Source organism: Halomonas ramblicola (assembly GCF_030409215.1).
Taxonomy (GTDB): domain Bacteria; phylum Pseudomonadota; class Gammaproteobacteria; order Pseudomonadales; family Halomonadaceae; genus Halomonas; species Halomonas ramblicola.
Genome location: NZ_JAUFPL010000028.1, coordinates 57,672 through 114,900, shown reverse-complemented (window position 1 = coordinate 114,900; position 57,229 = coordinate 57,672). Strand labels below are relative to the sequence as shown.

The following is a 57,229-nucleotide window of genomic DNA, read 5'->3' as shown; positions in this document are numbered from 1 at the left end:
TCGGCGTGCCGTTGCGCCTGGGGCGCGGCGGCGAGGCGCTGGAGTGGCGCGCCCCGGGCCAGTCGCCCGAGCGCTGCTTCGCCTCGGCCCCCGGTCGGCTGATCGTCGACGGCATCGAGGCGTTGCGCTCGGCCACCTGGAGCTTTCCCTCCTTCGCCCTGGAGAGCGTGGCCCGGGCGCTGCTGGGCGAGGGCAAGGCCATCGACGACCCCGACCGGCGCCTGGACGACATCCTGCGCATGTTCGCCGAGGACAAGCCGGCCCTGGCCCGCTACAACCTCAAGGACTGCGAGCTGGTCACGCGCATCTTCGCGGCGACCGAGCTCACCGACTTCCTGCTCGAGCGGGCCACCGTCACCGGCCTGGCCGCCGACCGCAGCGGCGGCTCGGTGGCCGCCTTCACCCACCTCTACCTGCCGCGCCTGCATCGCCTTGGCCAGGTGGCGCCCAACCTGGGCGAGGGCGAGCCCGCCGAGAGCCCCGGCGGCTTCGTCATGGACTCCCGCCCCGGGCTCTACGACTCGGTGCTGGTGCTCGACTTCAAGAGCCTCTACCCCGCGATCATCCGCAGCTTCCTGATCGACCCCGCGGGGCTGGTGGAGGGCCTGGCCGATTCCTCGGACGCCGCCTCGGTGCCCGGCTTCCGCGGCGCGCGCTTCTCGCGCACCCGCCACGCCCTGCCGGCCATCGTCGAGCGCGTGTGGGCCGGGCGCGAGGCCGCCAAGCGGGCCGGCAACGCACCGCTCTCCCAGGCGCTGAAGATCATCATGAACAGCTTCTACGGGGTGCTGGGATCAAAGGGCTGCCGCTTCTTCGATGCGCGCCTGGCCTCGTCGATCACCATGCGCGGCCATGCCATCATGCGCCGCACCCGCGAGCTGATCGAGGCCGAGGGGTATACCGTTATCTACGGCGACACCGACTCTACCTTCGTGTGGCTCGGCCGCGTCCACGACGAGGCGGAGGCCGAGGCCATCGGGCGACACCTGGCGGCCCGGGTCAACGCCTGGTGGCGCGAGCACCTGGCGGCGGAATACGGCCTCACAAGCGCCCTGGAGCTGCAGTTCGAGACCCACTACCGGCGCTTCCTGATGCCCACCATCCGCGGCACCGAGGCGGGCAGCAAGAAGCGCTACGCCGGCCTGGTGCGCGATGCCTCGGGGGAGGAGCGGGTGGTGTTCAAGGGCATGGAGACGGTGCGCAGCGACTGGACGCCGCTGGCCCAGCAGTTCCAGCAGGAGCTCTACCGGCGGGTCTTCCGCGGCGAGCCCTATCGCGACTATGTCCGCGCCTATGTGCGTGACGGCCTGACCGGCGAGTTCGACGAGCGGTTGGTCTACCGCAAGCGGCTGCGCCGGCGCCTCGACGACTACCGGCACAACGTGCCGCCCCACGTGCGGGCGGCGCGCCTGGCCGACGAGGCCAACCAGCGGCTGGGGCGTCCGCGCCGCTACCGGAACGGCGGCTGGATCCGTTACGTGATCACCACCGCCGGCCCGGAGCCCCTGGAGGCGCTGCGCTCGCCCATCGACACCCACCACTACCTGACCCGTCAGCTGCAACCGGTGGCCGATGCCATCCTGCCCTTCATCGATGACGACTTCACCGCGATCATCGACCGCCAGCTGGGGCTGTTCTGATCCCGACCCAGGCTCAGGCGCTATCCTCGGGGACGGCACGCCGGCGTCCGAACTGCAGCTCCGCCAGGTGGCGGTAGAGCGGGCTATCGACCATCAGCTCGTCGTGGCGGCCGGCGGCCACCAGGCGGCCCTCGTCCAATACCAGCAGGCGGTCGGCGGCCACCACGGTGGCCAGCCGGTGGGCGATCACCAGGCTGGTGCGGCTCGCCATCAGGCGATCCAGGGCCTGCTGGACCAGGCGTTCGCTCTCGGCGTCCAGGGCGCTGGTGGCCTCGTCGAGCAGCAGGATCCGGGGATCCTTGAGCAGCGCCCGGGCGATGGCCAGGCGTTGGCGCTGGCCGCCGGAGAGCTGCACGCCGCCGGGGCCGAGCGGGGTGTCGAGGCCCTGGGGCAGGGCGTCGAGGAAGGCCAGGGCATTGGCGTCGCGGGCCGCGGCGCGCAGTTCCTCCGCGGTGGCATCGGGCCTGCCGTAGCGCAGGTTGTCGGCGGCGCTGCCGGTGAACAGCACCGGCTCCTGGGCGACCAGCCCCAGGGTGGCGCGCAGCTCGGTCGGATCCAGGTCGCGCAGGTCGATGCCGTCCAGGGTCAGGCGGCCTCGCTCGGGGTCATGGAAGCGCAGCAGCAGGGTGAACAGGGTGCTCTTGCCGGCCCCGGAGGGCCCGACGATGGCCACCCGCTCGCCGGGACGGATCCGCAGGTCCACCCCGGCGAGGGCGGGCGTCTCGCGGCCCGGATAGGTGAAGGTGACGTCCTCCAGGCGCAGCTCGCCGGCCACCGGCGTCGGCAGCGGCACGGGCGTGGCCGGGGCGCGGATGCGCGGGCGGGCGTCGAGCAGCTCCAGCAGGCGTTCGGCGGCCCCGGCGGCACGCTGCACGTCGCCGGCCACCTCGGCCAGGGTGCCCACGGCGCCGGCGGCGAGCACCGCATAGAAGACGAAGGCCGCCAGCTCGCCGGAGCTCATGGTGCCGGCCAGCACGGCGTGGCCACCCTGCCACAGCATCAGCCCCACGGCGGCGAAGACCAGCAGCATGGCGATGCCGGTCAGCCAGGCGCGCTGGCGGGTGCGGGCCACGGCACTGGCGAAGGCGTCCTCGACCCGGGCGCCGTAGTCGCGGCGGGCGGCGGGTTCGTGGTGGAAGGCCTGGACGGTGCGGATGCCGGTGAGCGCCTCGCCGGCGTAGCGCCCCAGTTCCGCCACCCGATCCTGGCTGGTGCGCGACAGGCGTCGGACCCGACGGCCGAACCAGCGGATCGGCAGCACGGTGGCGGGAATGCCCAGCAGGACGATGGCCGACAGCCAGGGCTGGGTCACCACCATCAGCATCACCGCTCCCACCAGCATCAGCAGGTTGCGCAGCGCCAGCGACACCGAGGAGCCGAACAGGCTCTGCAGCACGCTGGTGTCGGCGGTGAGACGCGAGGCGATCTCGCCGGCGCCGCCGCCGCCCTCGACGGGGCTGACCTCGAAGTAGGCGGGCTCCAGGGTCAGCAGGTGGTCGAAGACGCGCCGGCGCAGGTCCGCGGCCAGCCGTTCGCCGATCCAGGTCACCAGGTAGTAGCGCAGCGCCGAGGCCCCGGCCAGCACCGCCACCACCAGCAGCATCGCGAGCAGGCCACGGTGCAGGCCGCCGCGGTCGTCGGCGAGGAAGCCCTGGTCGATCACCAGGCGCAGCCCCTGGCCGAGCAGCAGCACGCTCGCGGCGGCGACCAGCAGGGCCATGCCGGCCAGCACCAGCCGGCCCCGATAGGGGCGCAACAGGGTGAGCAGGCGCAGCAGCACACGGGGGTGGGGTGAGGGGGTCATCGGGCTCTCGGGAAGCGGTTATCCCACCAGTGTGCGCGATGCGCCGGCCGGGCGTCGAGGGGGCCGTCAGGCTCCCAGAGGGGCGTGGGGCGGCGGTGGTTCGTGCACCCCCAGGGGCCCGTGGTTTGGCACCCGGGGGGTGATCCCGGTCGGGCGGGCCGCCACCACGACGCAGTTCCGGCCCCGCGCCTTGCCCGCGTAGAGGGCCTGGTCGGCACGCAGCAGGGCCGGCTCGAGCGTCGCTTCCCCCGCCTCGACCCGGCTGATCCCGATACTCACGGTGAGGGCTGGCCCCCCCTCGAGGATCGGCAGACACAGGTCACCGATCCGGCGTCGCAGTCGCTCGCCGATGGCCGCGGCGGTGTTCAGGTCGGCGAGTGGCAGGGCGATCACGAATTCCTCCCCGCCATAGCGGCCCAGGACGTCGGACTCCCTCAGCACGGCCTGGCAGCAGCCGGCGATCGTGCGCAGGACCATGTCGCCTGCCGCATGGCCATGGTGGTCGTTGAGTGACTTGAAGTGGTCGACGTCGACCATGCAGAGCGCCAGGGGAGTGCCGTCCCGGCGGGCGTGCCTGAGCTCATGTTCGGCCAGTTCGAAGAAATGACGACGGTTGGCGACACCGGTCAGCTCATCGGTGCAGGCGAGGTCGCGGAGCTGCGACTCGAGGGCGACTCTTTCCTCGATTTCCCGCTTGAGCCTGCGGTTGGTGGAGCGTTCCTCGAGGAGCAGGGCGAACTGCTCGCGCTTGAGTCGGTTCAGCCGGGTGTTGGTCAGCCAGCCCAGCAGGTTCACGAAGGCCAGCAGCGCCAGGCTGGAGGCCATGAGCACGCCCGAGATCGGTGCCCAGGCCAAGGTAATCACCAGAAACCCCAGCAGCAGGTAGGCGTTGGCGGCCAGCATCCAGACGGGGCGATTGGGGATGAACAGGTAGAGCGCCATGCTGGCCACGATCAGGGCGGCGATATGCATGCCCTCGGGCTCCGGGCGCAAGGGGATCGTCAGCAGCAGGCAGGTGATCCCGAGCAAGCAGACGGCGGTGATGGCCAGCGGACGCTGGGCCATGGCCGGGTTGCGCCACACGGCCGTCAACAGCACCAGGCAGGCGGTCACCACGGTCAGCCGCATCAGCAGCAAGGCCTGGAAGGCGGCGCCGTCGCCCAGCACGCCGTAGTCGGCGAGGATGAAGGCGAGGTACATGCCGGCGGCGATGTAGAGCGCGAAACGCAGCTGGCAGGCCTCGTAGGCGAGGCTGATGCGCCGGTAGAGCGACTCGCGCTCCGGATCCGCAAACTCGGCCTGCCAGTTCAGCCTTATGGAATTCCCTGCGCTGCTTTCCATACCGCTCGCCTCGGACCTGTGTCATCGGCTGGCTGCAGCCGACATGACGAATGTTTCTCGGGGGGCGTCGTGCAAGCTTGCCCTGCTGCACGTCAGGGCAAGCTTGGCCGGGAAAGCGGGTGCTGGCCAGTGGGTTTTCGCAAATGCACGGTATCGCCTACGTGGCGGGTAAGCTATTTCCTACGAAGAGCATTTTTAATATTAAAAACAAGAGCTTGTTGTATTAAACATGTCATCGGCGGAGCATGAAAACAGCCAGGTCCTCGCGATGGACGGGGGTGATCATTTTCAGCCTTGACGCCTGAGCTGTTCCTTCAGTTGCTTGGGCACCTGCTTGATGATCAAGCGGTCGGCGTCCTCGTCGTACTCCACGCTGGAGCCCAGCAGGTGGGAGTCGAAGCTGATCGACACCCCGCCGGCGCGACCGGTGAAGCGGCGGAACTGGTTCAGCGCCTTGCGGTCCGGCGGGATCTCCGGCGACAGGCCGTAGTCGGCGTTGCGGATATGATCAAAGAACGCCTTGGGCTCCTGCTCGTCGAGCAGCTCCGAGAGCTCCTCCAGGGTGATCGGCTCGCCGCGGCTGGCCTGGTCGCTGGCGTAGTCGATCAGCGTCTCGGTCTTCTCGCGGCTGGCCTCCTCCGGCAGGTCCTCGTGCTCCACGTAGTCGCTGAAGGCCTTGAGCAGGGTGCGGGTCTCGCCGCTGGCGTCGACCCCCTCCACCGCGCCCAGCAGGGCGGCGAAGCCCTCGGCGAGCGCCTTGCCGCCGCGGTCGCGGACCCAGGAGAGGTACTGCTTCGAGTCGCCCCCGGCCTGCCACTGAGCGAGGTCGATGCGCGCCGCCAGGCTCATCTGGGCCAGGTTGAGCTGGCGGGCCGGGACCACGGCGCGCGCGTCGTCCACCCCGAAGCCCTCGCGGTGGTGCAGCAGCGCCAGGGTCAGGAAGCGGGCGTCGCCGAAGCGGGTGTCGAGGAACAGCAGCTCGCCGGAGAGCGAGAGGTGGGCGTCCACCAGGGCGGTGACGCGCTCGGCCACGCCGCGGGTGAAGGCGACGAAGTCGCGCTCGCCCGCCAGGTGGTCGGCGAGCTCCGCGGCCAGCGGCGAGGCCGCCTCGCTGCCGGGTTCGGCGAAGTGTCCCCAGGCCTTGCCCTTGGCGTGGTAGGCGCGGGTCAGCCCCTCGAGCAGGGCGTCGAGGGTATCCGAGGCGGGCAGGGCGGCGTCGGCGGGCACCAGCCGGGCCGGCTGGTCGCTGGGCTTGTCGATGCGATGGACGATGGCATTGAGGATCGGCATGACGGCTCCGTCGTCGGGAACGGGGCGGGCATGATACCCGCCTAGGGCTTGAGCCGATAGCCGGTGCGGAAGATCCAGGCCACCACCGCCAGGGCCGCGGCCAGGAACAGCAGGATCATGCCCAGGCTCACCAGGGGGCTGACGTCGCTGATGCCGTAGAAGCTCCAGCGGAAGCCGCTGACCAGGTAGACCACCGGGTTGGCCAGGGTCACCACCTGCCAGAAGGGCGGCAGCATGTCGATGGAGTAGAAGGTGCCGCCGAGGAAGGTCAGCGGGGTGATCACCAGCAGCGGTACCAGCTGCAGCCGCTCGAAGCCGTCTGCCCAGATGCCGATGATGAACCCCAGCAGGCTGAAGGTCACCGCGGTGAGCACCAGGAAGAGCACCATCATCAGCGGGTGGTCGATGCCGTAGGGCACGAACAGGCGCGCGGTGACCAGCACGATGGTCCCCAGGATCAGCGACTTGCTGGCCGCCGCCCCCACGTAGCCGAGGACGATCTCCCAGTAGGACATGGGCGACGAGAGGATCTCGTAGATGGTGCCCGAGAAGCGCGGGAAGAAGATCCCGAAGGAGGCGTTGGAGACGCTCTGGGTCAGCAGCATCAGCATGATCAGGCCCGGCACGATGAAGGCGCCGTAGCTGACGCCCTCCACCTCGCTGATGCGGGTGCCGATGGCGGCGCCGAATACCACGAAGTAGAGCGAGGTGGAGATCACCGGCGAGACGATGCTCTGCAGCACGGTGCGCAGGCTGCGGGCCATCTCGGCGCGGTAGAGGGTCTTCACGGACTCCAGGCTCATCAAGCGGTCTCCTTGACCAGGCTGACGAAGATCTCCTCCAGGGAGCTCTGGCGGGTATGCAGGTCCTTGAAGCCGATGCCGGTCGCCTCCAGGTCGGCCAGCAACTCGGCGATGCCGGTCGGGTCGTCGTCGCGGGCCTCGGCATCGTAGCGGTAGACCAGCGCATGGCCCTCCTCGGCCAGGCTCAGGTCGTGATGGGCCAGGGCGGCGGGCACCGCCTCCAGGGGCTCGCGCAGGTGCAGGGTCAGCTCCTTGCGGCCCAGCTGGCGCATCAGGGCGTGTTTCTCCTCCACCAGCACCAGCTCGCCGCGGCGGATCACCCCGATGCGATCCGCCATCTCCTCGGCCTCCTCGATGTAGTGGGTGGTGAGGATGATGGTCACCCCGTTGTCGCGCAGCCCGCGCACCACCTCCCACATGTCGCGGCGAAGCTCCACGTCGACCCCGGCGGTAGGCTCGTCGAGGAACAGGATCTCCGGCTCATGGGCCAGGGCCTTGGCGATCAGCACCCGGCGCTTCATGCCGCCGGAGAGCGTCATCAGCCGGTTGTGGCGCTTGTCCCACAGCGACAGCGAACGCAGCACCCTCTCGATGTGGACCGGATCCCGGGGCTTGCCGAACAGGCCACGGCTGAAGCTCACCGTGTCCCATACCGTGACGAAGGCGTCGTTGGTCAGCTCCTGGGGCACCAGGCCGATGCGTGCCCGGGCCTCGCGGAACTCGCGGACGCTGTCGAAGCCGTCGACCAGCACCCGGCCCGCGGTGGGATTGACCAAGCCGCAGATCACGCTGATCAGGGTGGTCTTGCCGGCGCCGTTGGGGCCCAGCAGGGCGAAGATCTCGCCGCGCCGGATCGCCAGGTCGACGTCGTTCAGCGCCTGGAAGCCGCCGGCGTAGGTCTTGCCGAGCCCCTCGACGAGAATGACGTCACTCAAGCGTGATGTCCTCCTCGAAGGTGAGGTCCAGGTCGAGCCCGTTCACCTGCACGCGCACGCTGGCCGGAAGCGATTCGTCGCCCTGCAGGCGCCCCTCGTCGAGGGCCTCCTGGACGGCCTGCTCGATGCGCTGCTGGGTGGTGACCCCCACCGTCTTGAGCAGCTTGCGGATGCTGTGCTGGAAGGCGTCCTGGTTCATGGCGTGCTCCTTTGGCGCAGGGAATGGGCGTCTATCCTAACGCGACTCCCGTTGATGTAGGAGGGCAACTCGGTTGGTTGGGCGATGGGTGTAGGAGGGCCCAAAAAAAGGTTCATCGCACTTTGGCGTGAAACCTGTCGGTAGGAGGGCACGGTTCGACGCCTCGACTCCGCTGCGCGACTGGCGCCGTCAGGCGCCTAGCGGTGTTGCCAGGTGTCGGCTGCCCCCGCCGGAGGCCTGTGGCCTCCAATCGCCCAACAGAGTTGGCCTCCTACAATACGGTTGCACGCCGATCGGCGAAGAACCAAAAAAAGCGCCCCGGGGGGCGCTTCGGTCATCGGCTCCGGCCGCCGCGGACGGCGGCCTTCGATGTTGCGAGCATCGGAGTCGAACCTGATTCTATCAGAACCCGGGGTATCAGGCTTCCTGGGAGACGGGAATCACGTTGGAAGCGGCCTTCTGATACTCCTCGATCTCGTGGAAGTTCATGTAACGATAGATCTCGCCGGCCATGGCGTCGAACTCGCTCATGTAGCGACGATACTCGTCGACGCTGGGCAGGCGACCCTCCACGGCGGCCACGGCCGCCAGCTCCGCCGAGGCGAGGTAGACGTTGGCGCCGTCGCCCAGGCGGTTGGGGAAGTTGCGGGTGGAGGTGGAGACCACGGTGCTCTTGGCCGCCACGCGGGCCTGGTTGCCCATGCACAGCGAGCAGCCCGGCATCTCCATGCGCGCCCCGGCGCGGCCATAGATGCCGTAGTAGCCCTCCTCGGTGAGCTGGTGCTGGTCCATCTTGGTGGGCGGCGCCAGCCACAGCTTGGTCTTCAGGCTGCCGGCCGGCTGCTTCTCGAGCAGCTTGCCCGCGGCGCGGAAGTGGCCGATGTTGGTCATGCACGAGCCGATGAACACCTCGTCGATCTTCTCGCCGGCCACCTCGGAGAGCAGGCGGGCGTCGTCGGGGTCGTTGGGGGCGCACAGCACCGGCTGGTCGAGCTCGTCGAGGTCGATCTCGATCACCTCGGCGTACTCGGCGTCCTGGTCGGCGCGCATCAGGCTCGGGTCGGCCAGCCACTCCTCCATGCCCTGGATGCGGCGCTCGATGGTGCGCGCATCGCCATAGCCGTTGGCGATCATCCACTTGAGCAGGGTGATGTTGGACTTCAGGTACTCGCTCACGCTGTCTTCGGACAGGGTGATGGTGCAGCCCGCGGCACTGCGCTCGGCGGAGGCGTCGGAGAGCTCGAAGGCCTGCTCGACGGTGAGGTCCTCGAGGCCCTCGATCTCCAGCACGCGGCCGGAGAAGGCGTTCTTCTTGCCCGACTTCTCGACGGTCAGCAGCCCCTTCTGGATGGCGTAGTAGGGGATGGCGTGGACCAGGTCACGCAGGGTGACGCCCGGCTTGCGCTGGCCCTTGAAGCGCACCAGCACCGATTCCGGCATATCCAGCGGCATCACGCCGGTGGCCGCGGCGAAGGCCACCAGGCCGGAACCGGCCGGGAAGGAGATGCCCAGCGGGAAGCGGGTGTGGGAGTCGCCGCCGGTGCCCACGGTGTCGGGCAGCAGCATGCGGTTCAGCCAGCTGTGGATGATGCCGTCGCCGGGACGCAGCGAGACGCCGCCACGGTTCATGATGAAGTCGGGCAGGGTGTGGTGGGTGTCCACGTCCACCGGCTTCGGGTAGGCGGCGGTGTGACAGAAGGACTGCATCACCAGGTCGGCCTGGAAGCCCAGGCAGGCCAGGTCCTTGAGCTCGTCGCGGGTCATCGGGCCGGTGGTGTCCTGGGAGCCCACGGTGGTCATCTTGGGCTCGCAGTACATGCCCGGGCGCACGCCCTCCAGGCCGCAGGCCTTGCCGACCATCTTCTGGCCCAGGGTGTAGCCCTTGCCGGTATCGACCGGCTGCTCGGGCAGGCGGAAGACGTCGGAGGCGGGCAGGCCCAGGGACTCGCGCGCCTTGGTGGTCAGGCCGCGGCCGATGATCAGCGGGATGCGGCCGCCGGCGCGCACCTCGTCGAGGATCAACTGGGTCTTGAGCTCGAAGGTGGTCAGCACCTCGTCGGTGTCGTGCTTGCACACCTTGCCTGCGTAGGGGTAGACGTCGATGACGTCGCCCATCTCGAGCTTGGAGACGTCCATCTCCACGGGCAGCGCGCCGGAATCTTCCATGGTGTTGAAGAAGATCGGCGCGATCTTGCCGCCGAAGCAGAACCCCCCGGCGCGCTTGTTGGGCACGTTGGGGATGTCGTCGCCGAAGAACCACAGCACGGAGTTGGTGGCGGACTTGCGCGAGGAGCCGGTGCCGACCACGTCGCCCACGTAGGCGACCGGGAAGCCCTTGGCCTTCACCGCCTCGATCTGCTTGAGCGGGCCCTTGACGCCGGGCTCCTCGGGCTCGATGTCGTCACGCTCGTTCTTGAGCATGGCGTTGGCGTGCACCGGGATATCGGGGCGTGACCAGGCATCCGGGGCGGGGGAGAGGTCGTCGGTGTTGGTCTCGCCGGGTACCTTGAAGACGCTGAGGGTGATCTTCTCTTCCAGCGCCGGCTTGGCCAGGAACCACTCGGCGTCGGCCCAGGACTGGATGACGTCCTTGGCCACGGCGTTGCCCGCCTTGGCCCGCTCCTCCACGTCGTGGAAGGCGTCGAACATCAGCAGGGTGTGCTTGAGCTGCTCGCCCACTTCCTTGGCGAGCTCGGTGTCGTCGAGCAGCTCGACCAGGGAGACGATGTTGTAGCCGCCCTGCATGGTGCCCAGCAGCTTGACCGCGTGGATCTTGTCGATCAGCGGCGAGGCGGCCTCGCCCTTGGCGATGGCGGTGAGGAAACCGGCCTTCACGTAGGCGGCCTCGTCGACGCCGGGCGGAACGCGATTGGTGAGCAGGTCGAGGATGAACTCCTCCTCGCCGGCCGGCGGGTTCTTCAGCAGCTCGACCAGGGCGGCGACCTGCTCGGCATTCAACGGCTTCGGCGGCACGCCCTCGGCGGCACGCTCCTCGACATGTTGGCGGTAGGCTTCAAGCACGGTAGGGCCCTCATTGCTAGTGGGGCCAGAGTGTCGCGAACCGGCGAAAGCGCCGCCGGAACAAGCCTCTGGCGCGTGGAACAGGGGTGCGAAGCCCCCGTCTCGAGTGGTCGCGATTCTACGCGAGACTGTCGACAATGTTAAGCGAGCCCCGTCCCATGGGGCTTGCACTTTGGTCGGCGGGGTGTGCGTCGAACTACAAAGTGTAGGAAGGATCGGTCCGGCGTTCCGGCTCCGCTGCGCGATTGACCCCGTAAGCAGGAGGGCAGCTCCGCTGCGCGATTGGCGCCATAAGGCGCCCGGCGGTGTCATCGTCGCTCGGGAGATCCCCGCCGGGAGGCCTGCGGCCTCCAGTCGCGCAACAAGTTGCCCTCCTACAATAATGAGCCAGTGGTGCTGGTTAGAACGGCAGACTGAGCTGGCGACGCTCGTCGGCCGGGACCAGCCTGGCGCCGACCCCCAGCAGGCGCACCGGGCGTCGGCCACGTTGCCAGGCCTGCTCGAGCAGCCGGGCGAAGCTCTGCGGGTCGGGCGCCAGCCCCCGGCTCTCCAGGGTGGTGAGGCTGAAGTCGTCGAAGCGCACCTTCACGAGCAGGCCGGAGAGGGCGGGGTGTCCATGGCGGGCCAGGCGCTCCTCGAGCCGTTCGCAGAGCGGCGCCAGGGCCTCGCGGCAGCTCGCCAGGTCGGGCAGGTCGCGGGCGAAGGTAGTCTCCACGCTGATCGACTTGCGCTCCCGTTCCACCTTCACCGGGCGCTCGTCGATGCCCCGGGCAAGCTCGAAGAGCCGCCGGCCGAACTTGCCGAACTCCTCCACCAGCCGCTCCAGCGGCACCTGGCGCAACTGCTCGCAGGTGGCGATGCCCAGGGCGTCCAGGCAGGCGCCGGTGGCCGGCCCCACGCCATGGAGTTTCTTGACGGGCAGGTCCAGCAGGAAGTCGTCGACCCGCGCCGGGGGGATCACCGTGAGGCCATCGGGCTTGTCCCAGTCGCTGGCGATCTTGGCCAGGAACTTGGTCGGTGCCACGCCCACCGAGACGGTGATGCCGGTGCGCGCCAGGCACTCCGCCTTGAGCCAGCGGGCCATCCAGGTGGCGCTGCCCGAGAAGCGCTCGGCCCCGGTGACGTCGAGGAAGGCCTCGTCCAGGGAGAGCGGTTCCACCAGCGGCGTCAGCTCGTGGAAGACCGCCTGGAGCCGGCGCGATACCTCGCGGTACTTGTCGAAGTCACCGGGCAGCAGGGTCAGGTGCGGACAGAGGCGCAGGGCGCGGGCCGTGGGCATCGCCGAATGGATGCCGAAGGCCCGCGCCGGGTAGTTGCAGGTGGCGATGACCCCGCGCCGCGCGACGCTGCCCCCGATGGCCAGCGGGATGTCGCGCAAGGCGGGATCGTCGCGCATCTCCACCGCCGCAAAGAAGCAGTCGCAGTCGGCGTGGAGGATCTTGCGATTAGCTGAGAGCCTGGCCATTGCCGCCGCGGATCAGGCCCACCCCGATGCCCTCGATCTCCAGCGGCTCATGGCGCAGGTCCACCTCGATGGGCGCGAAATCGGGGTTCTCGGCCAGCAGGGTGACGCGATGCCCCTGGCGCTGGAAGCGCTTCACGGTGACCTCGTCCTCCAGGCGCGCCACCACGATCTGGCCGTCGCGGACCCGATCGGTACGATGCACCGCCAGCAGATCGCCCTCCAGGATGCCCACGTCCTTCATGGACAGGCCGCGTACCTTGAGCAGGTAGTCGGCCCGGGGGGTGAAGTACTCGGGAGGCAGGGGGCAGTAGCGGTCGATGTGCTCGGCGGCCAGGACCGGGCTGCCGGCGGCCACCTCGCCGATGATCGGCAGGCCCGGGGAGGGGGCTTCCTCGGCCTCCGCCTCCTGCTCCAGGGCCGGCAGGCGGATACCGCGGGAGGTGCCGGCCATCATGCGGATCACGCCCTTGCGCTCCAGGGCGCGCAGGTGCTCCTCGGCGGCGTTGGGAGAGCGGAAGCCCAGGGCACGGGCGATCTCGGCGCGGGTCGGGGGGTAGCCGAGCTCGTGGATGGTCTTGACGATGAAGTCGTAGACGTTCTGCTGGCGCTGGGTGAGGGGGCGTGCCATGCGACCTCCGGGTGTCGGGTTATGCTGCATCTATTGGGCAAGTATACAGCATGGAAGTTCATCCAGTAAAAGGCGATAAAGTGTGCCGTTTCAAACGCCTCCGTGGGATCAGCGTTGAGCGTAACTAGCCGGGTCTTGTACAATCCTGCTACGTTTGAAACAGCTGTTTATAACCGGGACGTCTTAGCTCATGGCACAGACCGACACCGTCACACGGATTCTCGACACGGCCGAGGTGCTGTTCGCCGAACGCGGCTTCGCCGAGACATCGTTGCGCACCATCACCAGCAAGGCCAAGGTCAACCTGGCCGCGGTGAACTATCACTTCGGCTCCAAGAAGTCGTTGATCCAGGCGGTGTTCGCCCGCTACCTGGATCCCTTCACCGAACGCTTCCACCTCGCCCTCGACGACCTCGAGGCACGCCATCGGGGCGGCACCATTCCCCTCGAGGAACTGCTCGAGACCATGGCCCGCACGGTCCTCGAGGTGCCCGCCGAGCGCAACAGCCTGAAGGTGTTCATGCGCCTGCTGGGGCTGGCCTACAGCCAGGCCCAGGGGCACCTGCGGCGCTACATCCAGGAGGAGTACGGCAGCGTCTTCACTCGTTTCACCGAGCTGGTACGCCAGGCCACCCCTGAACTGCCCGACGCCGAGCGCTTCTGGCGCCTGCACTTCGTGCTGGGGACCGTGATCTTCACCCTCTCGGGGCTCGACGCCCTGCGCGACATCGCCGAGAAGGACTACGGCGAGCACGTCTCGGTGCGTGACCTGATCCGTCGCCTGCGCCCGGTGGTGGTCGCCGCCATGCAGGCGCCCCTGCCCGACCCCCTGCCCGCGGCCTTGTCGCAAGGAGCCTGACCATGACCCAACCTCTCGGCCCGGTGATGCTGGACCTGGAGGGGACCACCCTGAGCGCCGAAGAGCGGGCCCTGCTGGGGCGGCCCGAGGTCGGCGGGGTGATCCTCTTCGCACGCAACGTGGAATCGGCCGACCAGGTCCGGTCGCTGTGCCGCGCCATCCGCCGCGAGCGCCCCGAGCTGCTGTTGGCCATCGACCAGGAAGGCGGGCGGGTGCAGCGCCTGCGCGACGGGGTCACCCGCCTGCCCGCCATGCGTCGGCTGGGCAAGGACTTCGCCGCCCACCCCGAGGTCACCCTGCGGCTGTGTCAGGACGCCGGCTGGCTGCTGGGCATGGAGATGGCCGCCTGTGGCCTCGATCTCAGCTTCGCTCCGGTGCTCGACGTCGACGGCGGCAGCTCCACGGTGATCGGCGATCGCAGCTTCTCCGACGATCCCCAGGCGGTGGCCGCCATGGCGGGCGCCTTCGTCAAGGGGCTCCACGAGGCCGGCATGGTCGCCGTGGGCAAGCACTTCCCCGGCCACGGCGGCGTGGCGGCCGACTCCCACCGCGAGCTGCCGGTGGACGACCGCCCCCTGGCGGCGCTGCGCGAGCACGACCTGGTGCCCTTCGACCGGCTGGCGTCGTGCCTCGACGGCGTGATGCCCGCCCATGTGGTCTACTCCGCCTTCGACCCGCGCCCGGCGGGGTTCTCGCCGGCCTGGCTCGGCATGCTGCGCGAGACCCTGGGCTTCAAGGGCGTGATCTTCTCCGACGACCTGAGCATGGCCGGGGCGGCCTCGGCGGGGAGTCCGGGGGAACGGGCCCTGGCGGCGCTCGCCGCCGGCTGCGACATGCTGCTGGTGTGCAACGACCGCGCGGCGGCCCGCGAGGTGCTCGATGCCTGCCGAGAGCGGCCGCCGCTACCGCGCCTGGCCCGGCTGCGCTATGCCCGGGCGCGCCCCGACCTCGACGCCATCGGCGCCCTGTCCCGCTGGCGACGCGTGCACGCCCGCCTCGAGGCCATGGCCCGCGATTGATCCCACGAGCGAGAATTATCTGCGATGCCCCAACTCGACCCCGACGCCCATCAGTCCCTCGCCGACATGCGCGAGGTCATGGACAACGCCGACTGCCTGATCAGCCAGCAGGAGGTGGAGCGTGCCCTGGACCGCATGGCCGACGAGATCACCCGCGACCTGGGCGACAAGCTGCCGGTCTTCTACTGCGTGATGAACGGTGGCCTGATCACCACCGGCCACCTGTTGACCCGGCTGGGCTTCCCGCTGGAGGTGGACTACCTGCACGCCACCCGCTACCGCGGCAAGACCCACGGCGGCGAGCTGTTCTGGCGCGTCTCCCCGGAGATCCCCATGGCCGGCCGCCACGTGGTGATCGTCGACGACATCCTCGACGAGGGTGCGACGCTGGCCGCCATCCTCGACTACTGCCGCGAGGCCGGGGCGACGAGCATCGCCACCGCCGTGCTGGTCGACAAGCGCCACGACCGCAAGGCGGCACCCGGCCTCGAGGCCGACTACTGCAGCCTGGAAGTCGTCGACCGCTATGTCTTCGGCTTCGGCATGGACTACCAGGGCTACTGGCGCAACGCCCCCGGCATCTTCGCGCCGAAGGGGATGTAGGAAGGCATGCGCCGCAGGCGCCCGACACCCTCAGGCGTGATGCAGCTCCTGCCCGCCCTCCGAGAAGGTCGGCGGGCTGTTGGCGCTGACGATCACGCACTCCGCCTCGCCGCGGTTGCGGAAGCGGTGGGGCAGGCGCGAATCGAAGTAGTAGGCGTCGCCCTCGCGCAGGATCGCCACCTCGCCGCTCACGGTGAGCTCGATCTCCCCGGCGATGATCACGCCGCCTTCCTCGCCGTCGTGCTCCAGCATCTCCTCGCCGGTGTCGGCCCCGGGCGGGTAGCGCTCGTGGATGATCGACATGCTGCGGCCCGGCCGCCGCGCCGCCACCAGGCGGAAGGAGAGCCGACCGTCGCCGATCTCGGTGAGCTCCTCGGCGCGGTAGAAGACCCGGGGCGGGCTCGGCTCGTCGCCGGCGAAGAAGGCGCTGATCGACACCGGCAGGGCGTCGAGGATCTTCTTCAGCGAGCTCACCGAGGGGCTGACGCTGTTCTGCTCGACCAGCGAGATGGTGCTGTTGGTGACCCCGGCGCGCTTGGCCAGCTCCCGCTGGGAGAGGCCGCGGGCCAGGCGCAGCTGGCGCAGGCGGCCGCCGACGTCGAATCCTGCTTCCGCTTCCATGGTCCGTCCCGTCAAGAAAAGTGCACATATGATAACCCAATAGAACGCGGCTTGACCGTCGTCACGACAAGGACTTGCGTGGAAGCCGGGACGTGGCACCCGCGCCCCGGCTCAGGCATCATGAGGGCAGAGAAGGAGGCCCCATGATCCCGCAACACGAACTCACCGGCCTGATCCTGGCCGGCGGCCAGGGGCGCCGCATGGGCGGCGTGGACAAGGGCCTGGTGTCCTTCGCCGGTCGCCCGCTGGTGGCCCATGTGCGCGAGCGCCTGGCGGGCCGGGTGGCCGAGGTGCTGATCAACGCCAACCGCAGCCTGGCCGCCTATGGCGAGTTCGCCGACCGCGTCGTCGAGGACGCCGAGGGCGGCTACCAGGGGCCGCTGATGGGCATCTACAGCGGCTTGCGCGCGGCCACCACCCCCTGGCTGGTGGTGGTGCCCTGCGACACCCCGGCGCTGCCCGAGGACCTGGTGGCGCGGCTGGTGGCGGGCCTCGGCGAGGCCGACATCGCCGTGGCCTGCGACGGCGAGCGCCTGCATCCGGTGGTGGCGCTGATCCGCACCGCCCTGGCCGACGACCTCGGCGCGGCGCTGGCCGGCGGCGAGCGCAAGATCGACCGCTGGTACGCTCGCCACGCCTGGTGCCGGGTGGACGTCTCCGACTGCCCGGCGGCCTTCGCCAACCTCAACACCGACGACGACAAGCGCCGCCTCGAGCAGGCGCTGCACGGGGAGCCCGCCAACCGATGACCGATGCCGCGCCCGTCACCCTGACCCTCGCCGAGGAGTTGCCGCTGCTGGGCATCGCGGCCTGGAGCGGTACCGGCAAGACCACCCTGCTGGAGCGGCTGCTGCCGCGGTTGCGCGAGCGCGGCCTCAGGGTGGCGGTGATCAAGCATGCCCACCACGGCTTCGATGTCGACCAGCCCGGCAAGGACAGCCACCGCCTGCGCCAGGCCGGCGCCGCGCCGATGCTGGTGGCCTCCCGCAGCCGGCTGGCGCTGATGATGGAGACCCCGGACCAGGCCGAGGCCGACCTCGAGGCGTTGGTGGCCATGGTCGCGCCCCAGCGCCCCGACCTGGTGCTGGTGGAGGGCTTCAAGGCCTGGCCGCTGCCCAAGCTGGAACTGTACCGTCCGGCGCTGGGCAAGTCGCTGCGCGCGACCGAGGATCCCTGGGTGCGCGCCGTGGCCAGCGACGAACCCCTGGCCCTGCCGGCGGGGGTCGAGGCGCTGGACCTCAACGACCTCGACGCCCTGATCGACTGGATCGCCGCCTGGCCCGCTCGCTGGCCCGACGAGCGCCGGGCGCGCCGCGCTGGCGAGGGGGTATCGCCATGACGCTCTCCTGTTTCGAGCTGGGCGAGCGGATGCTCGCCGCGGACGAGGCCCGCGAGGCGGTGCTGTCGCTCGTCGCCGGGCCGCTGCCCGCCGAGAACCGGCCCCTGGCCGAGCTGCACGGCCGGGTGCTGGCCGAGGCCATCGTCTCGCCCATCGACGTGCCCCGGCGCACCAACTCGGCCATGGACGGCATCGCCCTGGCCTGGCCCGAGACGGGCGAGCGCCCCGTGCGGCTGCGGCGCGTCGCCGAGATCCTCGCCGGTCACCCGGTGGAGCGCCCCCTGGGGCCCGGCGAGTGCGCCGGCATCACCACCGGCGCACCGCTGCCCGAGGGCGCCGATACCGTGATCATGCGTGAGCAGTTGGCGGTGGAGGAGGGCGCCGACGGCCGCTGCTGGGTGCATGTCGAGCGCCCCGAGCGGGTCAGGCACGGCCAGAACGTGCGCCGGGCCGGCGAGGACCTCGCCCGCGGCCGGGTGGCGCTGGCCGCCGGCACCCGCCTGGGCGCCGCCGAACTCGGCCTGCTGGCCTCCCTGGGGCTCGCCGAGGCGCCGGTGGTGCGCCGCCCGCGGGTGGCGATCTTCTCCACCGGCGACGAGGTCACCGCGCCGGGCGAGACGCCGTCCGACGCCGGCATCTTCGACGCCAACCGTCACAGCCTGATGGGCCTGGTGATCGAGCACGGCGGCGAGGTGCAGGACCTGGGCATCCTGCCCGACGACCGCGCGGCCATCGCCGCCGCCCTGGATCGCGCCGCCGCCGAGGCCGACCTGGTGGTCACCAGCGGCGGCGTCTCGGTGGGCGATGCCGACTTCACCCGCGACGCCCTGGCCGAGCGCGGCGAGCTGGGCTTCTGGAAGATCGCCATCCGCCCCGGCCGGCCGCTGGCCTGCGGCCGTCTGGGGGCGCGGGGCGTGCCCTTCCTGGGGCTGCCCGGCAACCCCGTGGCGGCCATGGTGACCTTCCTGCAGTTCGCCGCGCCCCTGCTGGCCCGTCTGCAGGGCCGCGCGGAAGCGCCGCCGCGCCTGACCGCCATCGCCGAGCACGACCTCAAGAGCCGAGAAGGGCGGGTCGACTACCTGCGCGGCGTCTATCGTGGCGACCCGGAGGGGCGGCTGTGGGTGGCCGACACCGGCGCCCAGGGCTCCGGCATCCTCTCGTCCATGGTGCGGGCCAACTGCCTGATCGAGATCGCCGCCGCGCGCCCCGGCGTGGCCCGTGGCGAAGCGGTATCCATTCACCCCCTGTTTCGACTCCCGTGAGGCGACTCCCATGTCCCTGACCCATCTCAACCCGCGTGGCGAGGCCCATATGGTGGACGTCGCCGACAAGCCCGAGAGCCGCCGCGAGGCGACCGCCTCCGGACATATCCGCATGCGGCCCGCCACCCTGGCGCTGCTCGTCGACGGCGGCCTGCCCAAGGGCGACGTCCTGGCCACCGCGCGCATCGCCGGCATCCAGGCCGCCAAGCGCACCCACGAACTGATTCCCCTGTGCCACGCCCTGCCGCTGTCCAAGGTGGCCATCGACTTCCACCTCGACGAGGCCGCGAGCCGCGTCGAGGTGAGCGCCACCTGTCGCCTCAACGGCCGCACCGGCGTCGAGATGGAGGCACTCACCGCGGTCTCCGTGGCCTGCCTGACCCTCTATGACATGTGCAAGGCCGTGGACAAGGACATGGAGATCGGCGCCATCCATCTCGACACCAAGACCGGCGGCAAGTCCGGCGACTATCGTCGCGAGCCGGCGGCCTCCGAGGCCTTCGCCGGCGCCGCGGGGGAGTCGCCCATCGTCACCGGCCAGGGCCAGAGCGGCGAGGTGAGCCTGGGCAGTCGCTGTGCCACCAATGCCCCCTGCATCCGTGTGAAGTGCCTGGCCGAGTTGCGCGAGCGGCTCGGCGTGGGCGAGGTCACGGTGCCCCTGGACAGCCTGGAAAGCTCCGACGTGGCCGGTCTCAAGGCCGCCCTCAAGACCCTGGATCCGCGCTTCTCGCGGCTCGACGAGGGGCGCGTGCTGTGCGCGGTCAACCAGGTGATGGCCGGCGACGCCACGCCGGTGACCAGCGAGGACGAGGTCGCCTTCTTTCCCCCGGTGACGGGAGGTTGACCCCCATGATTCGCGTGCAGGAGACGCCCTTCGATGCCGGCGCCGAGCAGCGGGCCCTGCTGGCCGGCCGCACCGATATCGGGGCGGTGGTGAGCTTCACCGGCCTGGTGCGCGACTTCAACGAGAGCCCCGAGGTCACGGCCCTGACCCTGGAGCACTATCCCGGCATGACCGAGTCGGCCCTCGAGGGAATCGTCGCCGAGGCCGGGGCGCGTTGGCCGCTGGACGGGGTGCGCGTGATCCACCGTATTGGACGCCTGGCCCCCGGAGACCCTATCGTGTTGGTAGTGGTTGCCAGCGCCCACCGTCGCGCCGCCTTCGAGGCCTGCGACTTCATCATGGACTTTCTCAAGACCCGTGCGCCTTTCTGGAAGAAGGAGCACGCCACCGGCGGAGACTACTGGGTGTCGGAGCGTGATTCCGACCACCAGGATGCGCGTCGCTGGCAGGAGTGATTCGGAGAGACTCGACAATGACGACACTGCCTAGCGAACTGATCGACGATTTCGGCAGGCGGGTGCGCTACGTGCGCATCTCGGTGACCGACCGCTGCGACTTTCGCTGCGTCTACTGCATGAGCGAGGAGATGACCTTCCTGCCGCGTGCCCAGGTGCTCACCCTGGAGGAGCTGGCGCTGGTCGCCCGCGCCTTCATCGAGCTCGGCGTGGAAAAGGTCCGTCTCACCGGCGGCGAACCCCTGGTGCGTCGCGACATCGACCAACTGGTCGAACAGATCGGGGCCCTGCCCGGGCTGCGCGACTTCGCCATGACCACCAACGGCGCCGGGCTGCGCAAGTATGCCACCCGCCTGCGTGACGGCGGGCTCGAGCGGCTCAACATCAGCCTCGATTCCCTGGATCCCGAGCGCTTCCGCCGCCTCACCCGCACCGGCGATCTCGAGCGCGTCATCGACGGCATTCGCGCCGCCCGCGAGGCCGGGTTCGAGCGCATCAAGCTCAACGCCGTCATCCTCAAGGGACGCAACGACGACGAGGTGCTCGACCTGGTCGAGTTCGCCCGCGACGAGGGCCTCGATATCAGCTTCATCGAGGAGATGCCGCTGGGCGACGTCTCCGACCACCGCCGCGACGAGACCTACTGCTCCAGCGACGAGGTTCAGGCGTTGATCGAGGCGCGCTATCCGCTGCTGCCCACCACCGAGTCCACCCTCGGGCCCTCGCGCTATTTCCGCATGGCCGACAGCGACAGCCGCGTCGGTTTCATCTCGCCCCACAGCCACAACTTCTGCGCTACCTGCAACCGGGTTCGCGTCACCGTGGAAGGGCGCTTGCTGCTGTGCCTGGGCAATGAACACTCCGTGGACCTGCGCCGCGTCCTGCGCGCCCATCCCGGCGACATCGACGCCCTCAAGGCGGCCATCGTCGCCGCCATGCCCCTCAAGCCCGAACGCCACCACTTCACCACCGACGGCGACGTCCAGGTGGTCCGCTTCATGAACATGACCGGCGGCTGAACTTCGCGAAACCTTCTTGTAGGAGGGATGCTATGCATCGCGACCGGAGGCCGCAGGCCTCCTGGTGGGGCCAGCCGACGCCTGGCGACACCGCCAGGCGCCTGACGGCGCCAGTCGCGCAATGAATTGCCCTCCTACAAGGCTCGGCTGGGGGCTGACCCCATTTACCCCTCTTGCGGATCGGCTTCATTCCGATTGGTGAACGGCCTTTTTCGGGTACCTTTGGTGAAAAAAGTCGTTCATCTTTGCTTGCCAATCCGGGTTTGTTGCATATACTTTTCCCATACGTAACCGCGAATCACCCGTCTCGTTTATCCGGTTCAGGAGGGATTGATGTCCAGCGAAACCCTCGAGCGCATCGCTCGCAACAAGAACGTGGCCCGCGCCGCCGCTCGCCAGCTCAGCATGGAGCAGCTGCACAAGCTCTCCGAGGTGATCGATGAGGTCATCGAACAGAAGAAGGAAGAAGAGCGCCAGCGTCAGGAAGAAGAAGCCCAGAAGGAGCGTAAGCGTTCCGAGATCCTCGAGGCGATCACCGAGGCGGGTCTTTCCGTCGACGACCTGGTGACCGAACCGCCGCGTCGCAAGCGTGGACGTCCGCCGAAGAACGCCAACCAGAAGGCGTGAATCAAGACCGGTTGCAGGGCCGGGAACCGATACGCGAAAGCCGCTCCTCGTGAGCGGCTTTCGCGTAACCGCACGCCTGAGCCTGTAGGAAGGAAGCTCCGCTTCGCGATTGGCGCCGTCAGGCGCCCCTACCCCACATCGCTGTGGGAAGGCGCCTCCACCGCCAGGATCTGCAGGTGGATCTCGGGCAGGCGGCGCAGGTGGTCGGCGAACCAGCCCATCAGGCGTGGCTGAAGCGCCAGGCGCAGGTCGGCCAGGGTGTCGCCCCGGAGCGTCTCCAGCAGGTCGTCCAGCCAGTCGGCGAAGGCCTCCTCGTCGAATACCTGGCCGTGGCTGGCGTCGAGCATCAGCCGCCCGATACGTGTCCAGCCGCCGTCCTCGGTGGCAGCCACCGACAACGCCAGGTAGAGGCTGCCGTGGCGGGGCCCGTCATGGTCCCGGCTGCCCAGGCCGGGCAGCGGCGCCACGGCGTCCTGGCTGACGATGCAGGGCGGCTGGGGATGACGCGCCTCCAGGCTCAGGCCGTCGCCGTCCAGGCGGATCAGGTCGCCGTTCAGCGGCGCCAGCGGGGCCTGGATGTCCAGGCGCTCGGCCAGCTCGCGGTGGGCCTGCTGGTGGCGCGGCTCGCCGTGCACCGGCAACAGGTGGCGCGGCTTGACCCAGCCGTAGAAGGTGCGCAGCTCGTCCTAAGCCGGATGGCCGGAGGCGTGCAGCTCGGGATGGTTGAACTCGTCGAGGATATCGACGCCCAGGGGCTTGAGGCCCGCCTTGAGGCGTTCGATCAGCAGCTCGTTGCCGGGGATCGCCTTGGCCGAGAAGATCACGCTGTCGCCCGTCCCCAGCTCCAGGGAGCGATGGCGGCCGCGCGACAGGCGCTGCAGCGCGGCGCGCGGCTCGCCCTGGCTGCCGGTGGCGATCACCAGCACCTCCTCGGGGGGCAGGTAGCCCAGGTCGTCGCTGGGCACCAGCGGCGGGAAGTCGTCCAGGTAGCCGAGCCCCCGGGCCACCGCCACCATGCGTTCCATGGAACGGCCCATCAGGCTCACCCGGCGCCCGCAGCGCTGGGCGGCCCGGCCGATGGCCAGCACCCGCGCCAGGTTGCTGGCGAAGCAGGAGACCACCACGCGCCCCTCGCAGCGGGCGATGGTGCGCTCCAGGGCCTCGGCGACCTCGCCCTCGCTGCGCGAGTGCCCGGGCATGGGCGCATTGGTGGAGTCGCCTACCACCAGGTCCACCGGGGCCAGGGCGCGGAAGGTCGCCGGCGCGATCGGCGGGCCGATCAGCGGCTCGGGGTCGAGCTTCCAGTCGCCGGTATGCAGCACCCGGTACTCGCCGGCGCTGAGCAGCAGGGCGCAGCTCTCGGGGATCGAGTGGGTCACCGGCAAAAAGCGCAGGGCGAAGGGCTCGCACTCGATGGCCTCACCCGGCTCGATCACCCGGATGGCATCGGGCTTGAGCCCGCGCTCCGAAAACTTGGCGCGCAGCAGGCCGGCGGCCAGAGGCGTGGCGTGGATCGGGCAACCCCACTTCGGCCACAGCCAGGCGGCGGCGCCGATGTGATCCTCGTGGCCATGGGTGATGATCAACGCCTGCGGCACGATCCCCAGGGTAGTCAGGGTATCCAGGTTGGGCACCTGCAGCGGGCTGTTCGGCAGGTCCTGGCGGATCATCATGCCGCAATCCACCGCCACCCAGCTCCCCTCGTAGCCATAGAGGCCGAGGTTCATGCCGATCTCCCCGCAGCCCCCCAGCGGCAGGAAATGCAGGGCAGGGCGGCGGCGCGGGCGAACCTGGACACGGGGCTTGGGCATCGACGAGCGCTCATCCTTGAAGGTGTCGTGTCACTATACGGGAAGCCCGACGCCCCCCACAACGCGACTCGGGGTCAGACCCTTAAGCCAATTTTGGGGTCTGACCCCGAGGGCGGAGTTCGTTACACTGGCGCACCGCAACAACCTCAGCCCAGGGTCACGCCATGTCACACTACTACCGCCTGGTGGTTTCCTGCCCCGACCGCGTGGGGATCGTCGCCCGGGTGTCCGGCTTCATCGCCGGCCACGGCGGCTCGATCACCGAGGCGAGCCAGCACTCCGACCTGGAGACCGGCCGCTTCTTCATGCGCTACGTCATCCTGGCCGACTCCATCGGCATGCCCCCCGAGGCGCTGCGCGAGGCCTTCGCGCCCATCGCCGCCGAATTCGACATGACCTGGGCACTCACCGACACCCGCAACCGCCCGCGGGTGGTGCTGATGGTCTCGAAGGAGTCGCACTGCCTGGTGGACCTGCTCTATCGCTGGACGGCCGGGGAGCTCGACTGCGAGATCGCCGCGGTGGTCTCCAACCACGAGGCCATGCGTGGCCTGGTTGAGTGGCACGGCATCCCCTACCACCACGTACCGGTCAAGGTCGACGCCAAGCAGGAGGCCTTCGCCGAGGTGCAACACCTGGTGGACGAGGCGCGCGCCGACTGCATCGTGCTGGCCCGCTACATGCAGATCCTGCCGCCGGCGCTGTGCGAGCACTACGCCGGCCAGGTGATCAACATCCACCACAGCTTCCTGCCGTCCTTCGCCGGGGCCAGGCCCTACCACCAGGCCTACGAGCGGGGCGTCAAGCTGATTGGCGCTACCTGCCACTACGTCACCGAGGAGCTCGACGCCGGGCCGATCATCGAGCAGGACATCCACCGCGTCAGCCACTGCCACACCCCCGACGACCTGGTGCGCTTCGGCCGCGACGTGGAGAAGTCGGTGCTGGCCCGGGGCCTGCGCTGGCACCTGGAGGACCGGGTGCTGATCCACGGCAACAAGACCGTGATCTTCGCCTGAGGCGGCGACGGCATGTCCTTCTCCGAGGCGGTGCTCGCCCCCTGGCTGCTGGTGCTGGCCAGCCTGGTGGCGCTGGGGGTGATGGGCCTGGCGCTGGCCCAGCGGCCGTGGCGGGCGCTGCTCGCCGATTCCGCGCTGCAGCACCGTTGGCTGGCGGCCACCGTGGCAGTGCTGCTGCTGTGGCAGCTGCGCGCCCAGGCGGTGGACTGGCTGACCCTGCACCTGATGTTCACCGCGTTGCTGACCCTGATGTTCAAGGCGCCGCTGGCGCTGCTGGCGATCCTGATCGTCAACCTCGCCATGGTGGTCACCGGACGGGTGGCCTGGCCGCTGCTCGGCGTCAACCTGCTGGTCACCGGCGTGGTACCGGCCCTGGTGATGGTGGTGATCTGGCGCCTGGTGGATCGCAAGCTGCCCGACCACCTGATGATCTTCCTGTTCGTGTGCGGCTTCTTCGGCGCCGCGCTCTCCACCCTGGCCGCCGGGCTGGCCGCCGTGGGGCTGATGATGCTTGGCGCCAGCGACGCCCACGCCCTCTACCAGGCCCTGGAATACGCCCGTTTCCTGCCCCTGCTGATGCCCTCCGAGGCGTTCATCACCGGCATGCTGCTCGCCATCATGTTGGTCTACCACCCCCACTGGGTCGCCACCTTCAACGACCACCGCTACATCGACACCAAGTAGAAGGGCACGGCCAGCGGCTCGACTCGAAAGCTGACCCGGCGACTGCGACGATAGTCCCGGACCGCTGGGCGCGTCCGGCGTCCCGCGGTACCATGGTCAAACACTTGAACGAGAGGGGATCATGGGTGTCATTGCCTCGCCCTGCGTAGGGCTGTGTTCCACCACCCTCGGCGACCGCACCTGCCGCGGCTGCCAGCGCGGCGATGCGGAGATCCGCGACTGGTTCGGCCTGACGGCCCAGGAGCGCGACGCGCGCATGGCCGAACTCGATGCGCTGCGCGAGCGGGTGGCCGGGCGTTACCTGAGGCTGGTGGATGCCGAGGCCCTGGAGGCCCAGCTGCGCCGCCACCGCATCCGTTTCCGGGCGGAGCAGCCGGGGCTGTCCCGGGCGGTGGAACTGCTGCGGGTCGGCCGCGAGCGCATCCGCGAGCTGGCGCGCTACGGGCTCGAGCCGGTCGATGCCGGGGTCGACCTGACCCCCGCCGAGTTGCACGAGCGCCTGGCCGGTGAGCTGCGCCGCGCCGCCGAGGCACGCGTCGTCCGCTGCAGCGATGCCCCATTCCCCGAGACCGACTGAGCCCATGCCCGAGAGTCCCACATGTCCGTGACCCTGTCCGAGACTCGCCCCGCCGAAGGCGCCGACGACCTGCTGTCGCCCGAGCTGCTGGCCTTCCTCGCCTGTCGTACCCCCGATGCCTGGGTGGGCTGGGCGCTGGAGAACCCCGAGCTGCTGCTGATCGATCACGCCCAGTGCGAGAAGAAGGCCGCCTCCACCGCCATGAGCCTGCTGTATCGCTACGTGGACCAGCCGCTGCTGCTCACCAAGATGAGCCAGCTGGCGCGCGAGGAACTGCTGCACTTCGAGCAGGTGGTCAGGCTGATGGAGGCCCGCGGCATCGCCTACCGCCATATCAGCGCCTCGCGCTACGCCGAGGGGCTGCGCCGCCATGTGCGGCCTCAAGATCCCGAGCGCCTGGCCGACATCCTGATCATCGGCGCCTTCATCGAGGCGCGCAGCTGCGAGCGCTTCGCGCGGCTGATCCCGCACCTCGATGCCGAGCTTGCCAAGTTCTACCGCACTCTGGTTAAGTCGGAGGGGCGCCATTATGAGGACTACCTGATGCTGGCGCGGCACCTCACCGACGCGCCGATAGAGTCGCGAATTTCCTTCTTCGCCGAACGCGAGGCGGAACTGGTGCAGACGCCCGACGCGGCGTTTCGATTCCACAGCGGCGTCCCGGCCTGATCCCGGTCGCCGACCAAGACGCAGGAACTACGAGATGCGGGATGCTTCCGACGTCGCCGACACCCAGCCATCGGCTCGGCTGACTCTCTTCGGCCACTTCTCGCTCACCCTCGGCGAGGACACGCTGACCCAATTCAGCTACGACAAGGTCAAGGCGTTGCTGGTCTACCTGCTGCTGCATCACCAGCCGGTCAGCCGTGCCACCCTGGCGGAGCTGCTGTGGCCCGACCAGGGCCTCTCCTCGGGGCGCACCAACCTGCGCCACGCGCTGCACTGCCTGCGCCAGTCGCTGGGCGACCAGGCCACCCAGGTACTGGTGGTCTCCCGCCAGACCATCGCCTTCCAGCTGCCCGATAGCTGGCAACTGGAGCTCCACGAGCTGCAGCGCCTGCTGGAGGGGGAGCGCGACCTGCCGACCCTGGGCGAGGTGCTCGAGCTGTATCAGGGCGACCTGGTGGAAGAGCTGCAGCTCGCCAACTGCCCCGAGTTCCAGCGCTGGCTGGTGCAGGTGCGCAACGACTGGCGCCAGCGGGTGATCCGCTTCGCCGAGTCGGTGCTCGAGCACCACGACAGCGTGCCCGACCGCCTGCTGGAGGCCCTGGTCAACCGCTTCTCCGGCTACGGCCCCTTCCACGAGCGGCTGGTACGCCAGCTCGCCGAACAGGGCCAGCTGGCCGCCGCCCACGAGCAGTACAACGCCTACCTGCAGCTGCTGGCGCTCTCCGGCCAGCAGCCCGACCCGGCCTTCCTGCAGCTGGCGCGCTACTGGTCCGACGTCCAGGCCGACGGTGCCGGGCGCAGCGCCCTGGGCTTCTCGCGCACCCTGTCGACGGAGGGTGGCCCGCTGCGCGAGGACGAGATCGAGCAGCGCCAGCTGTCGGTGATGGCCATCCGCCTGCGCCTCCGGGGTGACCTCTCCAGCCGTCCGGCCAGCCGCGCCTGCCTGATGCTGCAGTTCGAGCTGATGCACTGGCTGGAGGAACAGTGCCACCACCTGGGCGGCTTCTGGCTGCCCGGCGCCACCGGCGGCCTGGGCCTGGCCTGCTTCGGTACCCACGGTCCCGCCCACCAGTTGGCCGAGCTGGTGGCCCTCTACGAACACTGCCGGCGCATGCTCCCCGAGGAGTGCGCCCGCCACTGGAGCGGCGAGGGCGAGCCGCCCCGGGTCGAGCTGACCGCCGGCCTCAACAGCGGCCGGGTGATCTACCTGCCCGAGCGACGCCTGGTCGACCCGCTGGGCCAGGTCACCCAGGGCTCGCTGGAATTGATGAACGCCGCCGAGGGCAGCGAGCTGGTGATCTCCCAGGAGGCCAGCCAGCACATGCCGCCGGCCCTGGACCTGCAGCCGCGACTCAGCTCGCGGCTGGTGGCCAGCGACGGCCGCGTGCGCCTGCGGGCCCTCGTCCTGGGGGCCAACGAAGGCGGCCGCGACGCCCTGCCGCCCAGCCTGGTGGGGCGCGAGAGCCAGCTGCGCACCCTCCGCGACGCCCTGGCCCGGGCCGGTATCGGCCTGCGCCAGAGCGTGCTGGTGCGCGGTCCCTCCGGGATGGGCAAGTCGGCGCTGATGGTCGGCTTCCGCCAACTCGAACAGAGCCGCGATGCCGCCATCTGCTGGCAGCCCAACACCCGGCTCTCGGTGCAGGCGCCCTATGGCGTGGCCCGCCAGCTGCTGCGCTGGCGCTTCGAGGCCGAGATCACCACCGAGCGCCTGGCCGAGCTGCGCAGCGAGCTGGAGCTGGAATCGCCCGGCGAGGCGCGCCAGCAACTGCTCGAGGAGGCCCTGGGCGCCCGCGCGCCTCGCGAAGTGACCGAACTCAGCCAGAGCGGCGAGGCCGTGGAGCTGGTGGTGGGGCTGCTGCAGCGCCTGATCACCCGGGTCGCCGGCCGGCGCCCCCTGGTGCTGATGATCGACGACCTGCAGTGGCTCGACGAGCCCAGCTTCAAGGTGCTGGCCGGCCTGCAGGCGCGCCTGCCGATCAACTGCGCCTTCATGCTGGTGGCCAGCCACCATGGCCGCGAGGCGCTGCCCGCCAAGCTGCACTGGGACCAGCAGATCGCGCTGGGCCGGCTCGATGCCCTGCAATCCTCGCGGCTGCTCTCGCAGCTGTCGCGGCGCTACCGCCTGCACCTCAGCCCGCGGCTGCGCGGCCAGATCATCGAACGCTGCGACGGCGTGCCGCTCTACCTGCAGGAGATCTGCCGGCGGGTCGACATGGATCGCCGCGAGGGGCGCAGCGTGCACATCGACGAGCTGCCCCACGGCCTGCTCGGCCTGCTGGCCAGCCGCATCGACCAGCTCGACGGCGACCGCGAGGTGGCCCACGTGGCCGCGGTGCTGGGGCGCCGCTTCCGCTACGACTTCCTCGCCGAATGCAGCGACTGGGAGGCGCCGCGGCTCGGCAAGGCGCTGGAGCAGATGCGTCGCCTGGAGATCATCGAAGCGGTGGAGGGCGACGACGACGGCCGCGAATACCAGTTCACCCACCAGCTGCTGCAGGAGGCCGCCTACCTGGCCTGCCCGCGGGACGTGCGCACGGCCATCCACCGCCAGGTGGTAGCGCTCATCGAGGAGCGCTTCCCGGTGTGGATCAGCCGCCATCCCGGCGACTTCGCCACCCACCTGCGGCGCAGCGGCCAGTACGCCCGCGGCGCCCGCTACTACGAGCTGGCCGCCCGCGAGGCGCTCAAGGTCAGCGCCAACCGCACCGCCCTGAAGATGGCCGACCTGGGCCTGGTCAGCCTGCGCCAGGTGGACGGGCAGATCGAACGCGAGATCAGCCTGCTGACCGTGCGCGGCCAGGCCGCCTACGCCCTGGAGGGCCACGGCTCGCCCACCGCCCACGAGAGCTTCGTGCGCGCCCGCGAACTGATCCAGGCGCTCTCCGAGGAGGGCGAGAGCGTCGACCTGGACCAGGCCTTCCTGGTCAAGTGGGGCCTGTGGGTGGGCTGCAGCCAGCGCCACGCCCATGCCGACGCCTTCCACCTGGCCGCCAAGCTGGCGAGCCTGGCCGAGCGCCTGGAGGACCCGCGCTACCGGCGCCTGGCCGAATACGCCCAGGCCAGCTGCGAGTACTGGGCCGGGCGCATCCCGCTGGCCTACGACCACCTCGATGAGATCGCCCCGCTCGAGTCGCCGATGATGATCGAGTGGCTGCCGTTCTCCGACCATCCCCAGGTGGCGGCGGCCTGCTTCCAGGGCTGGACGCTGTGCCTGCGCGGCGACTACCGCCGCGCCGAGACACATGTGGAATCCGCCATCCGCCTGGCCGAGCGCATCAACCACCCCGGCAGCCTGGCCATGGCACTGCTCTACGCCGCGGCGCTCTATCGCCAGCTGGGCCATGTGCACCTGGCCGCCGCCCGCGCCGAGCGGGCCTTCGAGCTCACCGGCACGCCGGACCTGCACCGCTGGCAGATGTCCGCCCGCGGGGTATTGGGCTGGCAGCGCGCCCTGGCCGGCGACCGCGGCGGCCTCGTCCAGGTCGAGCAGGCCCAGGAGGAACTCGCCGAGCTCACCGGCCGCGACGCCTTTAGCCGTCCCTCGCTGTGGTTCGTGGACGCCTGCATCGCCCTGGGCGAGACGGGCCGCGCCGAGGACTACCTCGACCAGACCCTGATGCTGGCCCGCGAGCGCACCACCCTGTTCGTGCCCGAGTTGGCGCTGCACCTGGCGCGGGTGCGCCACCAGCTCAAGCACCCGCGCGAGGAGATCGTCGCCCTGACCGAACAGGCCCTGGCCCAGGCCCGCGACGACGGCAACCTGCACCAGCAGATCAATGGCCTGGAGCTGTGGCTCACCCTCGTCGACTCCAGCGACGGCCAGGCCCGCCAGGAATTCCGCCGCCTGCTGGCCGAGGTCAACCACAGCGACGCCCCCATCCTCACCCGCTGGCACAGCCTGCTCGACCGCACCCTGCCCAGGCCCGTCGACGCCACCTCATGAGGTCGTGGAGGCCTTCGGCCTCCATCGCCCAGCAGAGCTGGCCTCCTACATTTCGGTGCCGCAGGCGCCCGGCGGTGTCGGCAGCGCCTGGGATGGCTGCCGCGGGGAAGGCCTGCGGCCGCGCACTCGCAGTGTTCCTGGATCACGAGATTGTCCAGCGCGAGCACCTTTATCCCCGATAGAGGATAATTTGATAATATCCCCGGTAGGGTATAAAGTGACTCTAATCCGACGTAGGGGATAAAGATGAGGATCACGTCACCGGAAATGCTGGCGCAGTCCCTGAAGAATGCCAGGAAGCGGCACAGGTTGACTCAGCAGACCACTGCCGAGCTGATTGGCATCAAGCAGGCGACCGTATCCGCGTTCGAGAACCATCCGGAGAGGAGCCGTCTCGAGACCCTGTTCAAGTTGCTGGCGGCCCTCGACCTTGAACTCCACGTGACGGGACGGAACCAGCCACACCAAGGCGAGGGTTGGGACCAGGAGTGGTAGCCTATGGCTAACCTTGCAGTGGCGCTCAACGGTATTGATGTGGGTGTGTTGAGCCTTGAGCGCTCGGGTGCCATGGCGTTTCAATATCGTATGGAATGGGTCGATAGACCTGGTGCACGGGCAATCTCACTGTCGTTGCCTCTCTCCGCATCGCCTTATCGCGGTGAAGTCGTCTATAACTTCTTCGATAACCTACTGCCGGACTCTGATGCGATACGTGGCCGGATGCAGGCGAGATTCCAGGTGGCGAGCCGACACCCATTTGATCTGCTAGCCACCATTGGCCGTGATTGCGTGGGTGCCGTACAACTATATCCGGAAGGGATGCCGGTTCCTGATGTGAACACCGTGATGGCAGAGCCATTGCAGCATGACGCCATCGAGAGGCTGTTGAGCGGTTACCAGGATGCCCCGCTGGGGATGAGCGAGGACAATGATTTCAGGATTTCCCTGGCTGGCGCCCAGGAGAAAACGGCCCTGCTTTGGTATCAGGCGTCATGGCATCGTCCGCTTGGCAGTACACCCACCAGCCATATATTCAAGCTTCCCATCGGATTTCTCGATCATAGCAATATCGACCTGAGGCAAAGCAGCGAAAATGAGTGGTTGTGCCTGAAGATCCTCGAGGCGTTTGGACTTCGCGTTGCGTATGCCGAGCTGGCTCAGTTCGGGGAGCAGAGGGTCCTGGTGGTGGAAAGGTTCGACCGCCGATGGTCGCGGGATGGCACCTGGCTGATGCGCTTGCCGCAGGAAGACCTCTGCCAGGCGCTTGGGGTGGCGCCATCGCTCAAGTATGAGAGTGATGGTGGGCCTGGCATCCGGGAGGGAATGCACCTGTTGCTCGGTTCACAACAGGCCGTGCTGGATCGGGAAGCCTTCTTCAAGGCCCAGATCCTGTTTTGGTTATTGGCGGCCATTGATGGGCATGCCAAGAACTTCAGTATCTTCATCGAGCCGGGGTCGGCCTACAGGATGGCCCCTCTCTATGATGTCATCTCGGCGTATCCGCTAATGGCCCAGGGCAGCTTGCCCCCGGAAAAGGCTAAAATGGCGATGTCGCTGAAAGGCAAGAACCGGCACTATCACTGGGCTCGTATCGATTCGCGCCATTTCGGCAGTACGGCCAGCGACGTCGGCTTTTCTGCCGAGCGAGCGGCAGCGATCGTTCATGATATCGTTGAGCGGTCTGATGAAGCGATGCATCTCGTGGAGGCCTGCCTGCCAAGGGGGTTTCCGGAGCATATCAGCGAGCCGATCCTTGACGGGGTGCGACAGCAGGTGAAGAAGTTGCTCTGATCGCCGGATAGCTTGGCTTTTCGTAGGAGGGCACGGTTCGACGCCTCGACTCCGCTGCGCGATTGGCGCCGCCAGTCGCCCGGTGGGGTTGCCCGCCCTTCGGTGGCCACCGCCGGGAGGCCTGCGGCCTCCATCGCCCAACGAGTTGGCCTCCTACATTTCGGTGCCGAAGGTGCCCGGCGGATTCCTGTAAACCCCAGCCATTATTCCTCCAGCGAGCTGGTTTGCTGCTCGAGCAGCGGTGTCAGCTCGGCCAGCGGCATGGGGCGGCCGAAGTGGTAGCCCTGGAAGCGTTGGCAGCCGCGCTCGCGGAGCCAGCGGTGTTGTTCGGCGGTTTCCACGCCTTCGGCGGTGACTTCCAGGCCGAGGCGGTTGGCCAGGGTGAGGGTGGTGTCGACGATGGCCATGTCGGCGGGGTCGTCGGGGATGCCGGCGACGAAGCTGGCGTCGATCTTGAGTTCGTGCAGGCTCAGGCGCTTGAGGTAGTTGAGCGAGGAGTAGCCGGTGCCGAAGTCGTCCAGGGCGAGCCGCACGCCCAGGTCGCGCAGCCGGGTGAGGCGATGGCTGACGCGTTCGGGGTCGTCCATCAGCAGCGATTCGGTGACCTCCAGCATCAGCCGGTGGGGTGGGGCGCCGGTGGTGGCCAGCACCTCGTGGAGCTGCTCGACGAAGGCCTCCTCGCGAAACTGCACGGCGCTGACGTTCACCGAGATGGCGTAGTCGGCCAGCGCCGGCTCGCGGGCCCAGGCCGCCAGTTGCCGGCAGGCGCTTTCCAGCACCCAATGGCCGATGGGCAGGATCAGGCCGGTCTCCTCGGCGAGGGGGATGAAGGCGGCGGGGGAGATCATGCCCTGTTCGGGGTGGGCCCAGCGAAGCAGCGCCTCGAGGCCCGAAAGCCGGCCCCGGGCGTCGACCTGCAGCTGGTAGTGCAGCACCAGCTCGTCGCGCTCCAGCGCCCGGCGCAGGTCCGCCTCCAACTGCACCTGGCGGGTCACCGCCGCCTGGATCTCGCCATCGAAGAAACGCAGGCAGTTGCCGCCCGCCACCTTGGCCTGGGAGATGGCCACGTCGGCCTGCTGCAGGGCGGTGTCGGGATCGGGTGACTCGCCGTCGAACAGGGTCACGCCGATGCTGCCGGTGATGCCCAGCTCGGCCATCTCGGGCGGCTGGGCAGCGACGATTACCGACAGCAGCCGCTCGCCCAGGCGCTCCACCCGCTGGGCGGCCAGGTCGGGGCGCGGGCCCAGGCCGTCGATCAGCAGGGCGAACTCGTCGGCCCCCAGGTGGGCCAGCAGCAGGGCCGACTCGTCGAGCGTGGCTTCGAGCTGCTCGGCCACGCGGTACAGCAGCCGGTCGCCGTCATGGTGACTGCGGGTATCGTTGATGCGCTTGAAGCGATCCAGGTCGATCAGCAGCAGGGCCGAGTAGCTTCGCGGATCCTGGCCGGCCTCCCGCCGCCGGCGCAGGTGATTCAGCAGGTGGCGGCGGTTGGGCAGGCCGGTGAGGGAGTCGTAGAGGGACAGGCGGCGGTTGTCCGCGCGGACCTGGCGGATGGCGGCCAGGTGATCGCTCAGCCGCCGGCGCAGTAGCAGGTTGGCCAGCAACGCCAGCCCCAGCAGGCTGACCAGCCCGCCCAGGCTCCAGCCGAGCCAGCCGGGCAGCTCGTCCGCCGCCTCGTCGCCGTAGCGCCAGCGCTCCAAGGCGGCGTGATAGGGGGAGTCCTGGTCGACCTTCCAGGCCAGCAGCCGCTCGTCGATGCGCTCGAGCAGTGCCTCGTGACGCCCTGGCGTCGCGGCGAAGAACAACCGTGAGGGATCGAACATGATGTGGCTGGCCACCAGACCATAGCGGGGCGCCTGCCAGCCACCGAACAGGTGGTTGCTCACCACCGCATCGGCGGCGCCCTGCTGCACGGCCGCGAAGCCCTCCTCGAACTCCTGGGAGACGACCAGCTCCGCCTCGACGCCGAAGCTGCGCAGCAGTTGGTCGAGATAGCGCTGCTGGGTGGAGCCCTCCAGCACGGCGACGCGCCGGCCATCCAGGGCTGTAATCCCCTCCACGGGGTACTGCGGGGCATGGTAGAGCTGCGACCAGCTGTGCAGCACCGGCTCGGCGTGGAAGGCCAGGTGTTCGCTACGCTCGTCCGTCCAGGCCACATCGGGCATCAGGTCGAGTTCCCCCGCCTCCAGGGCTTCCAGGCAGGCCTGCCAGCTGCACTCTACCGCCTCCAGCTCCCAGCCCTCCGCCTCGGCCAGGGCCTCAGCGATATCGCCGAAGATACCGCCCAGGCCGCCGTCTTCCTCCAGCAGGATCTTCGGCGGGTTGTGATAGACCCCCACGCGCAGTGGCTCCTCCTGCGCCGCCACGGGCAGACAGGCCAGACCCAAGGCCAGCAGCGCGCCGGCGGCGAGGGGGCGGTGGAGCGGAGGGTGCATCCGTTCACCTCAGGGGAGATATGATTGTCAGTTATAGCAGAAAGGCTGTTGTGCCGAAGCAAGTATTAGTTAATACTAATAAAAAAGCGACATGCTTGCCACGGCACTACGAGGTTGATCCGATGGGGTCACACTATGCTGGTTGGCATCGGAATGAAGCTGCAGGTGGTCATCGTCCTATGTTCGAACGCGTCCTGGTGGTGTGTATCGGTAATGTCTGTCGTAGCCCCGTGGCCGAGGCCATGCTGCGCCGGGCCATCCCCGGCCTGCGAGTCGAATCCGCCGGCCTGGGAGCCCTGGAGGGGCAGGGCGTCGACCCCACGGCACGAGAAATCGCCGAAGCCGATGGCCTGGAGGTCGCCGGCCACACGGCGCGCCAGGTCACGCGCCAGATGATCCAGCAGGCGCAGCTGATCCTGGTGATGAGCGAACGCCAGCGGCATGCCATCGCCGAACTGTCCCCGGAAGCCATGGGCAAGACCATGCTGCTCGGCAAGTGGCTCGCCGGCGGCAAGGGATGCGACATCCCCGATCCCTACCGCAAGGACCGCGACACCTTCGCGTGGGTGCACGGCCTGCTTCGCGAGGCCACCGATGCCTGGGTGGCGCGCCTGCCCGGCTAGTCTCGCCAGTGAGTTCGGCTCGCTTGCGGCTGACCGGTGAGGGAGGTGCTCCGCAATATCGGAACGGTGGTGGTCATCGGACTCGGCGCCTGGTTGGGCTGCTTCATGGGTACTGTTTCCATGGAAGTCCAAGTATCCTTAGTTTTTGTTAAATGCTACAGCGAGAGTCATGGCGTGCATGGAGCCACCGGCTTCTCTCGCGTAAGATAAGCGCCCTGAGAAAATGGCCCGGATAGCGGTCGCGCGGGCCTCGAGCGGGCCCGGCGGCCAGGACGCCGGCACGGACACCTCCACGTTTACCTTCAGGGCACGGGAAAACGCCCGGGACAATCCCCGGGCGGTAGCGTGCCCGAATAGCGCCATCACAAGGAACGTCATGGACCCCGCTGCCATCCTGACCCTGCTGACCATCGTGCTCACCCTGGCCACGCTGGCAGCGACCCGGTTGGCGCCGGACGTGGTTTTGATGGGCGCGCTGGCCTTCCTGGTCATCAGCGGCATCCTGGCCCCGGCACAGGCGCTGGTGGGCTTCTCCAATCCCGGCGTGATGACCATCGCCACGCTCTACGTGGTGGCGGCCGGGCTGAAGGAAACGGGCGCCGTCCAGTGGCTGGCCCATCGCCTGCTCGGGCAGCCGCGGCGCCTGCGCCAGGCGCAGTTGAGGGTGCTGTTGCCCGCATCCGGCCTCAGCGCCTTTATGAACAACACCACCGTGGTGGCGATGTTCATCCCCGCCATCCAGGAGTGGGCGTCACGGCTCAAGCTGCCGCCCTCGAAGCTGCTGCTGCCGCTGAGCTACGCCGCCATCCTCGGTGGCACCTGCACCCTGATCGGCACCAGCACCAACCTGGTGGTCAACGGCCTGCTGCAGAGCGAGCAGGGCGTCGAGCTGGCCATGTTCTCGCTGGCCTGGGTCGGGGTGCCGCTGGTGCTGGTCGGCGGCGTCTTCCTCTACCTGTTCGCCGATCGCCTGCTGCCGGATCGCCAGGGGGCCCTGGAGCAGCTCGAGCAGGCCCGCGAGTATGCCGTGGAGGTCGTCGTCGACGCCAAGGGGCCGCTGGTCGGCAAGACCATCGCCGATGCCGGCCTGCGCAGCCTGAGCCATGGCTATCTGGCCGACATCGAGCGCCACGGCAAGCTGCTGACCGCCGTGCCGCCGGACACCGAACTCCAGGAAAGCGACATCCTGGTGTTCATCGGTGCCCCGGAATGCGCCCGGGAACTGCGTCGCATCCATGGGCTGCGCCCCGCCGGCGGCGACGTGCACAAGCTGGACATCGCCCATCACCGGCGCTGCCTGGTGGAAGCGGTGATCGGCCCGGACTTCGCCGGTCTTAACCAGACGGTGCGCGAGTCGCGCTTCCGCTCGCGCTACCAGGCGGTGATCCTGTCGATCTCCCGCCACGGCAAGCGCCTGCCGGGCAAGCTGGGCGACATCCGCCTGCAGGTGGGCGACACCCTGCTGCTGGAAACCGCCCAGGACTTCGTCGACCAGTACCGCTACCGCAAGGACTTCCTGCTGGTCAGCGGCCTCAACGACTCCACGCCGCCGGACTTCCGCAAGGCCCCCATCGCCCTGGGGGTGCTCGCGGGCATGGTCGCGGCCAGCGCCAGCGGGCTGCTGTCGATCCTGGAAGCGGCGCTGCTGGCCGGGGGCGCCATGCTGGTGACGCGCTGCGTGCCGGCCAGCAAGGCGCGCCGCTACGTGGACCTCTCGGTGTTGATCGTCATCGCCGCCTCCTTCGCCCTGGGCGCGGCCATGACCAAGACCGGCGCCGCCGCCCAGATCGCCCAGTGGCTGCTGCTGATCGACGGCCTGGCCCCCTGGGCGGCCCTGGCGCTGGTCTACCTGATGACGGTGGTGTTCACCGAACTGATCACCAACAACGCCGCCGCGGTGCTGATGTTCCCCATCGCCGTGGCGGTGGCCGAGCAGCTCGGCGTCAGCTTCATGCCCTTCACCATCGCCATCATGTTCGCCGCCTCGGCCAGCTTCATGACCCCGCTGGGCTACCAGACCAACCTGATGGTGCTGGGCCCCGGCGGTTATCGCTTTACGGACTACCTGCGCCTCGGCGCTCCGCTGAGCCTGCTCGTCGGCATCACCGCCGTGGGGTTGATCCCGCTGGTGTGGGGGTTCTGACCCAAGCTTGAAGCTGAAGGCTCGATGTAGGAGGGCAACTCGTTGCGCGACCGGCGCCGCCAGGCGCCCGGCGGTGTCAGCCCGCCTGGGTGGCCTTCACCTGTAGGAGGGCAACTTGTTGCGCGATTGTCGCCGCCAGGCGCCCGGCGGTGTCACCACTGCTTAGCAGTTCACCGCCAGGGAAGCCTACTGCCTCCAATCGCCCAGCAGAGCCGAAGCGTCGGACCGTGGCTTCCTACTATCTGTATTGCCGTCGAAGGAGACACTGTTGACCGATTTCGTAACGAATGAGCTGCGCTCCCGCCTGATCGAAGGCGTGCACGCCGCCGGCCGCGAGGTGCTGACGGTCTACGCGCGCGACTTCGAGGTCGAGACCAAGGACGACCAGAGCCCGCTGACCGAGGCAGACATGGCCTCACACCATGCCCTGGTGGCGCTGCTCGAGGCCGTGACCCCGGAAGTGCCGATCCTCTCCGAGGAATCCGGTGAGATCCCCTTCGAGACGCGCCGGACCTGGCGGCGTTACTGGCTGATCGACCCGCTGGACGGCACCAAGGAGTTCATCAAGAAGAACGGTGAGTTCACCCTCAACGTGGCGCTGGTCGAGGAGGGCGTGCCGGTGTTCGGCATCGTCCACGCTCCCGTCCTGGAAACGACCTGGTTTGGCCAACAGGGGCAGGGCGCCTGGAAGCAGCACGGCGATGGCTCTTGCGACCCCATTGCCACGCGCCAACTGCCCGATCCCGAGCAGGCACCCTGGAAGGTGGTGGGCAGCCGTCGCCACGGCGCCGAGACCTTCGAGGCCTTCTGTGCCGGACTGCCGGCCCACGAATGCGTCTCCATGGGCAGCTCGCTCAAGCTCTGCCTGGTGGCCGAGGGCGAGGCCGACCTCTACCCGCGGCTGGCGCCCACCAGCGAATGGGACACCGCCGCCGCCCAGGCCGTGGTCACCGCCGCCGGCGGCGAGGTGCTCGATGCCCACACCCTGGAGCCGCTGCGCTGCAATCAGCAGGACAGCGTGCTCAACCCCTTCTTCATCGTCTGCGGCCAGCGCGACGAGCGCTGGGAAACGGCGCTGCGGGGCAGCTTGAAGCCGGAAGCTTGAAGCTGGAAGTGCGGGCGGAGCGTCAAGGAGCGACAGGGGTGCTTTGACACCTGATACGTTACAGGGTACATTTAGGTAGTGATTCGAAGCTTCAGACACAAGGGCTTGGCCAAATTCTTCAAGTCCGGCAGCACCGCAGGGATTCAGGCCGCTCACGCAAAGAGGCTTCGACTGATTCTCGGTAGGCTAAATGCAGCGTCAGATGCCAAAGATATGGACTTACCAGGACTTCGGCTGCACGAACTCTCAGGGAATCGCGCCGGAATCTGGTCAGTGACGGTCAGTGGTAACTGGCGGGTGACGTTCCGGTTCGAAAACGGAGATGCTGAGATAGTAAATTACGAAGATTATCACTGAGGTGCCGCCGATGTTGATGCACAATCCTCCCCACCCTGGTGAAGTATTGCGAGAGCTTTGCTTGGAACCCCTTGGCCTATCTGTAACGGCGGCTGCAGAAGCATTAGGCGTTAGCCGAAAAACTCTGAGCGCTGTATTGAACGGCAAGGCTGGTATTAGTCCCGAAATGGCTATTCGTCTCTCTATTGCGTTTGATACCTCGGCAGAAAGCTGGCTGAATCAGCAGTCCCAATATGAGCTCTGGCACGCAGAGCAACATCGCAAAGAGCTCAGGGTCAAGAAGCTTGTTGCCGTATAGGCCAGCCAGCGAGGCTACGTCAGGCAGCTGATCATCGAGCTGTTCCGGCTGATCGACTGGATAAAGTGGAGGCTTATTGACGTGGACGACCTTGTTAACGAGGGGAGAAGCCATGAATACGTCTGAAAAAATTGTTGATAATGTCAGTCGGCTGCCCGAGTCACTTCAGGAAGAGGTGCTGGACTTTACTTATTTCTTGATCCAGAAAGTTGAGAAGGGTGAGCTGAAGAGTCTTTCCCAGGCCCAGGAGTCGAGCATGGAGAAGTTATGGGACAATGACGAGGACGAGGTCTGGAACGATGTACCAATCCGGTGATGTGGTCCTGGTTCCTTTTCCGTCAATCAAGATATGGAAAAGCAAACGTTGGCTGATTGACGGAAAATGCTTCATCACCTAGGTTTTGACTATTCAAGTGCCAATGGGGGGCTGCATGAAGCCATCTATTGCATATCAGAAGCATCGTAAAGCCATCCGGCAGATCGTGGAACGGCACCATGGCACAAACCCCCGCATATTCGGCTCTGTCCTTCACGGCCAGGACACGGATGGAAGCGATTTGGACATCCTCATCGACACCACCAAGGAGACATCACTCTTTGATGTGGGGGCTATCCGTACAGAGCTGACAGAACTCCTTGGAGTAGAGGTTGATGTGCTGACCCCTGGTGCATTACCTGACAGGTGGAAAATGGAAGTGCTGAATGAGGCTCGAGCAGTATGAGTCGGCGGGATGAATTGGCTTTGAGAGACTATCTCGAGCATATTCAGCAGGCCATAGGTCGAATTCAGCGCTATCTCATAGACGTTGACCATGCTGCATTCCTCATGAATGAAGAAAAGCAGGATGCGGTGATCCGCAATTTGGAGATCATCGGTGAGGCAGCAGGTAATATCCAGCGCCACTTTCCTGACTTTTCTGCGGAGCATCCGGAATTTCCCCTCAAAGCTGCTTATGGCACACGAAATGCGCTGGCGCATGGGTATTTCAAGGTCGATCTAGATGTGGTTTGGAAGACCGTTGAGAGAGATTTGCCCATGCTTGAGGTTCAAGTTGACGAGGTGCTTCAATCTCTCAATCGAAGTGGAGCATCGCCATGAATCTCGAATCTACGCCTTAGTCTTCCGTTCTACACCATTGGCAACCTATTAGTTGATTTCTTTGCCGTTTGAATATTGTATTTTCTTAACTCTTAACTCTTAACTCTTAACTCTTAACTCTTAACTCTTCCAACTTCCAACTTCCAACTTCCAGCTTCCAGCTAATGTCGTTTCCTCTCCAAGGTTTTCTAGATGTCTGAACTCACCCCCGAACGCGCCACCCACCTCAAGCAACTCGAGGCCGAGTCGATTCACATCATTCGCGAGGTGGCGGCCGAGTTCCGCAACCCGGTGATGCTCTACTCCATCGGCAAGGACTCCTCGGTGATGCTGCACCTGGCGCGCAAGGCCTTCTATCCGGGGCCGCCGCCGTTTCCGTTGATGCACATCAACACCACCTGGAAATTCCGCGAGATGATCGAGTTCCGCGACCGCATGGCCGCGGAGTCCGGCATGGAGCTGATCGAGCACATCAACGAGGAGGGGCGTGCCGCCGGCATCAACCCCTTCGATCACGGCAGCTCCAAGTACACCGACATCATGAAGACCCAGTCGCTGAAGCAGGCACTGGACGAGTACCGCTTCGACGCCGCCTTCGGCGGGGCGCGCCGCGACGAGGAGGCCAGCCGCGCCAAGGAGCGCGTCTTCTCCTTCCGCGACAAGCACCACCGCTGGGACCCTAAGAGCCAGCGCCCGGAGCTGTGGAACACCTACAACGCCAAGGTGAACCAGGGCGAGTCGATCCGCGTCTTCCCGCTCTCCAACTGGACCGAGCTGGACATCTGGCAGTACATCTATCTGGAATCCATCCCCATCGTGCCGCTCTACTACGCCGCCCCGCGCCCGGTGGTGGAGCGCGACGGCATGCTGATCATGGTCGACGACGAGCGTATGCCGCTGGCCGAGGGCGAGGTGCCCGAGGAGAAGTGGGTGCGCTTCCGCACCCTCGGCTGCTACCCGCTCACCGGCGCGGTGGAATCCAAGGCCGCCACCCTGCCCGAGATCATCCAGGAGATGCTGCTGACCCGCACCTCCGAGCGCAGCGGCCGGGCCATCGACCACGACCAGGCGGGTTCGATGGAGAAGAAGAAACGCGAAGGGTACTTCTAACGCGCCGGGGGCGCGTTAGAAAGCTGGAAGCTAGAAGCTGGAAGCTTGAAGAAACCCCGTCTGCTCTTGGGCTAGCCTGTAGGGGTGGCCAAGAGGGAGGGGCAAGGCATGGACTTCGAGAAGCTCCAGGTTTGGAAGCGGTCGGCCAGGTTGTCCGCAGAGCTCTACAAGGCGATGCGCGATCTTCGTGACTTTGGCTTCAAGGATCAGATCACCCGCTCCGGTCTTTCGGTACCTAGCAATATCGCAGAGGGCATGACGCGCGGCACGGCAAAGGACAAACGGCACTTCTTGCTGATTGCCAAGGGGTCATGCGCCGAGCTGAGAACACAGATCTACATCGGTATCGACATTGGCTACATCGAGACGGCTTGTGGCAACCGATGGATACAGGAAACACGGGAGATTGCCGCCATGCTCTCCGGGCTGATCGGCAAACTCACCATCGAATGAATTGGCTGTGTAGCTAGCGGGCTGGGGGTTTCTTCCAGCTTCAAGCTTCCAGCTTCAAGCTAAGGGATGGAAAATGGCACACGCCTCGGATTTGATCGCCTCCGACATCGAAGCCTACCTGCGCGAGCATGAGAACAAGGATCTCTTGCGCTTCATCACCTGCGGCAGCGTCGACGACGGCAAGTCGACCCTGATCGGGCGGCTGCTGCACGACTCCAAGATGATCTACGAGGACCAGCTGGCCGCGATCACCCAGGCCTCCAAGACCAGCGGCACCACCGGCGACGAGGTGGATCTGGCGCTGCTGGTCGATGGCCTGCAGTCGGAGCGCGAGCAGGGCATCACCATCGACGTAGCCTACCGCTTCTTCTCCACCGACAAGCGCAAGTTCATCATCGCCGACACCCCGGGGCACGAGCAGTACACCCGCAACATGGCCACCGGGGCCTCCACCGCGAGCCTGGCGATCATCCTGATCGACGCCCGCCATGGCGTGCAGACGCAAACCCGACGCCACAGCTTCATCGCCGACCTGCTGGGCATCCAGCACCTGGTGGTGGCGATCAACAAGATGGACCTGGTCGACTACTCCCAGGCGCGCTACGACGAGATCGTCGAGGAGTACCAGGCCATCGCCGACAAGCTGGGCGCGCCGGATATCCGCTTCGTGCCGCTCTCGGCGCTGAAGGGCGACAACGTGGTCAACAAGAGCGAGGCTATGGCCTGGTACCAGGGCCCGGCGATGCTCGAGCTGCTCGAGAACGTCGAGATCACCCACGACCAGAACCTGCGCGACCTGCGCCTGCCGGTGCAGTACGTCAACCGTCCCAACCTGGACTTCCGCGGCTACTGCGGCACCCTGGCCGCCGGCATCCTGCAACGCGGCCAGGCCGTGCGTGCCTTGCCCTCCGGCAAGACATCGAAGGTCGAGCGTATCGTTACCTGGGACGGCGACCTGGACGTGGCCTATCCCGGCCAGGCGATCACCGTCACCCTGGAAGACGAGATCGATATCTCGCGTGGGGACTGGCTGGTCGGCGAGTCCGAGGAAGTGCCGTTGGCCACCAGCTTCGAGGCCGACATCGTGTGGATGCACGAGAAGCCGCTGGAGCCGGGCAAGCTCTACGACTTCAAACTGGCGACCCGCGATGCCGCCGGCAAGGTCGGCGCCATCGACTACCAGGTGGACGTCAACACCCTCGAGCAGCGCCACGCCGACAACCTCGACCTCAACGCCATCGCGCGCTGCCGGGTGGAGCTGACCGCCCCGGTGCCGGTGGACGACTACCACACCAGCCCCGGCACCGGCAGCTTCATCATCATCGACCGCCTGACCAACATCACCGTGGGCGCCGGCATGATCCACCAGCCGCTGGATAGCGAGCTGCCCTACGAATTCCGCGAGCATGACAGCAAGGCCAGCGTGGTGTGGAACCGCACCAGCGTCACCCAGGCCATGCGCGAGCAGCTCAACGGCCATGCCGGCAAGTGCATCTGGTTCACCGGTCTCTCCGGGGCCGGGAAATCCTCGCTGGCCAACGCCCTGGAGGTGGAGCTCAATCGCCGCGGTTACCACACCATGCTGCTGGACGGCGACAACATCCGCCACGGTCTGTGCAAGGACCTCGGCATGGACGAGCAGGATCGCGGCGAGAACATTCGTCGCGTGGGCGAGGTGGCCCGGCTGTTCGCCGAGGCCGGCATCATCGTGATCACCGCCTTCATCTCGCCCTTCCGCCACGACCGTGACGCCGTCCGCGAGATGTTCGACGAGGACGACTTCATCGAAGTGCACGTGGACACCCCGCTGGACATCTGCGAGCAGCGCGATCCCAAGGGGCTCTACCAGAAGGCGCGCGAAGGCAAGTTGCAGGACTTCACCGGCATCAGCAGCCCCTATGAGGTGCCCAAGGCGGCCGAGGTGACCGTCAACACAGTGGAACTGAACCAGCAGGAAGCGATCGCGCTGCTGCTGAAGCGGCTGTGACGCATCTTGAACCGGAACATGACTGAACAGCCGCTTCCCTACTGCAGCGTCATCGTGCCGGTATACGAGCACTGGCAACTGATTCCTGCGCTACTGCAGTGCCTGCAACGCCAAACGCTGGGCCAAGCGGGCTTCGAGGTGCTGCTGGTCGACAACGGATCGCAGCACTTCACGCCCCCCGCCGAGCTGCCGGACAATGTGCGAATCCTGAAGTGTGCGACGCCCGGTTCCTATGCCGCCCGCAACCACGCTCTGGAACATGCCAAGGGCCCCTGGCTGGTATTCACTGATGCCGATTGCCTGCCTGAGGTAGAGTGGCTCGAGCGACTCATGCAGTGTGCCCGGTCGCTACCCATGGAAAGTGTACTGGCTGGAGCCATCCGCATGCAGCCCAGCGGCGCGTGCCCATCGATCTATGAGATGTACGACCTGGTGAAGGGCATTCCCCAGGCCTGGTACGTCTCGCGCGGTTATGCCGTAACGGCCAACCTGGCCGTGCCCCTGGCATTGGCCAGGGAGCTCGGCGGCTTCGAGGCCAAGCGCCTCTCCGGCGGCGATGCGGACTTCGTAAGGCGGGCGGTGGCCCGGGGCGCCATGCTCCATTATGTGGAGCAGGCGGTAGTGGCGCACCCCGCTCGGGACAGTTGGCAGGCCATTGCCACCAAGGCGCGGCGTATCAAGGGGGGGCAGCTTACCGCCGGCTCCCCCGGTCAGCGGGCCCTGTGGCTGCTGCGTACCTTCACACCACCATTGCTGGCGTGGTATCGCTTCCTGCTGAGATCACAACAGCCATGGCGCTATCGCCTGATGGCCTCATTTCTGCAGACCAGGCTGTGGGGCGTGGAAGCCCTCGAGGCCATACGGCTGCTGTTTCAACAAGGGGCAGAGCGGCGCTGAAGCCGCTTGATCCGACCCGACATCATCGACTCGCTGCAAGAACCCAGGAGAAACGTATGACGAGTGCCACCCCCGAGCCGGTCAAGGCCAAAGACTCCAGCAAGACGAAAGCCGACCGGCTAGTGCTGGTGAACTTGTCTGCCCAGCCCTGTGAGGCTTGGCTGGATGCCGTGAGAAAGGCTGGGCAGCCCTGGCACAAGGAGGTCGTGGACAATCTCGCCAAGGCCAAGCTGCTGCTCAAGGATCATCCCAGAGCGCATATCCTGGTCTGCTACGACGCTCCCGAACGACAGGTGGCCGACTGCATTGCCAAGCAACGTTTGCCTTCCCAGGCGCTCGCCAACTGGGTCAACGCCACCGAGGCCTTGCTCGACCTCTATCGCGGCAACTTCGAGCGCATGACCCTGGTTCGCCGTAAGGCACTGGAGCGAAACGCCAAGGAGCTGTTCTCCCAGTTGGCCTCTCGCAGCGGGGTCGCCCTTGGCCGTGTGGCGGTGAAGTCGGACAAGAACCAAGTTGCCACAGATGATCAGGAGCAGGAAATCCAGCACCTGCTGGCCTTGCAGGTGTTACAGCACTCGTCCGCTGAGCCACTGGCGCAGGAACTGGAAGTGAGTACGCTGCCCCTTCTGGAGCCAAGGCCTCTGCTGGACCTGGTCGATGATGCCTACGATGTATTGAAGTCAGGTTTGAATCCGGGGCCTGATATTTTATCTGATGAGTACGAAGATCTTCGGAAGGCCAAGCAAAACCTGGAAGATAAACTCAAGGATGTTCAGGAAGAAAATGACCTGGCCATTGAACAGTTGCATAAAACCCAGGAAGAGCTGGAGCAGTACATATTGGGTAACAAGGGAAGCAGTGTGAAGCTGGAGAAGCTTCAAGGTGAGATACAGAAAAAGAACGAAAAGTTGCATAGCTTCTCGCAGAAGAACAAACGGCTGACAGCGCAGCTGAAAGAAATGAGCCAGCAGCTGAAAGAAATGAAGCAGTCCAAGTCATGGAAGGTGACAGCACCGCTGCGAAAGTCCGTGAAAGCATTAGGTGGTGGCAAGGGTGGAGCCAAATGATGGAATGGGAAACCCTATCGGCCTGGCAAGATACCAACGGTACCTTGCTGCACCTGGGGGCGGGTGAATGCCGCGAACTGGAAGTTTACCTGAATACTCAGGCCAAACGAATCGTGCTGGTGGAGGCAGATCCCCAAGTCGCCCAAGCATTGCGCCGCCGAACCCAAAGTGAATCGCGTGTGCAGGTGATCGAAGCTGCTGTAGCAGAAAAAAGCGGCAAGGCTACTTTGTATCGCTATAATCTCAAGGGTCTTACCACCTTATACCCGTTCACATCGTCATCATCGCGCTGGCCTGGGCTGCGTCTGGAAAGTGAACTGACAATCCAGGCAATCAGTTTTTCTCAGTTATTAGAACAGCTCGCCTTGGAAGAGGATAAGGCTCATTGGTTGGTGATCGATGCCCCCGGGGTCGAAGCACAACTGCTCAAGGCTCTGGCGGGGCAGGTTCCCACTCAGCGGTTTAGTTATCTCTCGTTGCATTCAAGCCGTTTCGTGTCCGGTGATCAGTCTGCATGGCCAGCGCTCCGCCAAACCATGGAGAAAGCGAACTATCGGCTAGAAGATGTGACAGGCTACGGCAGTCAACGTATTTCCCATGCTGGTATTGTTGAGAACTGGATTGTCAGCTGTCAGTTGGGAAAAGAGAAGCAGCGAGCCGAAGAGTTACAGGCATCTTGCGATAACATGCTGCAAGAGAGCCAGCAGCTCAAGCAACAGCTCGCAGAGGCCGAGCAGGCCTTGAGCAAGCAAAAGCACCAGGTCGAGGAACTGCAGGCGGCCCGTGGTAGCTTGCAGCATGAGAACAGGCAGCTGAAGGCCGAGAACGAGGAGATTCAGCAGCGCCAAGCCCTGTTGGAAGAAGAGCTTCGCAAGGCCGAAGTCCAGCTTGAACTGATCAAGGAGCTGTTTCTTTCGAAAGAAGATGCAGAACAGCTTGAAACCAAAGAAAGGGACGCATGAAATGGGGAAGACGTTTCTGGTCACCGGCGGCGCCGGCTTCATCGGCTCGGCAGTCGTGCGCGAGTTGATCGCCAACACCGAGCACCGTGTGGTTAACGTCGACAAGCTTACCTACGCCGGCAACCTGGAGTCGCTGGACGGTGTGGCTGACAACCCCCGCTATGCCTTCCTCCAGGCGGATATCGGCGATGCCCAGGCCATGCACCAGGCCTTCGCGCGATATCAGCCGGATGTCGTGATGCACCTGGCCGCCGAGAGCCATGTGGATCGTTCCATCGATGGGCCTGCCGAATTCATCCAGACCAACGTGGTCGGCACCTCGGTGCTGCTGGAGGCCGCTCGCGGTTACTGGAAGGCGCTACAGGAGGGTGCCCCGCAGAGAGCGGCGGCGTTCCGCTTTCACCATATCTCTACCGATGAAGTGTATGGCGACCTGGAAGGCCCGGAAGGCTTCTTCACCGAAACGACCCCCTATGCGCCCAGTTCACCCTACTCGGCCAGCAAGGCGGGCTCCGACCATCTGGTACGCGCCTGGCAACGTACCTTCGGGTTGCCCGCACTGATCACCAACTGTTCCAACAACTACGGGCCCTACCATTTCCCGGAGAAGCTCATCCCGCTGATGATTCTCAATGGGCTGGCGGGTAAGCCACTACCCGTCTATGGCGATGGCCAGCAGATTCGCGACTGGCTCTATGTGGAAGACCATGCCCGTGCCCTGATCAAGGTGGCGACCGAAGGCCAGGTAGGGGAGACGTACAACATCGGGGGGCACAACGAGAAGACCAATCTCGAAGTGGTGCAGACCCTCTGTGACCTGCTGCAGGAGCAGCGTCCCAAAACCTCGGGCCACTACCGTGACCTGATCACCTTCGTAGCCGATCGCCCCGGGCATGACCTGCGCTATGCCATCGATGCGGGCAAGATCGAGCGGGACCTCGGTTGGCGCCCACAGGAGACCTTCGAGACCGGCCTGCGCAAGACGGTGCAATGGTACCTGGCCAACGAAGGATGGTGGAAGCGCGTACAGGACGGCAGCTACCAGGGCCAGCGGCTGGGCATGGGGGCATAGCATGGCAATGCGTATCTTATTGACCGGCGCTAACGGCCAGGTCGGCTTCGAGCTTGAGCGTCAGCTGTGCCTGCTGGGCGAGGTGCTGGCCCCAAGGCGACAGGCGTTGGATCTCGCCGATGAACGTGCCGTGGCGCAATGGCTGGATACCCACCGTCCTGAGATGATCGTTAATGCGGCGGCCTTTACCGCTGTCGACAAGGCGGAAAGTGAGCTTGAGCCGGCCAGACGGTTGAATGCCGAGCTCCCTGCGCAGTTGGCAGCCTACTGTGCCAGCCGCAAGGTGCCACTGGTGCACTACTCCAGTGATTACGTCTATCCCGGCAATGGCGATCAGCCTTGGCAGGAGCATGATTCAACGGCCCCCCTCAGTGCCTACGGACAGACCAAGCTGGAAGGCGACCAGGCCATTGAGGCGAGCGGCTGCCAGCATCTGATCTTCCGCACCAGTTGGGTCTACAGCGCGCGCGGCAACAACTTTATGAAGACCATGCTGCGCTTGGGTCGCGAGCGTGAAGCGCTTTCCGTGGTGGCTGATCAGATCGGTGCACCCACCCCGGCACGCTTGATCGCTCAGCTGACCGGGCTGGCTCTGGAGAGACAGATTCCCTCGGGCACCTACCACCTGGCGCCTCGTGGCGAAACCAGTTGGCATGGCTTCGCCTGCGAGATCTTTCGGCTTGCCTTGGCACAAGGCGAAGCATTTACGATTCAACCCGCCAATGTGGCCGCGATTCCTACCGCGGATTATCCCACGCCTGCCCAGCGGCCGCTGAACTCACGGCTCTCGCTCGGCAAGCTGGAAACGGCACTCGACCGTGAGTTGCCCGACTGGCAACAGCAGCTCAAGCTGACGCTGCAGGAATTCCTGGCAGCATAAACAACATTGTTACTGATACTTGTTTGACGACAAGGAGTGCAGCATGGCACGCAAGGGAATCATTCTCGCCGGCGGTTCCGGTACACGCCTTCATCCCATCACCCACGGGGTCTCCAAGCAGCTACTGCCCATCTATGACAAGCCGATGATTTATTACCCCATCTCGGTGCTGATGCTGGCAGGCATTCGTGAGATCCTGATCATCTCCACCCCGGATGATCTGCCACAGTATGAGAAGCTGCTGGGTAGCGGTGAGGAGTTTGGCCTGAGCTTCGAGTATGCCGTACAGCCGAGTCCCGATGGCCTTGCTCAAGCCTTTGTCATCGGGGAAGAGTTCATCGACAATGATCCGGTTTGCTTGGTATTGGGGGACAACATCTTCCATGGCCAGCATTTCTCGGAGCAGCTCAAACGTGCGAGTGAGCAGCCCGGTGGGGCGACGGTCTTTGGCTACCTGGTCAAGGATCCCGAGCGCTTCGGTGTAGTGGAGTTCGATGGCCAGGGCAGGGCGGTATCCATCGAGGAGAAGCCCAAGCAGCCGAAGTCTTCCTATGCGGTGACGGGGCTCTATTTCTACGATAACGATGTGGTGGAGATCGCCAAGGCGGTGAAGCCCTCAGATCGCGGTGAGCTGGAGATCACCAGCATCAACAACGCCTATTTGGAGCGCGGTGACCTGAGTGTGGAGCGACTGGGGCGCGGCTTTGCCTGGCTGGATACCGGAACCCATGACAGCCTGCTGGAGGCCGCCCAGTACGTACAGACAATCGAGCATCGCCAAGGCTTGAAAGTCGCCTGCCTGGAAGAGATCGCCTGGCAAAATGGCTGGATCACCAAGGAACAACTGTTGAGCGCCGGCCATGCCCTGAGCAAGACCGAGTATGGCCAGTACCTGCTGCGCCGTGCTGGCGCATAAGCTCTACCCGATCAAAGCCGAATAGCGAGTGAACCATGCAGTTTGAACGCCTGAAAATTCCCGATGTCGTGCTCATGACGCCTAAAGTGTTCGGCGATGAGCGCGGATTTTTTATAGAAACTTTTCGCCAAAGTGAATTTGAAGAGCACTGTGGTGCTTTTACCTTCGTACAGGACAACCACAGCAAGTCCAGGCAAGGTATTTTGCGTGGACTTCACTACCAACTGAACCAGCCACAAGGTAAATTGGTGAGAGTGACTCGTGGTGAGGTTTTTGATGTCGCCGTGGATATGCGCCAGAACAGCCCCTCCTTCGGTAAGTGGGTGGGGGCCTTCCTTAGTGAGGTAAACAAGCAGATGCTCTGGGTGCCGCCAGGCTTTGCCCACGGTTTTTATGTCACGAGTGAAGACGCCGAGTTTCAGTATAAATGTACTGACTATTATGCGCCGGGTGATGAAGTGTCAGTGCTGTGGAATGATCCGGATCTGAAGATAGATTGGCCGCTGCTGAAAGGAGGCTGTCCGAATCTTTCGAAGAAAGATGCAGAAGGTGAATATTTCAAAGGTGCACCATATTTCGATTAATTCATTTGCCTCTGCCTTCTCCTAAAGGAGTGCTTATGTATCACAATGATAAAAAGCTCTCGTTTCATGATAGCAAGTTGTTAGAACGTATATATGGGCAATGGTTAAGTGGGGATTGGAAAAACTTAGTAGATTCGGTTATTGAAGAGGATGTTTCTCAGCACGCCGATGAGCCAGAAATAGCGCTCTTCATGTCTGTAGCCTTGCTGCAGCTAGGGAAGGCTTCTGAAGCACGTCAACTCCTGAAAGCAAGGAAGTTGCCTTCTACGATGGATGCGTTTAGGGCTCTAGTGGGATCGATACACAATACACTGGGTCGGGCTAATGCACTGAGTGGAAATCTTGGTGAGGCACGCAGCCATTTTTCTAAGGGACTTGGCTTCACTAGGCCTGGGTGTGACATACCGCACATCAGCCGTATGCGAGAGATGGAACAATTTAGGCAGCTAGGGGTTCCGATCGCACTGAACAGTGAACTGGACTCCTGCTCTATGAAGCCCCTGCCTCTTGGTATTCAGGCATTAGAGCAAGCTCAGCAGCTATCTCCTCAAGAGCCTAGTATCCTAATTGCTCTTGCTGAGTCTGCCCAACGTCGAGAAGAATACGACACTGCTGTTCGATACTGGCAGGAGTTGGCTGCACTCTTACAAGAATCCATGCCGCAGATCTACTATGATAGACTGGATGAAGCATATCAACTACAAAAGAGCTTCCCACTTGGTACTCCTGAAGAAGAAAAGCTCTTTGGTGAGGGTGATAAGCATGAGCTGCTAAAAGAATTTCATAGAATTCTCAAGCCAAAGAAGTATCTGGAAGTCGGTGTGCAAACCGGGAAAAGTTTCTTGTTGGCTGCGTGTGATGCTATCGGAATTGATCCGATGCCCCGCCCCAACATAAAGCTCCGCGACAACCATATGCTTTTGCGTATGACAAGTGATAAATTCTTTTCATTGCATGCAGATTACTACCTTTCAGAGCCGCCCGATCTTGTATTTATTGATGGAATGCATCTTTTTGAATTTGCTTTGCGTGACTTTATTAATGTTGAACGTTATTCCTCCAAGAATACAGTTGTAGTGATTGATGATATCTTTCCTGGCCACCCGGCTCAAGCAGAACGAGATCGTCGCACCCGCGCCTGGACTGGGGACGTATGGAAGTTGGCTGACATACTAGAGCAATACCGACCAGACCTCACGATTCATAGGGTAGATGTATTCCCTACTGGTCTGATGGTAATAACGGAGTTGGATTCCCGTAATACTGTGCTTCCTAGCAGCTACGAAGCTATAGCAGCACAGTATGGAAACAAAATAATGGGGCCTACGGAACATGATAAGTATAATGCTAGAAGTGGTTCTGTGAGCCAAGTAGAAATTTTTCCATTGCTTTTTAAAAGAGCCAGTGCTGATCCTGCCACCATCTCATGAGAGCCATTATCCTAATGAGCTTATAGAAAATAAACTAGGTTTTGTCCGAAATGTCGGATTTGCTAATGTAACCCTGAAGTGACCCCCTTCTGAGCTGCACAGGCTATAGTGCAGCCATCAGGAGGGCAGGATGAGCGACGACAACCCCTTCAAGAGATGGGCCAAAAGAGCCACGGCCTGGGGCGCCGAAAGGTTTTGACAAACCGCGTTACCGGGCAAGGAACGTCATCGAGGGGGCATCGGCTGGGTCGAGGGCTGCGCCGTGTCTGCACGCGCTATGACAAGCTCGCCAGCAGCTTCCGTCAATGGTATGCCTAGCCTGCATAGACCGTTGTTTGCGCGCAGACTTTTCAGACAGAACTTAAAGGAAACCTAAGATGGATGTTTTGAAAAAAGCGAACCGATTATTTAGAGAAAGAAGGTATGTGGAAGCCAGGAAGAACTACAAAAAATTAATGAAAGGTAATTCTAATATCCAAGGTATCGCAAATTTTAATATCAAGCTTTGTGAAAAAAAGCTTGGCCAAGAAGTAGCTTTCAATAAGAAAGAAGATTCCGAGAAACGAGAAATAAACGTGGCTTCCGGATGTATCACATCGGAAGTGGATATGCATGGCAATCAGATTAATTTATATCCTAAGCCTAGCTATCAGGAAGTTGGCTATCGGCTGGATAGAGAACGAGAAGGCGCCTTTGTCTACCTCCCATATGGTGAAGGTGCATGCAATATACATGACGTGCGAAAAAAATTTAGTGTCGCGATCCATATACATATCTTTTATGAAAGCTTGATTGATGAATTCTTGAGCTTTCTTGAAAACATCGAGTTTCCGTTTTCTGTTTACGTTTCTGTTGTAGATCAAAAACTCAAGCTGCTAGTTGAAAACAAATTCCAAACCCGTCTCTCAAATGCCAATATCAAAGTAAAAGTCTTTAGTAACCGGGGAAGAGATATTTCTCATTTTGTATCTGGCTTCGCTAAGCAATTACTTGATCATGATATTGTGGCACATTTTCATTCCAAACGAAGCCCACATAATTTCACGAAAAGCGACTGGAGGCGCCAGCTCTTGGTACCTCTACTTGGAAGTCCTGATACAATAAACAAGATCATAGATATTTTTTCGGAAAGCCCAAATGTCGGTATGATCTTTCCAATTTATCATTATTCACTTCGAGGGCAGATTTCTTGGGGAACAAATTTTGGTATCTCAAAAAGAGTGGCAAACAAGCTGGGTTTTGATGTCGAAGAACAAAATATGGCGTTGTTTCCTGCGGGTTCCATGTTTTGGGCCAGAACTAATGCATTAAAGAGTCTACTTGAAGCAGGTTTTGCTTATGAAGACTTTCCGGAAGAATCATCTCAAATTGATGGGACACTGGCTCACGCCATAGAACGTCTGCTTGGCAGTGTGGTGCATGACAACTGGTACCAGCTGCTTCAAGTTGACTCAGATAAGCATTATAATTTAATAAAGTACTATCCAGCTAAATACCCTTATTATGAGAAACCAGGGTTTCTTAAGAAAGTTGAAGATTATCAGAAAAACAAGAAAAATAATAACAAGGTTGTTGTTTTTACAGCACTTTCGGGTGGATATGAAGAACTTCCGAGACCGCAGCATTTAAATCCGAATTATGATTATGTGGCATTTTGTGATGAGCCAATGGATTCACACGGGGTTTGGCAGTTGCGCCCTATGGAGTTTTGGCATCCAGACAAAGTCCGAATGGCGAGAAGGATCAAAACCAATCCCCACGTCTACCTCAAAGACTATGATTTAGCGATATGGATCGATGCCAATGTCGTCATAGAAAATGATATCAGCCAGTATGTGAATGAGTTTATCTCAAGTTCATCGTGTGTCGCTGGAATACCACACCCGATCAGAAATTGTGTTTATCACGAAGCACAATCTGTAATGGAAACAAAAAAAGACGTTGCAGACCGAGTGGGTCGTCAGATAAAAAAATATAGGAAAGAGCAGTACCCAGAATATAACGGCTTGATTGAAACGAATTTGATGATGATAAAGATTGACTCCCCCGATGCAAGAAAGTTTTTGGATCGATGGTGGAGTGAAATCTGCAAGTTTAGCCACCGAGACCAACTGAGCGTTAATTACGCTCTGTGGAAAGAAAGTCTGGACTGGTATGCCATCATGAAAGATCGAATCTCTCTTCGAGATAGTTTTGATTTTGCATACTTAGGCCATGGAAGAAATTCAGGGTACGTTAAAAGCAAGGATACAGGTAATCCCATAGAAATACGCCACCCTTTTGAGCACGCGAAGTCAAATCAAATACACACTTCACCTGAAATCAATAAAATCGGCATTGATATTATAGTGTGTGTACATAATGCCCTGGATGAAGTTAAAGCGTGCTTGAAGTCTATTGTGGAATCTCGAAGAAATATTGATAAGTTGATTGTTGTCGATGATTGCTCTGAAGAAAACACCCAGGCGTATTTGGATGAATTTTTAAAACAGTACAGTTGGGCTACACTCCACAGAAATACTGGGCAAGCACAAGGTTATTGTCGTGCAGCAAATAAAGGCATGTCATTGAGCAAAAGTAAATATTTTTTATTACTCAACAGCGATACTGTGATAACAAGAAAAGCCATTGAAAATATGTTAAAAGTGGCCGAGCAAAGTGAAAAAAATGGCATTGTCGGACCAATGTCCAATGCGGCTAGCCTCCAGTCAATTCCTGACATAAAAAATACAGCAACCCAGACAGCAGTCAATGTATTGCCAAAAAATATTAGTGTGACAGAAATGAACAATCTATGTGAGCGCTGGGCATATCCTGGGATCTATCCTACGGTGCCTTTGGTTCATGGATTTTGTCAATTGATAAAAAAATCTGTATATGAGGAGATTGGTGGCTTTGATGAGCAGTCTTTCCCTGAAGGTTACGGAGAAGAAAATGACTTTTGCCTGCGAGCTGCTGATGCAGGTTATGACTTGAAAGTGAGTACAAATTCCTTTGTATTTCATAAGAAATCTGCCAGTTATTCAAATTCTGAAAGACGTGCTCGACTGATGAAGAGTGGTAGTGAGAAGTTAAAGAAGAAGCATGGGGAAGACCGGCTAGCTCAGTCCATAAAAATCATGGAAGGCCACTTTTTGCTTGGGCGAATGCGTGAGCAGGCGAATCTCTTTTTCAGTGATAGCCAGGGATGAAATATGAAAAAAGGATTTGAAGAATCTGGCTTGGCAGAAGTTGCAGATGCAACTTACAGTGATGTCAAGAATAATGCGGATTGTCTGAAAGAGGGGGCTAAGCACGAGATATGTAATGATCTGATTACTTGGTTTTTACCTCCTGTCACTCATGCCTTGAAAGGTGGGGTAAGAACCGTGTTCATGCTAGCCCAGCACTTCAGTGAAGAGTGGGGCACCTTGAACAACATTGTTGTTTATTCTCATTTTGGAAAACCCTTTAATAGCCAAGAGCTCAGTGACTCTCTGCAATATTTTTTTCCGAACCTGAGGTTTTTTATTACAGTTTTCGTCAGAGGCCGGGATGACATAGATAAAATCCCGCCATCCAATGTCTCGTTTTGCACGCTCTGGACAACTGCCTATCTACAGCTGAAATATAACAAAACATCCCGAAAATTCTATCTAATGCAGGACTACGAGCCAAATTTCTATGCAGCCGGAAATCTTTTTGGCTTGATTGAACAGACATATCGTTTTGGCTTTTCGTGCATTGCGAATACTTCGGGGGTAGGAAACAAGTATAAGCAATATTCCAGTGATGTCGTCATGTTCTCTCCTGGCGTAGACCAGAAGCAGTTTAAGTTCGATGAGGAAAAAAGCAGGATTGGCCGGCCTGTCAGAATTGTCTTTTACGGAAGACCCAGTAATCCTAGGAATTGCTTTTATTTGGGCCTGGAAACATTGAAAGCTGTAAAAAGAAAACTAAAAGACAATGTGCAGATTATTTCAGTAGGGGAAGAATGGGATGAAGAGCGTTATGGTGTAGAGGGTATTGTTGAGAACTGGGGACTGCTGAAAACAATGGGTGAAGTGGCTGCCCTGTATCGCAGTTCTGATCTAGGCTTAGTGTATATGATGACGCCTCACCCTTCTTATCAACCTTTGGAATACATGGCTAGTGGCTGTGTAACTGTTACAAACCATAATGAAAATAATCAATGGTTGTTGAATGAAGAAAATGCGTTGTTAATAGAGCCTAACCCAGAAATTGCCGCTCAAAAAATCCATGATCTTGTTCGAGACAATGAACGATGGATGTCATTGAGAGAGCAGGGGCGAATCACGGTTTCTAAATTTAGCTGGGATTCGGTTTTTGAAATTGTAAAAAAAAGATTGACGTTAAGGTGAGCTCAAGATGAAGCAAATATATATTCATGTGGGTGCAGGAAAAACGGGAACCTCTGCCTTACAAGAGTTTTTTTTCATAAATCGCCATCTTCTTGATGAGAAAGGGGTGTGGGTACCTACGATCGGTGCGGTAGAGAGTAATCGGTTTATCGCGCATCATGACCTCGCAGGAGGGAGAGACAGTGCACCGATAGATCCTAGACTCCTATGGGAAAAAGTCAGAAGTGAAAGTGAAAATAAGTCATGTGTTCTTGTGTCATCAGAAATTTTCCACTCCCGCCTTCGTGGTCAATGGGGGAAAGATTTATTCTTGTGGATCAAGTCGCTTTTTTATGACTGGCGAGTTGTGTGTATTTATTATATTCGTCGACAGGATCAGTGGAATGAGAGTGCGTATGAACAATGGGTGAAAGATGGGACTCTGCGTAATGGTACAACAGTTGAAGAGTTTTCTCTCAGTTTTGCTGGGAATCAAGTGGAAGAGATTTCTAATATTAGTGAAATATTTGGGAAAGAGAATGTAGTTGTTCGCCCATATCAGAGAAAGCAAATGGTGAGCGGGTCTATATTCAGTGATTTTCTTTCGCATGTTGGAATTAAGGAAGAAGGATTTTCTTATCCTGAGAAGAATCCCAATCCAAGGTTGTCGATTGATGCATTAGAGTTTAAAAGGATGTCAAATGCAGTGCTCCAGACTAAAAAGGAAGCACAGTATTTGCTAAGACCACTTATTGAATATTCTAATGCAAAGCATAGATCTACCAGTGAGATATATCGTAGCTACACTTTGATAAGCAGGGATGTAAGAAAAGAGATTTTGGATAGGTACAGTGAAGACTATTCATACATAGCGAAAGAGTATTTGGGAAGAGAAGATGGCAACCTTTTTTATGAGGAAGAAGATAAGAAGCACGTAAGCGCTTATTTAGAGCTGGAAGAAGCTGTAAAAATCACTAGTTTTTTGTTTGTAAACATAATTAAGCGGCTAGAAAAAATTGAAAAGAGAGTTAGGTTGTTAGAGTGTGATGATTGATGTTTCTTTATCTTTTTTCTTGTTTGTGAGTGGCGCTTTATCTTTATTGGCTAAGCTCTTGCCTATGATTTTTTAGGTTTTATCATCTGGCTACAATAAGAGGGAAGGGGTTTGAATATTGCTGTCGCCGGTACAAGTTATGTAGG

51 protein-coding genes and 2 pseudogenes (2 of these 53 only partly in view) are annotated in these 57,229 nt (G+C 63.6%); 41 read left to right on the top strand and 12 right to left on the bottom strand.

Features of this window, described 5'->3' with window-relative positions; translation table 11 throughout:
- Positions 1–1,640 carry the 3' portion of a DNA polymerase II gene (locus QWY80_RS11580; RefSeq protein WP_290231601.1) on the top strand. It extends 724 nt beyond the left edge of the window, so the window shows 1,640 of its 2,364 coding nt (coding positions 725–2,364); its start codon lies beyond the left edge, outside the window; its stop codon occupies positions 1,638–1,640.
- Positions 1,641–1,653: 13 nt separating this feature from the next.
- Here QWY80_RS11580 and QWY80_RS11575 read toward each other — a convergent pair whose 3' ends face one another.
- From QWY80_RS11575 to lexA, 9 genes are all read right to left on the bottom strand, one after another.
- The gene (locus QWY80_RS11575; RefSeq protein ID WP_290231600.1) at positions 1,654–3,444 is read right to left on the bottom strand and encodes an ABC transporter transmembrane domain-containing protein; all 1,791 of its coding nucleotides are present in this window, start codon (positions 3,442–3,444) and stop codon (positions 1,654–1,656) included.
- Positions 3,445–3,510: 66 nt separating this feature from the next.
- Positions 3,511–4,785, bottom strand: coding sequence for a GGDEF domain-containing protein (locus QWY80_RS11570; RefSeq protein ID WP_290231598.1), 1,275 nt, complete (start codon positions 4,783–4,785; stop codon positions 3,511–3,513).
- A 288-nt stretch (positions 4,786–5,073) separates the two neighbouring features.
- Positions 5,074–6,075, bottom strand: a complete 1,002-nt coding sequence (yejK, locus tag QWY80_RS11565; RefSeq protein WP_290231596.1) for a nucleoid-associated protein YejK — start codon at positions 6,073–6,075, stop codon at positions 5,074–5,076.
- 41 nt (positions 6,076–6,116) lie between these two features.
- Positions 6,117–6,878: an ABC transporter permease gene (locus tag QWY80_RS11560; protein ID WP_290231593.1), complete on the bottom strand. Its 762-nt coding sequence runs from the start codon at positions 6,876–6,878 to the stop codon at positions 6,117–6,119.
- Positions 6,878–7,813 carry an ABC transporter ATP-binding protein gene (locus tag QWY80_RS11555; RefSeq protein ID WP_290231590.1) on the bottom strand — a complete coding sequence of 312 codons (936 nt, stop codon included), beginning with the start codon at positions 7,811–7,813 and terminating at the stop codon, positions 6,878–6,880. Before QWY80_RS11555 ends, QWY80_RS11560 begins: the two co-directional genes overlap by 1 nt.
- A complete protein-coding gene (locus tag QWY80_RS11550; protein ID WP_290231588.1) occupies positions 7,806–8,012 on the bottom strand; it encodes a DUF6494 family protein in 207 nt (68 codons plus the stop codon). Before QWY80_RS11550 ends, QWY80_RS11555 begins: the two co-directional genes overlap by 8 nt.
- A gap of 417 nt (positions 8,013–8,429) precedes the next feature.
- Positions 8,430–11,033 carry a bifunctional aconitate hydratase 2/2-methylisocitrate dehydratase gene (gene acnB / locus QWY80_RS11545; protein WP_290231586.1) on the bottom strand — a complete coding sequence of 868 codons (2,604 nt, stop codon included), beginning with the start codon at positions 11,031–11,033 and terminating at the stop codon, positions 8,430–8,432.
- Positions 11,034–11,433: 400 nt separating this feature from the next.
- The gene (gene dinB / locus QWY80_RS11540; RefSeq protein ID WP_290231584.1) at positions 11,434–12,498 is read right to left on the bottom strand and encodes a DNA polymerase IV; all 1,065 of its coding nucleotides are present in this window, start codon (positions 12,496–12,498) and stop codon (positions 11,434–11,436) included.
- On the bottom strand, positions 12,479–13,126 hold the full coding sequence (lexA, locus tag QWY80_RS11535; RefSeq protein ID WP_290231582.1) for a transcriptional repressor LexA: 648 nt from the start codon (positions 13,124–13,126) through the stop codon (positions 12,479–12,481). The genes dinB and lexA overlap by 20 nt, the downstream gene beginning before the upstream one ends.
- A 190-nt stretch (positions 13,127–13,316) precedes the next feature.
- On the opposite strand from lexA, the gene QWY80_RS11530 reads away from it, so the two are divergent.
- The 3 genes from QWY80_RS11530 to QWY80_RS11520 are packed head-to-tail and all read left to right on the top strand — an operon-like array spanning position 13,317 to position 15,607.
- Positions 13,317–13,985, top strand: a complete 669-nt coding sequence (locus tag QWY80_RS11530; protein WP_290231580.1) for a TetR/AcrR family transcriptional regulator — start codon at positions 13,317–13,319, stop codon at positions 13,983–13,985.
- Between the two features lie 2 nt (positions 13,986–13,987).
- Positions 13,988–15,004, top strand: a complete 1,017-nt coding sequence (gene nagZ, locus QWY80_RS11525; protein ID WP_290231578.1) for a beta-N-acetylhexosaminidase — start codon at positions 13,988–13,990, stop codon at positions 15,002–15,004.
- 24 nt (positions 15,005–15,028) lie between these two features.
- The gene (locus QWY80_RS11520) at positions 15,029–15,607 is read left to right on the top strand and encodes a hypoxanthine-guanine phosphoribosyltransferase (protein WP_290231576.1); all 579 of its coding nucleotides are present in this window, start codon (positions 15,029–15,031) and stop codon (positions 15,605–15,607) included.
- Positions 15,608–15,637: 30 nt separating this feature from the next.
- Here the strand turns inward: QWY80_RS11520 and QWY80_RS11515 are convergent, their stop codons facing one another.
- On the bottom strand, positions 15,638–16,228 hold the full coding sequence (locus tag QWY80_RS11515; protein ID WP_290231573.1) for a cupin domain-containing protein: 591 nt from the start codon (positions 16,226–16,228) through the stop codon (positions 15,638–15,640).
- Positions 16,229–16,371: 143 nt separating this feature from the next.
- Between QWY80_RS11515 and mobA the strand changes: the two genes are divergently transcribed.
- From mobA to QWY80_RS11480, 7 genes are all read left to right on the top strand, one after another.
- The gene (gene mobA, locus QWY80_RS11510; RefSeq protein WP_290231570.1) at positions 16,372–16,977 is read left to right on the top strand and encodes a molybdenum cofactor guanylyltransferase MobA; all 606 of its coding nucleotides are present in this window, start codon (positions 16,372–16,374) and stop codon (positions 16,975–16,977) included.
- The gene (mobB, locus tag QWY80_RS11505) at positions 16,974–17,567 is read left to right on the top strand and encodes a molybdopterin-guanine dinucleotide biosynthesis protein B (protein ID WP_290231568.1); all 594 of its coding nucleotides are present in this window, start codon (positions 16,974–16,976) and stop codon (positions 17,565–17,567) included. The genes mobA and mobB overlap by 4 nt, the downstream gene beginning before the upstream one ends.
- The gene (gene moeA / locus QWY80_RS11500; protein WP_290231566.1) at positions 17,564–18,829 is read left to right on the top strand and encodes a molybdopterin molybdotransferase MoeA; all 1,266 of its coding nucleotides are present in this window, start codon (positions 17,564–17,566) and stop codon (positions 18,827–18,829) included. The genes mobB and moeA overlap by 4 nt, the downstream gene beginning before the upstream one ends.
- Positions 18,830–18,839: 10 nt before the next feature.
- Positions 18,840–19,673, top strand: a complete 834-nt coding sequence (moaC, locus tag QWY80_RS11495) for a cyclic pyranopterin monophosphate synthase MoaC (RefSeq protein WP_290231564.1) — start codon at positions 18,840–18,842, stop codon at positions 19,671–19,673.
- Positions 19,674–19,678: 5 nt separating this feature from the next.
- Entirely contained in the window at positions 19,679–20,128 is a 450-nt protein-coding gene (gene moaE, locus QWY80_RS11490; protein ID WP_290231563.1) for a molybdopterin synthase catalytic subunit MoaE, read from the top strand.
- A 26-nt stretch (positions 20,129–20,154) separates the two neighbouring features.
- Positions 20,155–21,147: a GTP 3',8-cyclase MoaA gene (moaA, locus tag QWY80_RS11485; protein ID WP_290232572.1), complete on the top strand. Its 993-nt coding sequence runs from the start codon at positions 20,155–20,157 to the stop codon at positions 21,145–21,147.
- A 333-nt stretch (positions 21,148–21,480) separates the two neighbouring features.
- The gene (locus tag QWY80_RS11480; protein ID WP_290231561.1) at positions 21,481–21,774 is read left to right on the top strand and encodes an H-NS family histone-like protein; all 294 of its coding nucleotides are present in this window, start codon (positions 21,481–21,483) and stop codon (positions 21,772–21,774) included.
- Between the two features lie 128 nt (positions 21,775–21,902).
- On the opposite strand, the pseudogene QWY80_RS11475 reads toward QWY80_RS11480, so the two are convergent.
- Positions 21,903–23,501 (bottom strand): annotated as a pseudogene (locus QWY80_RS11475) (ribonuclease J).
- 248 nt (positions 23,502–23,749) lie between these two features.
- Here QWY80_RS11475 and purU point away from each other — a divergent pair.
- From purU to QWY80_RS11440, 7 genes are all read left to right on the top strand, one after another.
- Positions 23,750–24,604 (top strand): formyltetrahydrofolate deformylase, encoded by an 855-nt coding sequence (gene purU / locus QWY80_RS11470; RefSeq protein WP_290231559.1) that lies wholly within the window; start codon positions 23,750–23,752, stop codon positions 24,602–24,604.
- Between the two features lie 12 nt (positions 24,605–24,616).
- Positions 24,617–25,288: an energy-coupling factor ABC transporter permease gene (locus QWY80_RS11465; RefSeq protein ID WP_290231557.1), complete on the top strand. Its 672-nt coding sequence runs from the start codon at positions 24,617–24,619 to the stop codon at positions 25,286–25,288.
- Positions 25,289–25,409: 121 nt separating this feature from the next.
- Positions 25,410–25,865, top strand: a complete 456-nt coding sequence (locus tag QWY80_RS11460) for a DUF1289 domain-containing protein (protein WP_290231555.1) — start codon at positions 25,410–25,412, stop codon at positions 25,863–25,865.
- Between the two features lie 21 nt (positions 25,866–25,886).
- Positions 25,887–26,534 (top strand): MiaE family protein, encoded by a 648-nt coding sequence (locus tag QWY80_RS11455; protein WP_290231553.1) that lies wholly within the window; start codon positions 25,887–25,889, stop codon positions 26,532–26,534.
- Between the two features lie 34 nt (positions 26,535–26,568).
- On the top strand, positions 26,569–30,477 hold the full coding sequence (locus tag QWY80_RS11450; protein WP_290231551.1) for an ATP-binding protein: 3,909 nt from the start codon (positions 26,569–26,571) through the stop codon (positions 30,475–30,477).
- Positions 30,478–30,723: 246 nt separating this feature from the next.
- The gene (locus tag QWY80_RS11445; RefSeq protein WP_290231548.1) at positions 30,724–30,972 is read left to right on the top strand and encodes a helix-turn-helix domain-containing protein; all 249 of its coding nucleotides are present in this window, start codon (positions 30,724–30,726) and stop codon (positions 30,970–30,972) included.
- A 3-nt stretch (positions 30,973–30,975) separates the two neighbouring features.
- The gene (locus QWY80_RS11440; protein WP_290231546.1) at positions 30,976–32,268 is read left to right on the top strand and encodes a type II toxin-antitoxin system HipA family toxin; all 1,293 of its coding nucleotides are present in this window, start codon (positions 30,976–30,978) and stop codon (positions 32,266–32,268) included.
- A gap of 203 nt (positions 32,269–32,471) precedes the next feature.
- Here QWY80_RS11440 and QWY80_RS11435 read toward each other — a convergent pair whose 3' ends face one another.
- On the bottom strand, positions 32,472–34,703 hold the full coding sequence (locus QWY80_RS11435) for a putative bifunctional diguanylate cyclase/phosphodiesterase (RefSeq protein WP_290231544.1): 2,232 nt from the start codon (positions 34,701–34,703) through the stop codon (positions 32,472–32,474).
- 179 nt (positions 34,704–34,882) lie between these two features.
- On the opposite strand from QWY80_RS11435, the gene QWY80_RS11430 reads away from it, so the two are divergent.
- The 23 genes and pseudogenes from QWY80_RS11430 to QWY80_RS11320 form a co-directional block, all read left to right on the top strand.
- Positions 34,883–35,326 (top strand): low molecular weight protein-tyrosine-phosphatase, encoded by a 444-nt coding sequence (locus QWY80_RS11430; protein ID WP_290231542.1) that lies wholly within the window; start codon positions 34,883–34,885, stop codon positions 35,324–35,326.
- A 376-nt stretch (positions 35,327–35,702) separates the two neighbouring features.
- Positions 35,703–37,469 carry an SLC13 family permease gene (locus QWY80_RS11425; protein ID WP_290231540.1) on the top strand — a complete coding sequence of 589 codons (1,767 nt, stop codon included), beginning with the start codon at positions 35,703–35,705 and terminating at the stop codon, positions 37,467–37,469.
- Positions 37,470–37,737: 268 nt separating this feature from the next.
- Positions 37,738–38,574: a 3'(2'),5'-bisphosphate nucleotidase CysQ gene (gene cysQ / locus QWY80_RS11420; protein WP_290231537.1), complete on the top strand. Its 837-nt coding sequence runs from the start codon at positions 37,738–37,740 to the stop codon at positions 38,572–38,574.
- A 78-nt stretch (positions 38,575–38,652) separates the two neighbouring features.
- Positions 38,653–38,931, top strand: a complete 279-nt coding sequence (locus QWY80_RS11415; RefSeq protein WP_290231535.1) for a type II toxin-antitoxin system RelE/ParE family toxin — start codon at positions 38,653–38,655, stop codon at positions 38,929–38,931.
- Positions 38,932–38,941: 10 nt separating this feature from the next.
- On the top strand, positions 38,942–39,229 hold the full coding sequence (locus tag QWY80_RS11410) for a HigA family addiction module antitoxin (protein ID WP_290231533.1): 288 nt from the start codon (positions 38,942–38,944) through the stop codon (positions 39,227–39,229).
- A gap of 112 nt (positions 39,230–39,341) precedes the next feature.
- The gene (locus tag QWY80_RS11405) at positions 39,342–39,545 is read left to right on the top strand and encodes a DUF2281 domain-containing protein (RefSeq protein WP_290231531.1); all 204 of its coding nucleotides are present in this window, start codon (positions 39,342–39,344) and stop codon (positions 39,543–39,545) included.
- A gap of 115 nt (positions 39,546–39,660) precedes the next feature.
- Positions 39,661–39,951, top strand: coding sequence for a nucleotidyltransferase family protein (locus tag QWY80_RS11400; protein ID WP_290231529.1), 291 nt, complete (start codon positions 39,661–39,663; stop codon positions 39,949–39,951).
- Positions 39,948–40,328 (top strand): HepT-like ribonuclease domain-containing protein, encoded by a 381-nt coding sequence (locus QWY80_RS11395; protein WP_290231527.1) that lies wholly within the window; start codon positions 39,948–39,950, stop codon positions 40,326–40,328. Before QWY80_RS11400 ends, QWY80_RS11395 begins: the two co-directional genes overlap by 4 nt.
- 192 nt (positions 40,329–40,520) lie before the next feature.
- Positions 40,521–41,438: a sulfate adenylyltransferase subunit CysD gene (gene cysD / locus QWY80_RS11390; RefSeq protein ID WP_290231525.1), complete on the top strand. Its 918-nt coding sequence runs from the start codon at positions 40,521–40,523 to the stop codon at positions 41,436–41,438.
- Positions 41,439–41,546: 108 nt separating this feature from the next.
- Positions 41,547–41,891: a four helix bundle protein gene (locus tag QWY80_RS11385; protein WP_290231523.1), complete on the top strand. Its 345-nt coding sequence runs from the start codon at positions 41,547–41,549 to the stop codon at positions 41,889–41,891.
- A gap of 73 nt (positions 41,892–41,964) precedes the next feature.
- Positions 41,965–43,878, top strand: coding sequence for a sulfate adenylyltransferase subunit CysN (gene cysN, locus QWY80_RS11380; RefSeq protein WP_290231522.1), 1,914 nt, complete (start codon positions 41,965–41,967; stop codon positions 43,876–43,878).
- A gap of 18 nt (positions 43,879–43,896) precedes the next feature.
- Positions 43,897–44,775 carry a glycosyltransferase family 2 protein gene (locus QWY80_RS11375; RefSeq protein ID WP_290231519.1) on the top strand — a complete coding sequence of 293 codons (879 nt, stop codon included), beginning with the start codon at positions 43,897–43,899 and terminating at the stop codon, positions 44,773–44,775.
- Positions 44,776–44,831: 56 nt separating this feature from the next.
- Positions 44,832–45,845 carry a hypothetical protein gene (locus tag QWY80_RS11370; protein WP_290231517.1) on the top strand — a complete coding sequence of 338 codons (1,014 nt, stop codon included), beginning with the start codon at positions 44,832–44,834 and terminating at the stop codon, positions 45,843–45,845.
- Positions 45,842–46,807, top strand: a complete 966-nt coding sequence (locus QWY80_RS11365; RefSeq protein ID WP_290231515.1) for an FkbM family methyltransferase — start codon at positions 45,842–45,844, stop codon at positions 46,805–46,807. The genes QWY80_RS11370 and QWY80_RS11365 overlap by 4 nt, the downstream gene beginning before the upstream one ends.
- A 1-nt stretch (position 46,808) precedes the next feature.
- Positions 46,809–47,879 (top strand): dTDP-glucose 4,6-dehydratase, encoded by a 1,071-nt coding sequence (rfbB, locus tag QWY80_RS11360; RefSeq protein ID WP_290232570.1) that lies wholly within the window; start codon positions 46,809–46,811, stop codon positions 47,877–47,879.
- A gap of 7 nt (positions 47,880–47,886) precedes the next feature.
- Positions 47,887–48,759, top strand: a complete 873-nt coding sequence (gene rfbD / locus QWY80_RS11355) for a dTDP-4-dehydrorhamnose reductase (RefSeq protein ID WP_290232567.1) — start codon at positions 47,887–47,889, stop codon at positions 48,757–48,759.
- Between the two features lie 43 nt (positions 48,760–48,802).
- Positions 48,803–49,675: a glucose-1-phosphate thymidylyltransferase RfbA gene (gene rfbA, locus QWY80_RS11350; RefSeq protein WP_290231513.1), complete on the top strand. Its 873-nt coding sequence runs from the start codon at positions 48,803–48,805 to the stop codon at positions 49,673–49,675.
- Positions 49,676–49,710: 35 nt separating this feature from the next.
- Positions 49,711–50,259 (top strand): dTDP-4-dehydrorhamnose 3,5-epimerase, encoded by a 549-nt coding sequence (gene rfbC, locus QWY80_RS11345; protein WP_290231511.1) that lies wholly within the window; start codon positions 49,711–49,713, stop codon positions 50,257–50,259.
- Positions 50,260–50,294: 35 nt separating this feature from the next.
- Complete coding sequence (locus QWY80_RS11340; protein ID WP_290231509.1) at positions 50,295–51,689, top strand: class I SAM-dependent methyltransferase; 1,395 nt, start codon at positions 50,295–50,297, stop codon at positions 51,687–51,689.
- Between the two features lie 377 nt (positions 51,690–52,066).
- Entirely contained in the window at positions 52,067–54,880 is a 2,814-nt protein-coding gene (locus tag QWY80_RS11335) for a rhamnan synthesis F family protein (protein WP_290231507.1), read from the top strand.
- A gap of 3 nt (positions 54,881–54,883) precedes the next feature.
- On the top strand, positions 54,884–56,050 hold the full coding sequence (locus tag QWY80_RS11330; protein WP_290231504.1) for a rhamnosyltransferase WsaF family glycosyltransferase: 1,167 nt from the start codon (positions 54,884–54,886) through the stop codon (positions 56,048–56,050).
- A gap of 7 nt (positions 56,051–56,057) precedes the next feature.
- Positions 56,058–57,083 (top strand): hypothetical protein, encoded by a 1,026-nt coding sequence (locus tag QWY80_RS11325; RefSeq protein ID WP_290231502.1) that lies wholly within the window; start codon positions 56,058–56,060, stop codon positions 57,081–57,083.
- A gap of 111 nt (positions 57,084–57,194) precedes the next feature.
- Positions 57,195–57,229 (top strand): annotated as a pseudogene (locus QWY80_RS11320) (UDP-glucose 6-dehydrogenase) (its annotated part continues 247 nt past the right edge of the window); the annotation flags it as partial.

Coding starts and splice junctions, on each gene's coding strand:
- QWY80_RS11575 (WP_290231600.1), bottom strand. CDS start 3,444: ATGACCCCCTCACCCCACCCCCGTGTGCTGCTGCGCCTGCTCACCCTG.
- QWY80_RS11570 (WP_290231598.1), bottom strand. CDS start 4,785: ATGGAAAGCAGCGCAGGGAATTCCATAAGGCTGAACTGGCAGGCCGAG.
- yejK (WP_290231596.1), bottom strand. CDS start 6,075: ATGCCGATCCTCAATGCCATCGTCCATCGCATCGACAAGCCCAGCGAC.
- QWY80_RS11560 (WP_290231593.1), bottom strand. CDS start 6,878: ATGAGCCTGGAGTCCGTGAAGACCCTCTACCGCGCCGAGATGGCCCGC.
- QWY80_RS11550 (WP_290231588.1), bottom strand. CDS start 8,012: ATGAACCAGGACGCCTTCCAGCACAGCATCCGCAAGCTGCTCAAGACG.
- dinB (WP_290231584.1), bottom strand. CDS start 12,498: ATGGCCAGGCTCTCAGCTAATCGCAAGATCCTCCACGCCGACTGCGAC.
- lexA (WP_290231582.1), bottom strand. CDS start 13,126: ATGGCACGCCCCCTCACCCAGCGCCAGCAGAACGTCTACGACTTCATC.
- QWY80_RS11530 (WP_290231580.1), top strand. CDS start 13,317: ATGGCACAGACCGACACCGTCACACGGATTCTCGACACGGCCGAGGTG.
- nagZ (WP_290231578.1), top strand. CDS start 13,988: ATGACCCAACCTCTCGGCCCGGTGATGCTGGACCTGGAGGGGACCACC.
- QWY80_RS11520 (WP_290231576.1), top strand. CDS start 15,029: ATGCCCCAACTCGACCCCGACGCCCATCAGTCCCTCGCCGACATGCGC.
- QWY80_RS11515 (WP_290231573.1), bottom strand. CDS start 16,228: ATGGAAGCGGAAGCAGGATTCGACGTCGGCGGCCGCCTGCGCCAGCTG.
- mobA (WP_290231570.1), top strand. CDS start 16,372: ATGATCCCGCAACACGAACTCACCGGCCTGATCCTGGCCGGCGGCCAG.
- mobB (WP_290231568.1), top strand. CDS start 16,974: ATGACCGATGCCGCGCCCGTCACCCTGACCCTCGCCGAGGAGTTGCCG.
- moeA (WP_290231566.1), top strand. CDS start 17,564: ATGACGCTCTCCTGTTTCGAGCTGGGCGAGCGGATGCTCGCCGCGGAC.
- moaC (WP_290231564.1), top strand. CDS start 18,840: ATGTCCCTGACCCATCTCAACCCGCGTGGCGAGGCCCATATGGTGGAC.
- moaE (WP_290231563.1), top strand. CDS start 19,679: ATGATTCGCGTGCAGGAGACGCCCTTCGATGCCGGCGCCGAGCAGCGG.
- QWY80_RS11480 (WP_290231561.1), top strand. CDS start 21,481: ATGTCCAGCGAAACCCTCGAGCGCATCGCTCGCAACAAGAACGTGGCC.
- purU (WP_290231559.1), top strand. CDS start 23,750: ATGTCACACTACTACCGCCTGGTGGTTTCCTGCCCCGACCGCGTGGGG.
- QWY80_RS11465 (WP_290231557.1), top strand. CDS start 24,617: ATGTCCTTCTCCGAGGCGGTGCTCGCCCCCTGGCTGCTGGTGCTGGCC.
- QWY80_RS11460 (WP_290231555.1), top strand. CDS start 25,410: ATGGGTGTCATTGCCTCGCCCTGCGTAGGGCTGTGTTCCACCACCCTC.
- QWY80_RS11455 (WP_290231553.1), top strand. CDS start 25,887: ATGTCCGTGACCCTGTCCGAGACTCGCCCCGCCGAAGGCGCCGACGAC.
- QWY80_RS11450 (WP_290231551.1), top strand. CDS start 26,569: ATGCGGGATGCTTCCGACGTCGCCGACACCCAGCCATCGGCTCGGCTG.
- QWY80_RS11445 (WP_290231548.1), top strand. CDS start 30,724: ATGAGGATCACGTCACCGGAAATGCTGGCGCAGTCCCTGAAGAATGCC.
- QWY80_RS11440 (WP_290231546.1), top strand. CDS start 30,976: ATGGCTAACCTTGCAGTGGCGCTCAACGGTATTGATGTGGGTGTGTTG.
- QWY80_RS11435 (WP_290231544.1), bottom strand. CDS start 34,703: ATGCACCCTCCGCTCCACCGCCCCCTCGCCGCCGGCGCGCTGCTGGCC.
- QWY80_RS11430 (WP_290231542.1), top strand. CDS start 34,883: ATGTTCGAACGCGTCCTGGTGGTGTGTATCGGTAATGTCTGTCGTAGC.
- QWY80_RS11425 (WP_290231540.1), top strand. CDS start 35,703: ATGGACCCCGCTGCCATCCTGACCCTGCTGACCATCGTGCTCACCCTG.
- QWY80_RS11410 (WP_290231533.1), top strand. CDS start 38,942: ATGTTGATGCACAATCCTCCCCACCCTGGTGAAGTATTGCGAGAGCTT.
- QWY80_RS11405 (WP_290231531.1), top strand. CDS start 39,342: ATGAATACGTCTGAAAAAATTGTTGATAATGTCAGTCGGCTGCCCGAG.
- QWY80_RS11400 (WP_290231529.1), top strand. CDS start 39,661: ATGAAGCCATCTATTGCATATCAGAAGCATCGTAAAGCCATCCGGCAG.
- QWY80_RS11395 (WP_290231527.1), top strand. CDS start 39,948: ATGAGTCGGCGGGATGAATTGGCTTTGAGAGACTATCTCGAGCATATT.
- cysD (WP_290231525.1), top strand. CDS start 40,521: ATGTCTGAACTCACCCCCGAACGCGCCACCCACCTCAAGCAACTCGAG.
- QWY80_RS11385 (WP_290231523.1), top strand. CDS start 41,547: ATGGACTTCGAGAAGCTCCAGGTTTGGAAGCGGTCGGCCAGGTTGTCC.
- cysN (WP_290231522.1), top strand. CDS start 41,965: ATGGCACACGCCTCGGATTTGATCGCCTCCGACATCGAAGCCTACCTG.
- QWY80_RS11375 (WP_290231519.1), top strand. CDS start 43,897: ATGACTGAACAGCCGCTTCCCTACTGCAGCGTCATCGTGCCGGTATAC.
- QWY80_RS11370 (WP_290231517.1), top strand. CDS start 44,832: ATGACGAGTGCCACCCCCGAGCCGGTCAAGGCCAAAGACTCCAGCAAG.
- QWY80_RS11365 (WP_290231515.1), top strand. CDS start 45,842: ATGATGGAATGGGAAACCCTATCGGCCTGGCAAGATACCAACGGTACC.
- rfbB (WP_290232570.1), top strand. CDS start 46,809: ATGGGGAAGACGTTTCTGGTCACCGGCGGCGCCGGCTTCATCGGCTCG.
- rfbD (WP_290232567.1), top strand. CDS start 47,887: ATGCGTATCTTATTGACCGGCGCTAACGGCCAGGTCGGCTTCGAGCTT.
- rfbA (WP_290231513.1), top strand. CDS start 48,803: ATGGCACGCAAGGGAATCATTCTCGCCGGCGGTTCCGGTACACGCCTT.
- rfbC (WP_290231511.1), top strand. CDS start 49,711: ATGCAGTTTGAACGCCTGAAAATTCCCGATGTCGTGCTCATGACGCCT.
- QWY80_RS11340 (WP_290231509.1), top strand. CDS start 50,295: ATGTATCACAATGATAAAAAGCTCTCGTTTCATGATAGCAAGTTGTTA.
- QWY80_RS11335 (WP_290231507.1), top strand. CDS start 52,067: ATGGATGTTTTGAAAAAAGCGAACCGATTATTTAGAGAAAGAAGGTAT.
- QWY80_RS11330 (WP_290231504.1), top strand. CDS start 54,884: ATGAAAAAAGGATTTGAAGAATCTGGCTTGGCAGAAGTTGCAGATGCA.
- QWY80_RS11325 (WP_290231502.1), top strand. CDS start 56,058: ATGAAGCAAATATATATTCATGTGGGTGCAGGAAAAACGGGAACCTCT.